Below are 56,549 nucleotides of genomic sequence, written 5' to 3'. Positions count from 1 at the left end.
ATTGGCGATGTTGTCGCTGATCATCGACAGGGACTGGCTCTGCGCACTGAGCGCCGAGATCGCCGAAGACAATGCACCGGTGAGACTCATGATGAAACTCCGAGAAGGGCAGGCCGTGAGATCAGGACGTGACGCCGAGGATGTTGGCGGCGCTGACGGCGACGCCGTTCACCGTGAGCGAAGGCGTGGACGTCGAGGTGTCGATGCCGGTCACCGTGCCGGTGACGGTCGTGTAGTTGAGGACCGAGTTGCCGGCGCTATCCGTCGCGGTCACCGAGATCGTGTACTTGCCGCCGTCGGAGAGCTGGTTGCCGCTGGAGTCCTTGCCGTCCCAGGTGAAGCTGTTGGAGCCGGAATTGCCGGTGCCGGTGCCGGTGTAGACGACGTTGCCGGAGGAGTCCGAGATGCTGATCGAGACGTTCGAAGCGGCCGAGGACAGCGAATAGCCGAACGTCGCCGAGCCGTTGCTCAGGGTCGTCGTGTCGGACTTCGCTTCGACATTGTGGCCGATGTAGTTGACCGAGTTCAGCGTGACGAGGCTGGAGAACGAACTGGATAGCGAGCTGAGACTGCTATTGATCGACTGCTGCTGATTGTAGTTCGAATAGGACATCAGCTGATTGGTGAGATCGGTGGTCGAGGTCGCGTCCAGCGGATTTTGGTTCTCGAGTTCGCTGACCAGAATGCTCAGGAACTCGCTCGAGGTCAGGGACGTCGACGACGAGCTCGACGACGACGATGTCGTCGTGGCGGCTGTCGAGACGGAGCTCGTCGCGGAAACGGTCATCAGTCACTCCGGTTCGCGTGCGACCCGCCGGAGATCGGCGACGGCACTTGAAATCTGTGTGCTGATGAAACGGGCGGGCACGCGGATTCAGGCGAGGATTCGCGCACGCGAAAAAGGCTTTCGATACGGCAAAATCTGCCGTGTGGGCGCGCTAGAAGAACGATGAGTTCAAGGTGATTTGCAGCGTCGGTGACGCTGCGCTCCCTCTCCCCGCACGCGGCAGGGCTATCGCATATGAAGAAGCACGGCGCATAGCTCGCCCCGCAGCCCATCCTTCGAGACGCCCGCCGATGGCGGGCCCTCAGGAAGAGGGCGGAGTGCGCGGCTGCAATTTCAGCGGGGCCGATGCTGCTTAGCCTCATCCTGAGGAGACCGCGGAGCGGGCGTCTCGAAGGACGAGGCGCTTGCTCTGGCCGTCACCAAGAAGCCATCTGCGATAGCCGTGCCGCACGAGGGGAGAGGTGAAGAGAGAAACGAGTTCTTGTCGAGAGAAGCCGTTCAGCTCTCCGCCGTTTCGCCTTCCGTGCGCGGCTCGGCGGTGTCGCTCTTCATGTTGGCGGCGGCTGCAACGATGCGGTCGGCGAGGCCTTTGGGCGCGCGGACCGGGGGCGCTGCGAGCGCCTGGCGCAACGCGCGTGCTTCTTCCAGCAGGGCCTTCGCGGCGGAGGATTGCGCCAGCAGCGCTTCGGCGGGCAAACGCCGGTCGTCGGGCCAGAGGGAGAGATCCTCGCCCAGCCGATCGATCAGTTCCTCAAACTCGGTGACGTCCATCGCCCGCCGATCCCGCCTCGGTCAGGCCCGTCATAAAGCATTGCAGGCGCGGCGGAAACCCGGATTTCAGCGGCCTCGGACGCCAAATCGGCCCGCAGCACCACAGAAAGCGGCGGAAACGGCGGGCCGTCCCGTCGCCTCCCTCCCCGCGTCGCGGAGAGCGGGCGTCTTCAGCCCTTGCGGGCCGAATCGGCCGGTCCCAGCTTGCCGCCCCGCACGGTCGTGTCGACGAATTCCCAGGCCTCCCGCAGCTCGGTCAACCCGGCAATGATGCGGCCGAAACTTTGGCGAGCGTGCGGACGGCCATAGGCCTTGAGGCTCGCCAGGATCATCGCGTTGTAGGTCTGGAACAGCCGCTCCGCCATGTCGCCGCCTCTGGTGAAATCGAGGTTGTGGCTGAGCCCGCGCAGGATCGCGGTCGCCCTCATCAGGTAGTCGTGCCCTTCCTCGAAGCGACGTGCCTCCTGGGCGGCCAGCGATTTCTGCAGAAACGTGATCGTGCCGCCAAGCAGCATCGACACCGCCTTGAGCGGCGGCACGGTCGTTGCCGTTCCCCGATAGGCCTGGTTGGCCATGTACGCCATCGGATTATGCATCATCAATCACTCGAGCTGGAATTGAGCAGGGCCTTGAGATAGTCGAGCGTGCTGTTGGCGCTCTCGATCGCGGCCTGGTACTTCGCGTATTGCGTCTGAAGCTGCGACTGCAGCGTCGAGGCCGCGCTGTTGATGTCGTCGACCTTCTGCTGAAGCTCGTCGTCGCGGTTCGTCAGGCTGGTGATCTGCGTTTGCAGCGCGCCTGATGACGACGAATAGGTCTTCGCGATCTGATAGATCTGCGACGCAATCCCGGTGGTCGAGGTCACCGTGATCGACTGCGACGTCGAGCCGCTATAGGTGAAGGCCATGCCGGCATAGATCGAGCCGGAGGCGCCGATGATCGTGGTGCCGCTGACCGTGAACAGCGAGGAATCGCCGCCGACCGAGGCCGAGGTGAGGTTGCCGTCGGAATCGACGGTGAGATCCAGGGTGAAGGATTGCGGCGACGTCCCGGTGTTGACCACGCTGAGCTGGCTCGAGGACGTCGTGGTCTGCGCCGACAGCAGCTTGGTCACGTCGCTCAGATCGGTGCTCAGGATCTCCGAGAGCGTCGAGGTGTCGAGCTCCAGCTCGTTCTTCTCGTTGAAGGACAGGCCGAGATCGGACATGGTCATGCCGCCCACGGTGCTGTTCAGCGCGTTCTGCAGCGCATCCATGATGTTGCGCATCGTTCCGTCGCCAAACAGGACCGCGCTCGAGTCCGCCGTGCCGTCGGTTGCGGTCGCCTGCTGGGCGATCACCTCGTCGCGAAAGGCATTGTAGTTGGTGACGAACGTCTCCAGCGCCGATTCGATCTGGCTGGTGTCGGTCTCGATGCTGATGTTCAGCGAGGTTCCGTCCGGCGTCGCCTGAAGCAGGCTGAAGGTGACCCCGCTCAGGACGTCGGAAATGTCGTTGGTGTCGCGCGTCATCGCGATGCCGTCGAGCGTGAACTCGGCCGACTGCGCCTCCTGGATGACGTTGGTGAAGCTGCCCGAGCTGTCGGTCACGCCGAGCTCGTTCATGATGTCGTCGCCGGACGTGCTGGAATAAGTGATATCAGCGGCATCCTCGGTGCCGGTCAGCACCATCTGGTAGGACGTGCTGGAGACCTGCACGATGGAGGCCTGGACATTGGTCGTCGAGGTCTGGGCGTTGATGGCATCGACGACGTCCTGCAGCGACATCGTGCTGGTGACGGTGATGTCGGACGTAGCACCGCCCGAAAGGCCAATCGAGAACGTGCCGGAATAGCCGAGCTCGTCGGTCTGGCTCGATTGCGCGGTGCCGGAAATCTTGTGTGCGGTCGCGAGCTGGCTGATCGTCAGCGTGTGGTCGCCGATTGCAGCCCCGTTCTTGATCGTCATGGAGAGCGCCGAGGAGGCGCTCACATCCCCGGTCGAGCTGATGCTCGCCGCGCGCGTCGCGAACGCGCTGCTGGAGAGCGAGTTGACCACCGCGGTCGAAAGCGACGACAGGCCCGAATACAGCGTCTGCAGATCGGTCTGCAGCGTCTGGTAGGCCGAGATCTTGGCCTCGTTGCTCGTGATCGTGGTCGAGATCGTGTCCGCCTGCGCGGTCTTCGCGTCGACGGCGGACTGGATCAGTGCGGACCAGTCGATGCTGCTCGAATTGGTCGTCCCGCTGGTGGTGACGGTGACGCCGGAGCTTGTGCTGCTGCTGGTTGAACTGACGATGGTCACTTTGCCTGACTATCCCCTGGATAGGGAGCGGGCCGGCGTCGCGCCGGCCCGCCCGGATCATCATCAGCCCAGCAGCTTGAGCAGGTACTGCGGCATCTGGTTCGCGGCGGCAAGAGCAGAGACGGCGGCCTGCGTCTTCACTTCCGCCGAAGACAGCTTCGACTGCTCCGCCGCGATGTCGACGTCCTTGATCGCCGAATTCGCGGACTGCAGGTTCTGGGTCTGGGTCGAGATCGAGTCGGCACTGAAGTTGAAGCGCGATTCCTGGGCGCCGATGCTGGCGCGGGCGGCGGACACCGTATCGATCGCCGTATCGAGCGTGGTCAGCGCCGAGGTCGCATCCGACAGCGTGCTGACGTCGAGCGAGGAGACGCCGAGCGAGGATGCGGTGAGGCTCGTCAGCGTGATCGTGATGGTGTCCGAGCCGGACGAGCCGACCAGCACCGAGACGCCCGAGGCGAACACGCTGGTACCGTCGAGCAGGCTCTGGCTGGAATAGCGGGTGCCGGACGCGATCGAATCGATTTCGCTCGTGAGCTGCGTGAATTCCGAGTTGATGTAGGCGCGGCTGGAGTCGGTCGTGGTGCCCGAAGCGGACTCGGAGGCCAGCGACTTCATGCGGGCGAGAATGTCGGAGATGTTCGAGGCGCCGCCGTCGGCGGTCTGCAGGATCGCAGTCGCCTGCGAGGCGTTGGTCGCGGCCTGCTGCAGCGTGGTGACGTCCGAGGAGATGCGGGTGGAGATCGCAAGGCCAGCGGCGTCGTCGGACGCGGAGGTGATGCGCGAGCCGCTCGACAGTTTCGAAAGCGAGCTGGTCTCCTGCGACGAATTGATGTTGAGGTAACGGACCGCGGCGTTGGCGGCGGTATTGGTATTGATTGCGGGCATTGGAAGCTCCTGTGCTGATGGGCATGGCGTGCCGCATCGTGGAAATCGACTTACGACGACGCGGACCGCAGCCCCGTCCGTTCGCTCAAACGGCGGAGTGCACAGAGATCAGGCGCGGAAATTCTTTCGCGGCGAATTTTATGGTTAACAGTCGGTAAACGCGGTGCGGATGTCGCGTTCGTGCTTGCGCAGCAGCTGGCGGAGCTGCTGACGTCCACGCTTGAGCAGCGACTCCACCGCGGCGACCGTCGTGTCCATCACCTGGGCGATCTCGCCGTTGCTCATGTTCTCGTGGTACGAGAAGATCACCGCGATGCGCTGCTGCTCGGGCAGACACTGCATAGCGAGCTCCAGCATGCCGTTCAGCTCGTTGCGCTCGATGATCTCGACGGCGCCGGGCTGACCGTCGGCGACTTCCGGCACCGTCTCAACGTTCTCGTTGCGCGGCTTGCGCCTGATGTCGATGCAGCGGTTGGAGATGACGCGGTAGAGCCAGGTCGAGAACTTGGCGCGGCCGTGCTGCCAGCGACCCCGATGGCTCCAGACCTTGAGCATCGTGTCCTGCACCACGTCCTCGGCGTCCGCCGCATTGCCGACGATGCGGAGCGCGATCGCATAGGCGCGATCGATGTGCCGTTCGACCAGCATGCGGAACGCCGCCTCGTCGTCGGCAGCGAGCCTGTCCAGCAGTTCGCTGTCTTCGTCGAAGACGACATCGGCGGTATCAGGCGCGCTGTCCGGCGCGAGCGGCACCGACGGCGCGACCTGCACGATCGCATCGACCGGCGCCGTCGTCGTGATCCCGGCCTCGGCGGGAGCCCAGACATCAGCAGCGTAACTCATCCCGCAACCTCCAACCCGCAATGCCGGCGGCGCACATGCCACACGGCTTCCAGGCGTTGAACGGGCCACCAAAACAATCCAGGCGAAGAATTTTCGTTGTTTTTCAAGATGTTAGCCGGTCGTTTTTGCCGAGTATCGGGCAATAATTGCCGACTGCGCGATCATCTCGCGCGTCGCACCTGCAATCGTCACATCGTCTCGCGCCATGGCGGATCATCCATCCTGAACAGACGTCGTGGAGAGAAAACGCTGACATTACGCGGCACTAGGCGATCGAACGCGGCACGCGCGCAGCGCATGAAGATGCGATTGTTTCCGAGTGTGAATGAACGCGAGACGACTTCCGCACTCGGCAATTTTTTCCGAATCACCTTTTTCGAACCTAGCGTTTTTTTTGAATCTGTCAGTCGCGACGAATGCGATTTTGAATCACGCGTGAACTTTTTTCGCGCGCGTGGCGCCTGACTCGTCAAATGCGCACGTTAATCGTCCTGGTGGAGGGGGACTTTCAGCATGACGATCGCAACGACCGGCGCAGCGCGCCGCGCCAAAATTGTTTCTGCCTGGTCGTTCGATGTTTTCGATACATTTCTGCTTCGCGCCTGCACGACGCCAGATGGTGTGTTTGAAAGGACTTACGAGCTCTCGGGCATTTCAAGAACTCGTCCGAATGTTTCTATCAGTTTCGTTCAGCATCGAATCCAGGCCGAAGGGCGCGCACGCAGGGCCGCGAAGGAAAAGCGCGGCGCGGTCGAAGTTCACATCGAGGAAATCTATTCGCTCTTTCCGTTCAATCTGTTCGGTCTCACGCGCCGCGATCTGAGCGACCTCGTCGAATCGGAGTTCGCGGCCGAGCTCGAGCTCTGCCGCGTCAATCCGGACATGTTTCGGCAATATTCGGACATGAAGCGCGCCGGCCATCGCGTCGGATTCATCTCCGACACCTATTGGGATTCCGACCGGCTGGCGCGGCTGCTGCGCGCTTGCCGCCCCGGCCTCGTGTGGGACTTTCTCTACGCATCCTGCGATCATGGCAGCGGCAAGAGCGAAGCGCTGTTCGCGAAATACCTGACCGAGCAGGGCGTCGACGCCGGCGCCTCCTTCCATATTGGCGACAATGAGCACGCCGACATCAAGGGCGCGCGACGTCACGGCATTCGACCGCGCTACTATCCCCAGGCCTCGCGGGAATTGACCTCGAAGCTGCAGCGTGAAACCTCGCTGTTCGAGTTGCTGTGTCCGGGCGCCCCTTCGCGGCTCGATCACGGTTCGCGCACCTTGCGGCGCATGATGGCCGCACGAAGCGCCGAGAAGTCTCCGGCCTTTCACCTTGGCGCGACGGTGCTCGGTCCGGTGATGACTGCGTTCGACGCCTTTGTCGCAGAGCGCTGCGAGCAGGTTGCGGGTCCCGGCCGGCATGTCGCTCTCGGCTTTCTCGGCCGCGACGGCTTCCTGTCGCACCGGATCTGGGAACAGCTGCACGGGACGACGCCTTATCTCGAGATCAATCGCCGCGTCAGCCTGACGGCCTCGGCCGACACGATGCAGCCGCTCGTCGACTTCCTGTCCAAGATAGCGAAGTTCGACGCGCCGACCTTCCGCGACATGGTCAAGGTCTTGCCACCGAAAGTCGCCGCGTTTTTCGCGCGATCGCCCGACGGGATCGTGACCGGCCAGCAACTCGCCGACGCGCTGCCCGCCCTGATGGAGACCCGCGAGCTTCTCGAACTCGCCGCAGTTCTGCGCGCGCGGTTGCTCGCCTATCTGCGCCACGCGATACCGGACTTCGACGACTGCACCGACCTCGTGCTTGCCGACCTCGGCTATTCCGGCAGCGTGCAGAAGGCCCTCCGGCGGGTCTTTGACCTCGAAGGAATCAGGATCCGTCTTCATGGTGCCTATCTCATCTCCCTCGATGATTCCTTCGACGATCTCGCCGAGCAGGATAGCGCGACAGGCTTCATCTCCGATCTCGTGATCACGCCTCACCCCAAGCGCATGCTGGTGCGCAACGTCGCGCTATTGGAGCAGGCCTGCTGCTCCGCCGAAGGGTCCGTGCGCGACTATGACGGTGACAAGGTCCTGCGCGAGATCAACCCGCATTCCGCCAGCCAGATCGCGCTCGCCGCCGAAATCCAGGCCGGTGCACTCGCCTTCGCGGCAGGCGCCGGGGACGTCGCACGGGACTTCTCTCTGAGCCCCTATGCCGCGCCCGAAATCGCCGCGCGCTGGAGCGCCGCGACGCTGGCGCGCCTGTTGCTGCTGCCCGATGACGACGAGCTGGCGCTGCTCGGCGGCTTGCAGCACGACGTCAATCTCGGCACGCAGGCACTGGCGCCGATGCTCGACCGCGATTTCGTCCGCAATCAGATCACCGCCCGCGGCCTCTCGGCGGCCTGCACGTCGGCCGGGCCGCCGATGTGGCTTGCCGGCAGCTTCGCGCTGATGTCACCGTCCTACGCCTATCTCTACACGCTGTTCGGCGCCAACCGCTTGCCCGCCGACGTCTTCGAAGAGAGCCCCTGCGGCATGGTTCAGGTCGGATTGTTTCGCGCCAATGGCGAGGCGGCGCTGGAATCGGTCGCCGTGCACCGAACCGGGCTCGGGGAGCTGCGCGTGCGCATTCCGGTCTCGCGTGCCATGGGTATCGCCATGCTGGCGCTTCCGCTGCCGAAATTCGCGGCCGAGGGCCTCCTGCATGGCGTCACCATGCAATCCGCCGGCGAGATCCGCGAGGCCGCCGCAAGTCAGGACGTTATCGGCATTGCAGCCGAGAGCCTGGTCTATGCCGGCTTGCAACGGAACGGCGTACATTATCGTGCCGAGAGCGACGACGGCTGCCTGCTGATCCCGGTGGCGCCGATGACGCAGGAGATCGCGATCTATTCCGTCGCGATCTCCCCGCTCGGCGCCGGCACCAAATAGTGCGCCTGATCCCACCGCCCCGGACGTTGAAGTCCAAGGCTGGCGCGAGGGGGCACGGGAATTGACGGACGGGACGCACGAAAACCTTGATCGGCTGCTGCAATCCGGCGGCGTCAGGCTCGGCCCGATTCAGCGCGACCGCCTGGGCTGGCTGGTCGAGCAGTACGGTGCGCCGATGCTCGACGATTTCAGCGAGGGCAGGCGGAACGGCGTCATCATCCTCAAGGAGCCGCCGAGCGGGGCAGGCGCCGAGCTGCTCTACCGCTCGCTCACCCCGGGCTGCGCCGTCGTCATTCCTCGAGGCGAGAATCCCGGCTTCGATTTCCTCAAGTCCAAGCTGACCGAATTCGGCACCGTCGGCCCCTGCGGCGCGGACGGCCCGCACGAGATGTGGTGGGGCGGCATCGGCTGGTCGAAATTCCTCACCGCAGCCGATACGTCCACGGTCCGTCCGCGGATCGTCTCCTGCTATCCGCGCGGGGGCGATGCGACCGCGGCCTTCGCACTCCGGCACTCGCTCGAGCGCTTCGACCTCGCCTGCCACATCGAACCGATCGATACCCAGCTCGGCGACCGCATCCTCTGCTTCGAGAAGGCCGAGTTCATGCTGCGGATGTGGAACAAATATCGCGAGCCGCTGCTGTTCGTCGAGGCCGGCGCGGTGTTGCGCGAGGCGCCGCTGCTGCCGTCCTTCCTCGGCTGCGACGTGGCGCTCCACAAGTGGAACCGCTGGGAGATGTCGGCGCGCACGCTCTATCTCAGCCGCACCCCGCGCGCCGAGATGCTGCTCCGCGCCTGGCAGCAACTCGCCGCATCCTATCCTGCGATCTGGGAGGGCTATCTGCTCGACCAGGCCTGGAGCCTGACTTCCTCACAGGTGCCGCTCGATACGGTGTGGCTGCCGCGCTCCTATCATGCGCTGAAAGGTGACCTCGGCGCGATGCGCGCCACGATCCTGCATGACCAGCAGACCACGACGCTGGAGCTTGGTCCCGACCCAGGCTTTGCCGGCATCGCACGCACCGCCCGCCGTGCCGGCCGCAACGGCTCCCGCGACGCCTTCATGGTGATGACGTCGAAGGCCGAAACGGGCGGCGGCATCGCCGTGATCCTGCGCGACGTCTCGGCCAGTGACGCGGGCGCGGTGGCTGCCACCGTGGAAGCCGTGACCTGTGCCTATGCCGCCGATAGCGGTGGCTACGGTCGGCTGGAGCTGTCGCTCTGCGCCTGGCAGGACGACGTGGGCGCCGCGCGCGAAGCCGCCGCGCTCGCTCGCTACCGCATTCTGGAGATCGCGCCGGGACAGCGCATCGCCAACGATTTCTTCGCGACCCACGCCTCCGACCATGCGGCCATGACCGCATGCCACCTTTTCCCCTGACGGATATCAGACGATGCTCAAGACCATCATCCTGCTCACCGACACCGTGCAACAGCAGCAGCCGCTGGCCAACCTGCTCCGCGAACACAATCGCGATCTCGCCTTCTGCTCCGCGCTGCGCGCATCGGACCTCAGCGCAATCGAAGCGGACGTGCTGAGCGAGGCGCGGCTGGTGTCCTTTGCCGCCGACGTCGCCGTCCCCGAGAAATTCCTGCTCCGGCTCGGCTATGGCGCCTACAAGTTCTACGTTGCGCCGACGCAATATCCTGGTCTGCCACCGGCGCCCGACGAGAGCGACGAGGATCCGCGCTGCTATTCCGTGATTGCGCAGTCGATGACGATCTGGCCGGACTTCAAGAAGGTCGTCGGCCTGGAGACCGTGACGATCCCGGATGGCACCGTTCCCGCCGAACGCGAGCGGCTGGTGTTCTCCCGCCTTGCGCACCTGTTCTGGCAGATGTCGGGCATGATCGCCGGAGAGACGACCGATATCCCCGCAATCATCGGGTCCGGCGAGGGCCAGCGCCCGACGCTTGCGATGATGAACTGAGGCTAGAAGGAGGAGCCGCGGCTCCGTGCCGCCAGAGCGTCGCGGTGCTCTGGCGCCGCGATCGCGATCATGCGGCGCGCGCGCTCGGCAAGACCGCAGCCGCGCAGCTCCGCAACGCCCCATTCGGTGACGATGGCATCGACATCGGCGCGGGGCGTCGTCACGGTCTCGACGTTGGCGACGATACGGCTAGACCCGTCTGATGCCGTCGCCGGCAGCGCAATGATCGCCCTGCCGCCACGTGACGCATTGGCGCCGCGCACGAAATCGAGCTGCCCGCCGATCGCGCCGACCGCAACGCCGTTCAGCGTCTCGGAATTGACGCTGCCATCGAGTCCGACCTGAAGCGCCGAGTTGATCGCAACCAGCCGATCGATCCGTGCCAGCACGTTCTGGCCGTGCGTGTAGGACGTAGGCCGCACGGACACCGCCTTGTTCTCATGCACGAAGCGATAGAGGCGCTGGGTCCCGATCACCTGATTGGTGACGGTGATCCCGGCATCGAGCCCTTTCTTCGTGTTCGTCACTGCGCCGCGCTCGATCAGATCGACGACCGCATCGTTGATCAGGCCGGAATGGATGCCGAGATTGCGCGCATGCGGCAAGGACGACAAGACCGCGTCCGGGATGCGGCCGACGCCGAACTGCAGCGTGCTGCCGTCAGAGATCAGGCTAGCCGCGTGGGCGGCAATCCGACGCGAGACGTCGTCGAGCGGTGTCGAGGCCAATTCGACCGGCGGACGGCGGGCCGGCACGCGCTGGTGGATCGGCACGTCCTCCGGCCACTCCGCGCCGAACGTGAATGGGGCATCGGGATTGATCTCGGCGAGAACGAGGCGTGCGCCGCGCGCGGCATCGATGACATAGTCGTTCGAGAGGCTGGCACTCAGCCTTCCCTCTGACTCCGCCAGCTGCACCAGAACGACATCAGCCCTGTGGCGGCGCTCAGCGAAATCGGCACAGAAGGCGCTGTAGTTGCTCGGGATCACATCGAGCCGCCCGGCCCTGGCGAGCCGCCGCGCATTGCCGATCACGCCATAGCTCTGGAACGACATATTCGCGCTTGCCGCGAGAAACGTCTCCGAGAACACCGGCCCGACCATGATGCGAAAGGACGGAAGCTGTGGCGCCTGCGCCATCAGCGCTTCGGTCAGGGTGACCGGCTCCGCCGTCGCCTGCCCGCACACCACGAGATCGCCTTCCCGGATCAAGCCAGAGAAATCGATCGGCGGCGCGCTCCCGGACATCGCCGCCTCAGCCCATCGGGGTGAGGCGCGCGGAGGCCTCGCCGAGCAGCGCGCGCAGCTCCGTCTTCACGATCTTGCCATAGCTGTTCTTGGGCAGCTCGGCGGTGAGGTAGTAATGCTTCGGCCGCTTGAACCGCGCGATCCAGGCGTTGCACATCTGGTCGAGTTCGTCTCGCGTCACCGCCCGGCCCGCGACGGGAACGACAACGGCCACGACCTCCTCGCCCCATTCCGGATGCGGCCGTCCGATGACAGAAACCTCCGCTACGGCCTCGTGCCGCAGCAGCACCTCCTCGACCTCGCGCGGATAGATATTGGTGCCGCCGGAGATGATGACGTCCTTGGAACGGTCCTTCAGCGTCAGGAAGCCATCTGCATCGAAGGCGCCCATGTCGCCGGTATAGAGCCAGCCGTCGCGCAGCGTATTCCCTGTGGCGTCCGGGTTTTGCCAGTAGCCGGACATCACGGTGTCACCGCGCACGATGATCTCGCCGATCTCGTCACGCGCAACGTCGCACCCGGCTTCGTCCACGGTGCGCACCTGCACTACGCCTTGCGCGATGCCAACCGAGGCGAGACGTTCCTCGTAGCGCGGATGACCGGCGTCGACATGCATCGACTTCGGCAAGTAGGTGATAGTCATCGGCGTCTCGCCCTGACCATAGATCTGCGCCAGCTTCGGCCCGAACACGGCGAGCGCGGCCTTGCAATCGGCGACGTACATCGGACCGCCGCCATAGATGATGGTCTTCAGCCCCGGCGCAGTCGCGCCCGCCGCCTCCGCCGCGACTGTCAGGCGCCGCACCATGGTGGGCGCAGCGAAGAAGGAGATGTTCTCGCGCTTCGCCGTCAGCTCCAGGATTTCGTCCGGCTCGAAGCGGCCGCTCTCCGGAATGATCTGCGCGCCCATGCCGAGCACGTGCGGCACCATGTAGAGGCCGGAGCCGTGCGACATCGGGGCTGCGTGTAGCAGCGCCTCACCGGGGACGACAGAATTGATCTCGGCGAGATAGTTCAGCGACATCGCAAGCAGGTTGCGATGGCTCAGCACCGCGCCCTTGGGCCGGCCGGTAGTGCCGCTGGTGTAGAAGATCCAGGCGGGATCGGTGGTCCCTACATCGGCGATGGCGATGCCGTCGATCTTTTCGAGGGCACGATACTCGGCCGAACCGATCTCAATGATCCGGGGGCTGGCCGTGCCGAGCGCCAATGCTTCCGAAGCGACACTCGCCATGTCCTCGGTCACGAACATGACCGCAGCGCCGGAATTGTCGAGAATGAACGCGACCTCGCGCGGATGCAGCTTTGCGTTGATGGGAACGGCGACGAGGCCGGCGTGCCAGCAGGCATAGAGGCAGGCGACGTAGTCGGGCACGTTCTTCATCAGCAGCGCGACGCGCTCGCCCTTGCCGAGGCCGAAGCGTTGCTGCAACGAGGCGGCCAGCGACGCCACCGTCGCGGCGAGCCGGCCGTAATCGGCAACCGGCGTCAGCCCCTTGAGCAAGGCCGGCGCGGACGCGTCGGCCTTGGCGGCACGCAGGAGATGGTGAGCGAGGTTCATGGCGATCCTCCGCGGCCAGCCTAATACGACTTCGCGAGCCCCAGCACCTTTTCCGCAATGAAGCTGAGCGCGAGCTGCGGGCTGACCGGCGCGATGCGCGGGATCAGCACTTCGCGCAAGTAGCGCTCGACGTGGAATTCCTTGGCGTAGCCAAAGCCGCCATGCGTCATCACCGCCTGCTCGCAGGCATGGTAGCCGGCTTCGCCCGCAAAGTATTTCGCGGCGTTCGCGCCGGCGCCGCACGGCAAGCCCTTGTCGTATTGCCAGGCCGCCTGCATCACCATCAGCCAGGCCGCCTCGAGCTCGACCCAGTTGACCGCGAGCGGATGCTGTATGCCCTGGTTCTTGCCGATCGGGCGGTTGAACACGACGCGCGTCTTGGCGTACTCGGTCGCGCGCGACAGCGCCAGCTTGCCGAGGCCGACCGCTTCCGCAGCGATCAGGATGCGCTCGGGGTTCATGCCCTCGAGAATGTACTGGAAGCCTTTGCCCTCTTCGCCGACGCGATCCTCCATCGGGATTTCAAAGTCCTCGAAGAACAGCTCGTTGGAATCGACGATCTTGCGGCCCATCTTCTCGATCTCGTGGACCTTGATCTTGTTGCGATCGAAATCCGTATAGAACAGGCTGAGCCCGTGGGTCGGCGAGCGCACCTCCTCCAACGGCGTGGTGCGCGCCAGCAGCAAAATCTTGTGCGCGACCTGCGCGGTCGAGATCCACACCTTCTGGCCGTTGACGATGTAGCGGTCGTTCTTGGCGACGGCGCGGGTCTTGAGCTGGGTGGTGTTGAGGCCGGTGTTGGGCTCGGTGACGGCGAAGCACGCCTTCTCGCGGCCCTCGACCATCGGCGGCAGCATGCGCTTGCGCTGCTCCTCGGTGCCGAACACGACGACGGGGTTGAGACCAAACACGTTGATGTGCACCGCGGAGGCGCCGGACATGCCGGCGCCCGACTCCGCGATGGTGCGCATCATGATCGCGGCCTCGGTGATGCCGAGCCCCGAGCCGCCATATTCCTCCGGCACGCAGATGCCGAGCCAGCCGGCGTCCGCCAGCGCCTTGTGGAAATCATGCGGGAAGCCGCCGTCGTGGTCCTTCTTCAGCCAGTAGGCATCGGGAAAGCCTTCGCAGATTTTTGCGATAGCATCCCGAATAGCTTCCTGCTGATCGGTGAGCGCGAAATCCATGTTCTTGATCTCCTTCTTGGGAGCGGGGCTCCGATCCTAGCGCCCCATCTGCGAGGGCAGCCAGAGGATGATAGACGGAAACGCCACCAAAATCGCGATCACAATCAGATGCGCAATGAAGTGCGGGAAGGTGCCGTGAAACACTTCGGCCACCGGCCGCTTGGCATAGCGGGCGACGATGAAGCAGTTCAGCCCGACCGGCGGCGTGATCATGCCGACCTCGGCGGTGACGATCTTGATGACGCCGAACCAGATCGGATCGAAGCCGAGCGTCTTGATTAGCGGCAGCACGATCGGCACGGTCAGCACCAGGATCGCGATCTGGTCCATGAAGGAGCCGAGCACGATGTAGCCGCACAGGATCAACGTGATGATCACCCAGCGCGAGGCCGGCAGCGAGCCGATCCAGGCGACGAGGTCCTGCGTCACATGCGTGAGCGTGAAGAAATAGCCGAAGATCGAGGCGCCGACCAGGATCATGATGATCATGCAGGTGCCGTGGCAGGCGCGCAGCAGCGTCCTGTAGAGCGATGACGGCGTGATCTTGCCCTTGACGATCGCGAGCAGGAAGGCGCCGAACGCGCCGAAGGCGGACGCTTCCGTCGGCGTGGCGACGCCGAGATAGATCGTGCCCGTCACGATCGAGAACAATACCACCATCGGCGACACCTGCCACAGCAGCGCGAATTTCTCGCGCCAGGGCACCGATTTCGCAGCGGGCGCGCGCGAGGGATCCTGCCAGACCAGGAAATAGATCGTGGCCATGATGGTGATGGTGACGAGGATCGCGGGGATGATGCCGCTGATCAGCAGCTTTCCGATGTTCACTTCGGCCAGCAGGCCGAAGATGACGAGCGCGACGCTGGTCGGCAGCAGCATCGACAAGGTGCCTGATATCGCGACCACACCGGCCGCCATCTTGGGCTCGTAACCTTGGCGGATCATCGCCGGCAGGCTGGTCGAGGACAGCGTCGCGGCCGAGGCCGTCGAGGTGCCGCAGATGGCACCAAAACCCGCGCCGGCGAGCGCGGTCGCCATTCCGAGCCCGCCGGGAATGCGGCCGACCCAGGCCGACGCTGTCTTGAACAGATCATCCGCGACGCCCGAGAGCAGCACGAGGTCCGCCATCAGCAGGAACATCGGGATGGTGATCAGTTCGTAGGACGAGACGGTCGAGAGCGGCGCGGTCTGCAATATGCCGAACAGGGTGGACCATCCGCCGACCATGACGAGGCCGACCGAGCCGGAGAAGGCCATGGCAAAGCCGACGGGCGTGCCGAGCGCGAGCAGGCCGAACAGCAGGGCGAGAACGATGAAAGGTGTCATGGATGTCGCCCGTTACTCGAAGCTGCGTGCTTCACCGACGCCGGTGACCGGCGGCAGCGGATAGAGATCGCGCCCGCTGAGGAGGCTCAGCACATTGCCGACGAGCTGAAGCGCCAATCGCAGCACCAGCACGCCGCAACCGAACGGCACCAGCGCCGCCGAGATCCAGGTCGGCCAGGCAATCGCACCGGCCAGCACGTCGTGCTGCTCGTAGTTCTCCAGCGCGCGCTCGAACCCGACCTTGCAGATCAGGACGAACACGAACAGGCCGGCGAGCGCGGTGATGATTTCGGACAGCCGCCGTCCCGCCGGCGAGAAGCGCGACAGCAGGATGTCGACGCCGACATGCGCGTGCTCACGCAGGCCGTCCGACAGCGTGAAGAAGAACACGCCGGCCAGCAGGTAGAGCCCGATCAGATCGTAGGTGAAGGCAAACGGACGATTCAACGCGTAGCGCATGAACACGTCGGTCACCACCAGCAGCATGATCACGAACAGGAACACCACCGCGATCACCGTCAGCGCGCGCTCCAGCACGCCGAGCACATCTCCTGCCCGCTTGATCACCTCTGGCACCTCCTTCTCTCTGCCGGATGACTTGACGCTTTACTTGCCGCCGGTGGCGAGCAAGTCTTCGAACTCCTTCAACGCGGCGGATGCCTGCTTGCCGCGGCTGTCGAGCCCGCTCGCCCACTCCTTGCCGACGCTCTTGAGCTTGTCCTTGATCTCGGCGCGCGTCGCCTCCGGCAGCGGGTCAAAGCTGACGCCTTCGTCCTGCATCTGCTTCTTGGTGACTTCGCCCTCCTTGTCGACGTCGGCGCAGGCTCTTGGCGTGATCGCCTCCGAGGCCTCGTTCATCGCCTTCTTCACGTCGTCGGGCAGCTTGTCCCAGACCGACTGGTTGATGGAATAGGCGACGATGAAGCTGCCGAAGCTGACGCCTTCGGTGGCGTGTTTCACCAGCTTGTCGAGGCCGTAGGACACGACGCTGTCGAGCGGGAACAGCAGGCCGTCCATGGTGCCGCGCGACAGCGATTCATAAGCATCGGGCGCAGCCATGCGCACCGGCACGGCGCTGAGCGCACGCAGCGTAAGGTCCTGCGCGCCGCCCGTGGTGCGCAGCTTCAGGCCCTGAATATCCTTGGTCGTTTCGACCTTCGACTTGACGGTCCACACCTGGTAGGGCGGCAGCACTACGGCCATCAGCAGCTTGATCTTGTTCGGCGCGTATTCCTGCTTGGCCAAGATGCCTTCGCGCGCGGTCTTCCAGTAGGCGAGCGTGCCCTGGCAGCTGGTTGCGAACGCGCCCGGCAATTGCGCGACTTCCGACAGCGGCATCTTGTCGGAGACATAGGACGGTCCGATGTAGCCGATGTCGACCACGCCCGACTGCGTCAGACGCAGCATGTCGGCCGCCTTGCCGATCTGCTGGTTCGGATAATAGGTGAACGTCACCGCGCCGTTGGTGCGCTTGGTGACGTCGTCCATCCAGGGCTTCAGCATCAGGCGGACGAGATAATGACCGGCGGGGAAGCTATCGGCGACCTTCAGCTCGAGCGCCTGCGCCGACATTGTCGAGACCGGCAGCGAGAGTGCGAACGCCGCGGCGGCCCAGACCAGACTCTTCTTCATCTTGTTCTCCCTGACGCGTCGCCAAGCGGAAGGCGGCAGCGAGACGCTGCAGCACCGCCCGGTCCTCACTCCAATTCTTGCTTGAGGAAAATGTACATATATGTGAATTTATCTGTCAAGTATATGAATTCTGCATGGCGCCATGCGCGTCGGGCCGGCGGCGTCGAATTGACGCCCAACTTTTATGAACTCTAACTCCACGGATATGAATTCATCTCACGAGGGCCCATGGGACCGCTCGCCGGCTTCACCCTTCTCGACCTGACCTCGGTGCTGATGGGCCCCTACGGCACCCAGGTGCTGGCGGACATGGGTGCCGATGTCATCAAGGTCGAAAGTCCCGAGGGCGACATCGTTCGCCAGATCGGTCCCGGCCGCACGCCCGGCATGGGCGGGATGTTCCACAATGCCAATCGCGGCAAGCGCAGCATCGTGCTCGATCTCAAGAAGAAGGAAGGCCGCGACACGCTGCTGCGGCTGGCCAGGCGCGCCAACGCGCTCGTGTACAATGTCCGCCCGCAGGCGATGGCGCGGCTCGGCCTCGACTACGAGACCCTTCGTGCGATCAATCCCGCGCTCGTCTATGTCGGCGCCTTCGGTTACGGTCAGTCAGGTCCTTACGCGGCAAAACCCGCATACGACGACCTGATCCAGGGTGCGGCGACCATTCCGACGCTGCTCGCGGCCGCCGGCGACGGCGCGCCGCGCTACGTTCCCGTCACCATCGCGGACCGCATCGTCGGCCTGATGATGGTGAATGCGATTCTAGGCGGGCTCATGCACCAGCAGCGCAGCGGTGAGGGACAGCGCATCGACGTGCCGATGTTCGAATCCATGGCGGAGTTCGTGCTGGTCGATCATCTGGGTGGACTGACCTATGATCCACCGCTCGACCATGGCGGCTACGCCCGCCTGCTATCGCGCTATCGAAGGCCCTACAAGACCAGCGACGGCTATCTCTGCGTTCTCATCTACAACGACAAGCACTGGCGCAGCTTTTTCGAGGCGATCGGGCAGCCGCATTTCCTCGATCAGCCGCGCTTTGCCAATCACGCCGCGCGTACCAAGCATATCGACGAGATCTACGAGGAGATCGGCCACATCTTCGCAACCCGCGCCACCGCGGACTGGCGCGAGCTGCTGGAGCGCGCCGACATTCCAGTGATGCCGATGCACACGCTGGAGACGATTTTGGACGACCCGCATCTCAAGGCCGTCGACTTCTTCAGGACCGTGGATCACCCCGTGGAAGGCCGCATCCGCCAGATGCGCGTGCCCTCGACCTGGAGCGTAACCCAGCCGGAGGCCGCCGGCCCCGCACCGACCCTCGGCCAGCATGGCCGCGACATTTTGCACGAGGCCGGCTTCTCGGCCGAAGAGATCGCGCGGCTCGCAGAGCAAAAGGCAGTTCACCTGGCAGCGCCGCCTTAAGCGCAGGCGCTGGCCAAAATCGCTGACACAGGGAGGAAACCGCGATGGCCGGACTTTATTTCGAAGACTTTTCCGTGGGCCAGGAGTTCCGGCATCCGCTGACCCGAACCGTCACGGAGATGGACAACACCATGTTCAGCCTGCTGACGCTCAACCCGCAGCCGCTGCATATCGACGCGCATTTCTCCGAAAAGACCGAGTTCGGCCAGCGCATTTTCAACAGCCTTTACACCCTCGGCATCATGATCGGGATGACGGTCTATGATACGACCTTGGGGACAACCGTCGCCAATCTCGGCATGACCGACGTGACCTTTCCGAAACCGGTCTTCCATGGCGACACCTTGCGGGCGACGACGAAGGTGCTTTCGTTGAGGGAATCCAAATCGCGCCCGCGGGCGGGCATCGTCGAGTTCGAGCACCACGCCCTGAACCAGAACGACGAGATCGTCGGAAAATGCCGCCGCATGGCGATGATGCACAAGAGGCCGGTCTGATGCGTTCGATGCTGTTCGTGCCGGGCGATTCCCCGCGCAAATTCGAGAGGGCGAGCGAAGGCAAGGCCGACGCGCTGATCATCGACCTCGAGGACTCCGTCGTCACCGATAAGAAGGCGGAGGCACGCGGACTGACGCTGGCGATGCTGAAGAGCCGTCCGGGCCCGCACCAGCTCTATGTCCGCGTCAACGCGCTCGACACCGGCATGACGCTGGCCGATCTCGCCGCGGTGATGCCGGGCAGGCCCGACGGCATCGTGCTGCCGAAATCGCAAGGCGGCGACGACGTGCGCCAGGTCGCGACCTGGCTCGAAGCCTTGGAAGCTGCGGCCGGCATCGCGGTCGGCACGACCCGCATCGTCTGCGTGGCGACGGAGACGGCAAGCTCGATCTTCGGCCTCGGCAGCTACAAGGGCTGCTCGCCTCGCCTCGCCGGCCTGATGTGGGGCGCGGAGGATCTCTCTGCCTCGCTCGGCGCCACCGAGAAAGCGTCGGCCGGCGTGTTCCACAGCCCCTATCGCCTCGCGCGCGATCTCTGCCTGATGGCCGCGGCCGCGGCCGAGGTCGCGCCGATCGACACCGTCTATACCGACATCGACAACCTCGCGGGCCTCGAGCAGGAGACGCGCGCGGCGCGGCGCGACGGCTTTTCGGCGAAGGCACTGATTCACCCCAAGCATGTCGACGTCGTCAATGCGGCGTTCGAGCCGACGGACGCCGAGCGCAGCTGGGCGGAAAGGGTGATCGCGGCATTCGCGAGCAATCCCAATTCCGGCACGCTGCGGCTCGACGGCCAGATGATCGACAAGCCGCATCTTCGCGCCGCGAAGAAGATCCTCGGCCAGCCCTAGATCGGAACGCAGGCTTCGCCATGATCGTTCGCCAAGCTGCAAATGTTCTGGAGATCATGGAATTCTTCGCGCAAGTGAAGAAGCCAGCGACGCTTGCCGAGATCGCCGATCATTTCGGCTGGCCGCGCTCGTCGACCTTCAACCTGCTCGCGACGCTGTCGGAGAAGGGCTATCTCTATGAGCCGCGGCCGCGCGCCGGATTCTATCCGACGCCGCGGTGGCTGGCGATGGCGCGGATGATCTCGGAGGTCGAGCCGCTGCCGCCCTGGACACATCAGCTGATCTCCGATCTCTCCGCCGAGACCGGCGAAACCGCATCCATCGTGGCGCCGGCCGGCGTGATGGCGGTGTTCATCGACGTCGTCGAGTCCAAGGCGGCGATCCGCTATTTCGCGACCATCGGCCACCGCGTGCCGATCCACGCCACCGCGAGCGGCCGCGCGCTGCTGCTGCAGTATCCGCAGGAGGAGCGCGACTCCGTCTATCGCAAGATCGAGTTCAAGCAGTATGGCCCGTCGACGCCGATCAGCATCGAGGCGGTCGAGACCGAGCTGCGCAACTCGATCGCGCGTGGCTATTGCCAGAGTTTTGGCGATTACAGCCGCGACCTCGCCGGCGCGGCGATCCCGCTGCCTGTCGGCGACCGTCGTCTCTCCGTCGTCGTTGCCGGCCCGGAGTTTCGCATCGGCCCGAAGGTGCCGGAGGTGGCCGCGCTGATCGCGCGGACGGTCGACCGGCTGCGGCCGAAGACCTCTGCGGCTTAGATTTTTTGAATTGAGTAAGACTGCGACCCCCGCAAGCGGGGAGAGGTGAAGGCGGGCCTAGCCTTAATCGAATCCCTGAACGGGCGGCGACGTGGTCTCCGCGGGCGCAGCAGGAGCCGCTTGAACGGGCTGCGCAGCAGGAGCGGCCTGAACCGGCGGATTGCTGGCGGCTCTCATCTGACCGTTGGCATTCATCGCCTGGCGCGTGCGCGGCGGAGCGCCGGCTGCGCGATAAGCCTCGCGACGCGGTGGCTGCCGATGTCGTGCCGAGCGCGAATCTCTCGCGCCCCATGACCGGGCGATTGCCGGTCCGGCGGTATAACCGACCACCGCGCCGGCGACGGCACCGATCGGCCCCAGCACCACGGCGCCTGACACGGCTCCGATTGCCGCAGCACCAGCACGTTCCTGTGCGGCAGCGGCCGCAGGCATGCCTAGCAGCAGAACGACGGCAGTGATCAGAGCTTTCTTCATCGGAGCGCCTCCCTCGGAGAGATCACTCTTACTCAAATATGGCCACAGGACGTTTGTCCGTTGCCCAACACGGGGCAATCGCCGATGGAACTCCGGCAATTCAAGGGCAAAGCCCCGGCGGGGCCGATCAGCGCAACTACGGCGCGACCGCGACGGTGCGCTCCCTCGCGCCGTTCTTACGGGGAGAGGGTTGGGGTGAGGGGCTGCATCCGCAATGACGGTGAGAGCTGGACTCGCGGAGAGTCCCCCTCACCCGGATTGCATCTGCGATGCAATCCGGCCTCTCCCCGCAGGCGGGGAGAGGCGAAGGTCAGACGATCTTGATCGACATGTCCGGCAAGCCCTCGAGCTTGCACAGGAGCACGTCACCCTTCACTACCGGGCCGACATTCTCCGGCGTGCCGGAATAGATGATGTCGCCGGCCTTCAGCTCGAACGCTTCCGAGAGCTTTGCGATCTGCTCGGCGACGCTCCAGATCATCTTGCTGAGATCCGAGCTCTGCTTCACCGTGCCGTTGATCGCGAGCGAAATGGCGCCCTTCTCGAAATGGCCCGTCTTGCCGACCGGGTGGATCGGGCCAATGACCGCGGCGTGGTCGAAGCTTTTGCCGATCTCCCAGGGCTTCTTCTCCGCGGCCATGCCGTTCTGGAGATCGCGCCGGGTCATGTCGAGGCCGAGCGCGTAGCCATAGACATGGTCGAGCGCCTTATCGACGGGGATATTGGTGCCGCCGGATTTCAGCGCGGCCACCAGTTCGACCTCGTGGTGGTAGTTCTTGGTCAGCGACGGATAGGGATGGTCGGCGACCTCGCCGATCGCGACGTTCTGGATCGCGTCCGTCGGCTTCTGGAAGAAGAACGGCGGCTCGCGGTTCGGATCCGAGCCGCGCTCGATCGCATGCGCGGCGTAGTTGCGCCCGATGCAGTAGATGCGGCGGACCTGGAACACCTGGGTCTCGCCGACAATCGGAATCGCGACCATCGGCACCGCGAAGATCGGCTTCGGTGCGGCCTGCGCTGCCGCCGGCGTTGCTTCTGCGATGGAAGCTGCGGTGACGGCCGCGGCAGTCGCGAGCAGATCCCGGCGCGTGGTCCTTTTCATGTTTTTGCTCCCTCATGGCTTCGTTGGGCGGCGTTCTTGCGCGCCGATCTGGCTGATAACCGATATTCAGTATGCCAGCAACGCTGGGCGGCGCGATCTAGCATCGCCTTGTGGGCGCGCCCCTCCTCAGCGACCAATAAAATCGGTTAGCATGGAACTTGCATAAATTCTGGGCGACATGGACGCCGCATGAACCTCATCAGCCTCGACATCCGCATGCTCCGGTCGCTAATCTCGGTGGTGGAGACCGGCAGCATCACCGAGACCGCACGACGGCTGGGCCGCACCCAGCCGGCGATCACGCTGCAATTGCAGCGGCTGGAGGAGCTGACCGGCAAGCAGCTGTTCGAGCATGGCGGCCGCCGGCTGACGTTGACCGACGACGGCACCACGGTCCTGACCTACGCAAAATCCATCCTGAGGTTGCATGACGAGCTGATCTCGCAACTGGCGTCACAGGAGATCGAAGGCCAGGTCGTGCTCGGCACGCCCGACCTCTATGCGGCCTTCATGCTGCCATCGATCCTCAGCGTGTTCCGAAAGTCCTTTCCGCGCGTGCAGGTCGAGCTCAACTGCGCGCTGTCGACACCGCTGGTCGGCCTCGTCAAGCGCGGCGATGTCGACATCGCGCTCGTCACCCGCATGAACGATTTCACCGGCGGCCAGGTGGTTCGCCGGGAGCAACTCGTCTGGATGACCGGCGAGCAATCCGCCGCGCACCAGGAACGCCCGATCCCGCTGGCACTTCTGCCTCCCGGCAACATCTATCGCGACTACGCCATCGACACACTGGAGCGCGCGAACCTGCGCTGGCGCATCGCCTGCGTCAGCGAAAGCGTCGGTGGCCTCCAGGCGGCGGCGTTCGCCGGCATGGCGGTCACCGTGCTCGGCCGCAGTGCGCTGGTGCCGGCGATGCGCGAGATCGGCTCGAACGAAGGCCTGCCGCCGCTGCCGAAGATCGAGCTCTTGCTCTACAAGTCCAGCGGCGCGACCTCGAAGGCGGCGACCGCCCTGCACGACTATCTCGCGCACTACCTGCGCCTCGACGAAGAACTCAGCGGTCGCGACGCGCCGATTGAGCTATCCTGACGTGTATAGCAGAGGTGGTCAAAAATACCCCGAAGACGCCCCCAACTGCATCCACCCGGTCACGCGGTCGGACATCGGCGCCTGCTTTCATCTCCGTTTTTGATCCATTTCATAGGTACGCCCTAGTCCAGCAGCGGCCCGGTATGCTTTGATGCGTGTGGCAGGAACCGAGACGCAAGGGTAGCCTGATGTTCATACTCATTCGAAAGTACACCAAGGTTCGTTCGGTCGCGGATGCTGCCCGCCGCGCCAAGAGCGGCGTCGGTCAGATCCTCAGGGAGTCGCCCGGCTTCAAGTCATATTATGTGTTGGACGGGGGCGGAGGCGTTGGTGTCGCCGTGATGATATTTGAGGACCGCGAAAGCGCGATTGCGGCGAACGCCAAGGTGCTGGGGTTCATTCAAGCAAGCTTGCATGACCTTGATCTTGGGGATCCCGAAATCATCGCCGGAGAAGTCTTGGTGAATATAGAGTCTGCTGCGTAGATGCTCGCAAGGTTCCTCGTCAGCTACCTGCGCAAGCACCGTCATTTCACGCCCTGACGAGCGCCAGGGCCCTGCTCGCGCAACGCCAGTTGCGGCCAGAACTTCGCCCAGGGCTGCGCCTGCTCGAACGCAGCGGCAATGCGGAAGATCGTGGGCTCGTCGAGCCAGGGCGCGACGATCTGCAGGCCGATCGGCATGCCGTCGCGGTCGAACCCGCAGGGCAGCGTTGCCGCCGGAAGGCCCGCGAGGTTGATCGGCCAGGTGAAGGGCGACCAGCCGAGATGCGGGTCCACCTCGCGGCCGTCGATCTTGCCGACGCCGATCTGCCCGGCCTCGAACGCGGTGACCGCGACCGTCGGCGTCACCAGCGCATCGACACGCTCGAACAATTTCAGGAACGCATTGCGCGCCTGGCCGCGGCGATAACCGGCTTCGACATAATCCGTGCCGCTGTAGTGGCGGCCGGCGCTGACGACGTCGCGATAGTCGGCCTCCGAAGTTTCGAGATCGGCCGTGGTCTTTGTCGCTACTGCCGCCGCCTGTTCTGTGAACGCGATCGGTTTCAGCGTGTGCTCCAAGATGCCGGGGTCGAGGCCCGGACCATCCATGGTGACCTGTGCACCGCAGGAGTCGAGAATGGCCAACGCCTTGTTGAACGCGGCGCGCACATCGGGGCTGACGGCGGCATAGCCGAGATCGACGCTGGCGCCGATGCGAAGGCCGTTCAACGAAGCAGCGTTGGTGTCGAACCGTCGCGGCGACACCGGCAGGCTGGCGGGATCGCGCAGATCGTAACCCGCGATGATCTCCAGCGTCAGCGCGGCGTCTGCGACGGTACGCGTGATCGGCCCGGTATGGGCGAGCGAGGCCCATGACGGCGGCGAGAAGCCGGGCGAGCGCGGCACGAGGCCGAAGGTCGGCTTGAGGCCGAACACGCCGCAGAAGGACGAGGGCACGCGGATCGAGCCGACGCCGTCGGTGCCGATCGCGATCGGGCCGCAGCCGGCGGCGACACCGGCTGCCGCGCCGCCGCTCGAGCCGCCGCTGGTGCGGCCGGGATTCCAGGGATTCCGCGTCGTGCCCGTGACCGGGCTGTCCGCCGTCAGCTTGTAGCCGGACTCGCAGGTGGTGGTCTTGCAGGTGATGATCGCACCGGATGCCTTCAGCGCCGAGACCACGGCGGCATCGACGTCGGGCACGAACGCCTTGTTCATCGGCGAGCCGGCATAGGCCGGCACGCCAGCGACGAAGACGAGATCCTTGATCGTGACGGGCACGCCGGCAAGCGGCCCCGTGGCCTCGCCCGCACGCATCTCCTTCGTGAGACGATCAGCCTCCGCCCTCGCCTGCTCGTACATCGGTGTCACCACCGCGTTGCAGGCCTCGTTCGTCGCCTGAAGCGCGGCGATGGTGTCGTCGACGACATCGCGCGGGGTGAACGCCTTGCGCCGGTAGCCGGCCATGATCTCGGTAACAGAGAGCGCGCCAAGGCCAGTCGGCGCCGGCGGGAAGGCCGTTCGGCCGGAACCATCAGTCATCATCAACCCTAAGAATTAGCTGAGCGCCGCGTCGACGGCGCGCTTGGCCATCACCGTGACGAGATGCGCGCGGTAATCGGCTTCGGCGTGGATGTCGGAGGTGAGACCGTCATTGTCGATCCTGATCGCCGCGATCGCGGAGGGATCGAAATTGCCCGACAGCGCCGCTTCCATCGGCGGCACGCGGAAGACACCCGGTCCCGCACCGGTCACGGCGACGCGCACACCGTCGGCGAATTTCGCGACGAACACGCCGACCAGCGCGTAGCGTGAGGCCGGCGCCTTGAACTTTGCGTAGCCCGCCTTGAGCGGCACCGGGAAGCGGATCGCGGTGATGATCTCGCCCGGTTGAAGCGCCGTCTCGAACAGCCCGAGAAAGAACTTGTCGGCCGCGATCTCACGCGTGCTGGTGATGACGGTCGCGCCGAGGCCGAGCACGCCGGCGGGATAGTCAGCCGCCGGATCGTTGTTGGCGACCGAGCCGCCGATGGTGCCGCGGCTGCGCACGGCGGGATCGCCGATCATCGAGGCCAGCGCGGCAAGCCCCGGGATTTTTGTCTGCACCAGTTTTGAGGCCGCCACCACCGCATGCGGCGTCATCGCGCCGATGGTGATGGTGGCTCCGTCATCTGCGATGCCCTTGAGGCTTCCGAGCTTCGACAGATCGACCAGCGCAGGCGGATTGGCCAGCCGCTGCTTCAGCGTCGGGATCAGCGTCATGCCGCCGGCAACGAGCTTGCTGTCCGCAATCGAGGTCAGGAGCTTCGCCGCATCGGGAATCTGGTCGGGCTGGTGATAGGCAAACGGTTTCATTGTGGTCCTCCCTATTCCGCCGCGACGGGCAGCGACGCGTTCTGCAGCAGGCGCCAGATCCGGTTCGGCGTCGCCGGCATGTCGACATGGGTGACGCCGAGATGCGACAGCGCGTCGACCACCGCGTTGATGACGGCGGCGGGCGAGCCAATGGTGCCGACCTCGCCACAGCCCTTCACGCCCATCGGCGTATGCGTGCACAGCGTCGAATGGGTCGCGACCTTCATCATCGGCAGATGATCGGCGCGCGGCATGCAGTAATCCATCAGCGAGCCCGACAGCAGCTGGCCCGATCCTTCGTCATAGACCGCGTTCTCGAACAGCGCCTGGCCGACGCCCTGCACGATGCCGCCATGCAACTGGCCCTCGACGATCATGGGGTTGATGACCGTGCCGACGTCGTCGACTGCGGTGTAATTGACCAGCGTCACGGTGCCGGTCTCCGGATCGACCTCGACCTCGGCGATGTGGCAGCCGCCGGGATAGGTGAAGTTGACGGGGTCGTAATAGGCCTGCTCCTCCAGCCCCGGCTCCAGCACTTCGAGCGGATAATTGTGCGGCACATAGGCGGCACCCGCGATCTCCTCGAAGGTCTTGATGCGGTCCGTTCCGGCGACGGAAAACTTGCCGGCTTCGAACTGGATGTCGGCCTCGGACGCTTCGAGCAGATGCGCGGCGATCTTCTTGCCCTTGACGATCACCTTGTCGGTCGCCTTCGACAGCGCGGCGCCGCCGACGACCAGCGAGCGCGAGCCATAGGTGCCCATGCCGAACTGCACGCGGTCGGTATCACCGAACACGATGTCGACATTCTCGAAGGCGACCCCGAGCTTGTCCGAGACGATCTGCGCGAAGGTCGTCTCGTGGCCCTGGCCGTGATTGTGGGTGCCGATCATGACCGTCACCTGGCCGGTCGGATGCACGCGCACCGTGGCGCTCTCGTAGAGACCGCCGCGCGCCCCGAGCCGTCCGGCGAAGCGCGATGGTGCAAGGCCGCAGGCCTCGACATAGGTGGAGTAGCCGAGCCCGCGGAACTTTCCTTTGCTAGCCGAGGCCGCCTTGCGGACACCGAAATTCTTGACGTCGGCCGCCACCAGCGCGCCGTCGAGACATCCCATGGGATCGCCGGAATCGTACTGCACCAGCACCGGCGTCTGATACGGATAGGCTTCCTTCGGGATCATGTTGCGGCGGCGAATCTCGACGCGGTCGATGCCCATCTCGCTGGCCGCGACATCGACGATGCGCTCCAGCACGAAGGTCGCCTCGGGCCGGCCGGCGCCGCGATAGGCATCCACAGGCACGGTGTTGGTGAAGACCACCTTCACGTTGCAGTAGATCGCGGGCGTGGTGTAGACGCCGCCGAGCAGCGGTCCATAGAGGTTGGTCGGGATGTTCGGCCCGAAGGTCGAGAGATAGCCGCCCATATTGGCGAGCGTGTTGACGCGGAAGGCGAGGAATTTTCCGGTCTCGTCGAGCGCGAGCTCGGCCTCGGTGACGTGGTCGCGGCCGTGACGATCGGAGACGTAGCCCTCCGAGCGGCTCGCGACCCATTTCACCGGCCGCCTCACGCGCTTGGCGGCCCAGGTGATCACGGCCTCCTCGCCGTAGTGGAACTGCTTGACGCCGAAGCCGCCGCCGACATCGGGCGCGACCACGCGCAGCTTGTGCTGGGGAATGTTCAGCACCAGCGCGCCCATCAGGAAGCGCACGACATGCGGGAACTGGCTGGTCGTCCACAGCGTGAATCGATCCGTGCCCGGTTCGTATTCGGCGATCGCCGCGCGCGGCTCCATGGGGTTGCCGATCAGGCGGTTGTTGACGAGGCTGAGCTTGGCGACATGCGCCGCTTTCTTGAAGGCGGCTTCGACCGCGGCCTTGTCGCCGAGCTCCCAGTCGCAGCAGATGTTGTTCGGCACGTCATCGAACAATTGCGGCGCATCGGGCCTGACCGCTTCGAGCACGCCAACCACGGAAGGCAGCAGCTCGTAGTCGACATTCAGGAGCTCGGCACCCGCATTGGCCTGCTCCGGCGTTTCCGCGATGACGAAGGCGACCATGTCCCCGACGAAGCGCACCTTGTCCTGCGCCAGCATCGGGAACGGCGGCTCCTTCATCGGGACGCCCTTGGCGTCGGTGATGCCCCAACCGCAGGGCAGCGAGCCCAGTCCATCGTCGGCGACATCGTCGCCGGTCAGGACCGCGATGACGCCGGGCGATGCCAATGCCGCGCTCTTGTCGATGCCGCGCAGGACTGCATGCCCATGCGGCGAGCGCACGAAAACACCGGCTGTCATGCCGGGACGCTTGATATCGGAGACGTAATTGCCACGACCGGTGAGGAATCGCTGGTCCTCTTTCCGCTTCGGTGCAGCGCCGATGCCGATCACATTGCCCATGATCATTCTCCCTTGGCGGCGTTCATGGCGGCAGCGCCTGATATCACCGAGACGACGATGTTCTGGTAGCCGGTGCAGCGGCAGATGTTGCCTTCGAGGCCGTGGCGGACATCGGCCTCGGTCAGGTCCGGCTTCTCGCTGGCCAGCGCGACAGCCGTCATCAGCATGCCCGGCGTGCAGAAGCCGCATTGCAGGCCGTGATGCTCGCGAAAGGCTTCCTGCATCGGATGCATCCGGTTCGAGCCCGGCGCCCCTTGCAGACCTTCGATGGTGAGCAGGCTCGCGCCATCGAGCGCGGGCGCCAGCAATGTGCAGCTCTTCACGGGAAGACCGTCCAGATGCACCACGCAGGCACCGCATTGGCTGGTATCGCAGCCGATATGCGTGCCGGTGAGATTGAGCTGCTCGCGCAGGAGCTCGGCGACGAGCGTTGCGGGCTCGACGTCGACAGTGGTTGGCCGTCCGTTGAGTGTGAAGGATATCTGCACGGTCATACTCCTGTGCGCGACGGGTCTTCAGGCGAGTGGAAGCGCGCTGCCGATGGCCCATGTGGCCATCACGACATCGCCGACGGTGAAGGGATCTGCGAAGAAGGTCTTTTCCGGCACGTAGGCGACGAACTCGTCGTCCGGGACGGTGTCGAGCATGACCTTGACGAAATAGCCCTGGTATTCGATCGCGAGCACGCGGCTCGGCAGCGACGTGGTGCAGCCGGGCGGCAGTTCCCTGCCCGGCCGGACCAGCGCAACATCGTCGCGGCGCACGGCGATATCGACCTTGTCGCCGACGCTGACGGTCGGGCGGGCCTGCAGCGGCACCTCAATGCCAGAGGGGGCGGCCTGCGCGAGGGTGAAGCTCGCTCCGTTGACCTTCTCCACCCTGCCCGAGAGCACGTTCTGACCACCCATGAACTCCGCGACATAGCGGTCGTGCGGATGGGCATAGACGTCGCGTGCCGGTCCCGCCTGCTTGATCCTGCCCTGCTCCATCACCACGACGAGGTCGGCAAGCGCGATCGCTTCGAGCTGGGTGTGGGTGACGTGGATGAAGGTGATGCCGAGCTCCTGCTGCATCCGCCTGAGCTCCTGGCGCATCTGGACGCGGAGCTGCTCGTCGAGCGCGGACAGCGGCTCGTCGAGCAGCAGCACGCGCGGCTCGGTGATCGCCGCACGCGCCAGCGCCACGCGCTGCTGCTGGCCGCCGGAGAGCTGCGCCGGCAGGCGGTCAGCGAAGCTCGTCAACCGCACCTTCTCGATCATCGCGTCGGCCGCACGCAAACGATCCGCCTTGGACATCCCGCGCACGCGCAGGGCAAAGGCGATGTTCTCGCGCACGGTGAGATGCGGGAACAGCGCATAGGACTGGAACATCATCGCGGTGCGGCGCTGCACCGGCGCGAGTCCGACGACATTCTGGCCGCCGATCACGATCTCGCCGGCGGTCGGATCCTCATGACCGGCGATCATGCGCAGGATCGTGGTCTTGCCGCAGCCGGAGGGGCCGATGAAGCAGCAATAGGCGCCGTCGGCGATCTTGAGATTGACGCCGTCGACGACGTAGGTCGCGCCGTCAAAGCTCTTGCAGACGCCTGCCAGTTCGATATCGCCGCGATCGTTCTTCATTCCCAGCTCAACCTTTGGACCCGCTGCCGCGCTTCTTCTGGATCAGCACGATGGTGCCGAGGCTGGCACCGATGACGATGAAGGAGACGATGGTGGTCACCGTGCCGAGCGCGTAGAGCGAGGGCGAGGTGACGTTCAGCGTCATGCTCCAGATTTCCAGCGGCAGCGTGTTCAGCGAGCCCGCGGTCTGCAGGCTGCGCGCGAACTCGTCATAGGACAGCGTGAAGCCGAACAGCGCGACCGCGACGAGGCCCGGCGCCAGCACCGGGATCATCACCAGCCGGATCGACTGCCAGCGGCTGGCGCCGAGATCATAGGCCGCCTCCTCCCAGACATGGTTGAAGCGCGACATCACCGCGAACATCACGAGCACGCCGAACGGCAGCGTCCAGGACAGCTGCGCGCCGAGCGCCGAGGTGTACCAGCTCGCATTCAGCCCGAGCGCCTGAAACAACAGGCCCGTGCCGAGGCCGAGCACGAGGCCGGGCGCGACCAGGCTGCCGATCATCATGTAGAACACGACGGTGTCGCCACGAAACCGCCTGCGGAAGCCGAGGCCGGCGAGGAACGACACCACCACCGTGATGATGGTGACGATGACGGCGAGCTTGATCGAGCGGTCGAACGAGCCCTTGACGTCGCCGGTGCGCACCTGGGTGAAGAGATCGACGAACCAGTGCAGCGACTGGCCCTTCATCGGGAACACCAGCCCGCCGCGGATGTCCTGGAACGACAGGATGTAGATGCAGAACATCGGGCCGTAGAGCGCGAGCACATAGAATGTGAACAGCACCGCCAGCACGTAGAAGGTCCAGGGCCTGCCGCCCTTGCTCGGCGCGATCGCCTTGGTTGTCGCAGGTGCGACCGACTTGGACATGTCAGTTTTGGGCATATCGGCCAACACCGCGCTCATCGCGTGATCTCCTGCCTGATATCGACGGTGCGCAGGATCAGCGAGACGATCGCGACCAGCACCAGCGTCAGCAGCACGGCGCTCGCGGCCGCGGTCGGATATTGCAGCACGCCGACGTCCTCGTAGAACGCGCTGACCACCGAGGCCGAGCCGCCGCCGGACATCACCTTGACCACGAAGAAATCGCCCATCACGATCGAGACGACGAAGATGGTGCCGAGCGCGATGCCGCTCTTGGACATCGGCACCACGATCAGGCGCATGATGTCGAAGCGGCTGGCGCCGGCGTCGATCGCGGCTTCGATCAGCTTCTTGTCGATCCGCGCCATCGAATTGAAGATCGGCACGATCATGAAGATCGTGAGTTGGTGGACATAGGCGATGACGACCGCGAGATCAGAGAACAGCAGCACCTCCAGCGGCTGGCGGATCACGCCGGTTGCGAGCAGTGCCTGGTTGATCAGGCCTTCCTTGCCGAGCAGCGGAATCCAGGAAATCATCCGGATGATGTTCGAGGTCCAGAACGGCACCGTGCACAACAGGAACAGGCCGATCGCGAGCAGCTGGTTGCGGACGTGGAACACCAGGAAGTAGGCGACGAAGAAACCGATGATCAGGGTGAAGACCCAGGTCAGCACGGTGAACTTGATTGTCGCCAGATAAAGCTTGAGCGTCAGTGCCGAGTGCAGCACCTCGACATAGCTCGCCAGCGTGAAGCCCGGCGTCAGCCCGCCAAAGCCGTCGGTGGCAAAGAAGCTCGCCGCCAGCACCACCAGGATCGGCGCCACGAAGAACGGCACGAGCACCAGGACCAGCGGCGAGACGTAGAGCCAGCCGGCCAGATTGGATCGCGATGGAGTTGAACTCGGCTGCATGTCAGCGAACGCCTCGACGTCGATCTCATCCGCCGACGCGTCGCCGCGCCGGCGCCTTTCGTCAGGGAAAGCAGGTTTCAGGCCACCTTGAAGTCGTTCCAGCGCTTGTTCATGTAGGCGGCCTCGTCCATCAGCGTGTTCCAGCACGAGATGTTCTTGACGCGGTCGAGGAACGAGCCGCCGTCGCGCTTGGTGCCGGCCTTCTCCATCGCGACGCCATAGGGATCGTTGACCACCTCGGGTGCGGGCTGGCCCTCGTACCAGAACGCCCATTCGGCGGGGGTGAGGAATTTCTTCGCGGTCGACGGCACCGGGCTGTAATAGCCGTAGCGCGCGACGAAGCCGCCCTGCCAGCCCGAGAGGTACCAGTTGAGATATTCATAGGCCGCGTCGAGCTTCTTGCCGGAGAGATGCTTCATCAGCCCCATGCCGTTGCACCAGCCGCGGTAGCCTTCCTTGCCGTTCTTGACGTTGACCGGCGCGTAGACGCAGGGAATTTCCTTGACGCGGACAGCGGCGACCGCCGGCGACCACATCGACTGGATGATCACTTCGCCCGCCGCCATCAGCTGCACCGACTGGTCGAAGGTGGTCCAGGTCGCACGGAACTGGCCCTGCTTCTTCAGCTCGATCAGCTTGTTGCAGGTGAAGTCGATCTCCTCCTTGGTCATGTTGCCCTTGTTGCCGTACTTGATCAGTCCGGCGCTCTCGAAGCAGAGCGCGGCGTCCATGATGCCGATCGCGGGCACGTCGAGAATCGCGGCCTTGCCCTTGAACTTCGGGTCGATCAGATCCTTCCACTCCGTCACTTCATGGCCGACGAGATCGGGGCGGTAGCCGATTGAGTCGGCGTTGTAGACCTGCGGCAGGAAGGTTGCCCATTCGGTGACGCCGTCATTGAGGTCGGTCGCATCGGGCTTGGCGATGTACATGGCTTCATAGGGCGAGATGCCCTGGCGCGGGATCTTGTGGCCGTCGATCTCACCCTTGGTGAAGATCGGCAGGATGTTGTCGAACTCCTTGATCTTCTTGACCTCGATGCCCTGGATCACGCCGCGCTTGGCGGCAAGTTTCGCCTGCCAGCCCTCGAGATCGGCAATGTCGACCGTATTAGGCTGGCTTATGAAGCGGTTGATGGCAGCTGAGGTGTCGAGGTTCTGCATCGTCACCTTGAAGCCGAGATCCTTGGCCGCCTGGTCGCCGATCGCCTTCACCACCGAATAGGACACGCCGACATGGCGCAGCTCGATGTCCTTGATCTCCTGCGCCCAGATGGTCGGGAACCCGCGGATCGCGTCGGTCCCTGCGGCTGCGCCCGCAACGGCGGCCGCCCCCTTCAACAGCGTGCGCCGGCTCAGTTTTTTCGCAGATGTCGCTCCCGTTCCCGCCGGATCGGAAGTGGACGTCCCCTTAATCCTGTCAGACATGGCAACCCTCATTGGTTACGATGAACGCTCGCCCCGATCGCCATTGACCGGCTGCGGATGTGATCAGTTGCGCGTGAGGCTATGGCTGAGATTTTGCGAAGTAAAATTGGAAGTAAAAATTCGCGATATAAACGCGGCTAATGGATCAGACCGCTGCATTTGCTTTTGGCAGCGCGCATAAGAAGGCGTCAGGGCGTGTGTACAGGGACGGCGACTGGACGATGCGGCAACGTCCGCATCGTCACCATAATCGGCGCCGCACTGCTAGTCGCGGCGACAGGTCGCGCAGCGTGCGCGAGCGAGGCCGTGATCGCGCCGTCGCGCATGACGGCGATCGGCACGCTCGACGCGCGCTTCCAATCCTACAATGTCGAGATGGTGGAGGTGACGGGCGGACGGTTCTGGAAACCTTACGCGCAAGGCCAGATGCAACATGATCGCTACAGCGACAGGCCCCCGATCGATCTTGCCAACCCTCGCCTGCGCAAGCTCGCAGCGGCGCTGTCGCCAGCCTATATCCGCATCAGCGGCAGCTGGGCGAACGCGACCTATGTTGCGGACACCGAAAGTGCGCCGGCCACTCCGCCTGCCGGCTTCAACACCGCGCTCAGCCGCGCGCAATGGCGCGGCGTCGTCGACTTCGCCCGCGTGGCCGATGCGGAGATCGTGACGTCCTTTGCCGTCAGTCCCGGCAGCCGCGACGCAAATGGCGTGTGGATGCCGGACCAGGCGCAGCGCCTCGTCGAGGCCACGCGCTCATCCGGCGGCCGCATCGCCGCCGCCGAGTTCATGAACGAGCCGACGCTTGCGGCGAACAACGGCGCGCCGCCGGGATATGACGCGGAGGCTTATGGCCGCGACTTCAGGATATTCCGCACGTGGATCCGGCGTTCGTCGCCGGAGACGTTGATCCTCGGCCCGGGCTCTATCGGCGACTCCGCAGCTCCGGCAGCTAGCCGCATCCGCACGCACGATCTGCTCGCGGCGTCGGGGCCGGGTCTCGATCGCTTCTCCTATCACCATTACAACACGCTCTCGCCCCGCTGCGGCGTCCATGACGATCCGATGCAGGCTCTATCGGACGAGTGGCTGGCGCGCACCGACGTCACGCTCGCCACCTACCGCGCGCTGCGCGACGCGTTCGAGCCGGGCAAGCCGATCTGGTTGACGGAAACGGCGGACGCCGTCTGCGGCGGCAATCCATGGGATGCGACCTTCCTCGACACATTCCGCTATCTCGACCAGCTCGGCCGTCTCGCGAGAGCCGGCGTGCAGGTGGTGATGCACAACACGCTTGCGGCCAGCGACTACGGCCTGCTCGACGAGTGGTCGTTTCGTCCACGGCCAAACTATTGGGGCGCCCTGCTCTGGCGGCGCCTGATGGGGCCGACCGTGCTCGAGGCAGGCACTGCCCCAATGCCCGGCCTTCACATCTACGCGCATTGTCATCCCGCGATGAAGGGCGCCGTCTCCGTGCTCCTCATCAACAATTCGCGGAGCGCAGCGCACCTCGTGACGTTGGCAGGCCCTGCCGAGCGCTACACGTTGCAAGCCGATCGCCTGCAAAGCGCCACCGTCCGGTTGAATGGCCAGCCCCTCGAATTGACCGTCAACGACGACCTTCCGCGCCTTGCGGCCCGTGCCGCGCCGGCAGGCCGGCTCCAATTGCCGCCGGCCAGCATCACCTTCCTGGTGATGCCGGACGCCGCGGCCTGTCGCTGACGTACGCTGCTATTTCAGGCCGTCGCGCGCCGTCTCCGGCGCCAGCAAGGTCGCGACGATCGTGATGATCGAGAGCGCGATGATGTAGACCGACACGGCCCAGTAAGATCCTGCCCACGCCAGCAGCGCGGTTGCGATCAGCGGCGAAAAGCCGCCGCTCAGCGCGGCCGCGACGTTGGCGCCCAGCGAGGCGCCGCTGTAGCGCACCTGGGTGCGGAACAGCTCCGGCATGAACGCCGCCTTCGGCCCGAACAACAGCGCATGGGTCAGCGTCATCGTGACGACGAGCGCGAGCGTGATCAGCGCAGGTTCTTTTGTGTCGAGGAACCAGAACAGCGGAAACGCCAGCGCGACGGTGAACACAGCACCCGCGAGGTACAGCGCCTTGCGGCCAAAGATGTCGGAGAGCCAGCCGGCGAGCGGCAACGTCGCGAACTCGACGATCGCAGCATAGACCACCGCATCCAGGATCACCTGGCGCGGCAGACCGAGTTTTGTGGTGGCATAAACCACGGTGAAGACGGTGAGCAGATAAGCAAGGCCCACCTCCGACACCGTGATGCCGATCGCCAGCAGAAAGCTGCGCCAGTCGCGTCGCAGCACTTCCAGCACCGGCTGGGCCAGCACCTCCTTGCGCTCGACCACCTCCTTGAAATGCGGCGTCTCCGCGAGCTTCAGCCGCACGATGAAGCCGACACCGACCAAGAGGATGCTGATCAGGAACGGCACGCGCCAGCCCCAACTCAGAAAGTCGGCTTCGGGCAGTTTCGTCATCAAGCCGAAGATGCCGGTGGAGGCGGCAACACCGACGGGAAAGCCGATCTGCACCAGGCTGCCGTAGAAGCCGCGGCGGTTGCCGGCATGCTCGATCACCATGACGACCGCGCCGCTCCACTCGCCGCCGAGCCCGATGCCCTGGACGAAGCGCAAGGCGATCAGCAGGATCGGCGCCCAGACACCGATCTGGCTGTAGGTCGGCAGGCAGCCGATCAGGAAGGTGCCGAGCCCCATCGCGATCATGGTCGCAACCAGCATCGTCTTGCGGCCGAGCCGGTCGCCGTAATGCCCGATGATCGCGCCACCGATCGGCCGCGCCACGAAGCCGACCGCATAGGTCGAGAACGCGACCAGCGTGCCGACGAACGGGTCGAAGCTCGGAAAGAACAGCTTGTTGAAGACGAGTGCGGCGGCCGTGCCGTAGATCAGGAAGTCGTACCACTCGATCGCGGTGCCGAGCGCGCTCGCCCACACCACATGCGCCGTCGTCGATCTCTCCGCCGAAGTGGAGACCCCCGTTGCTGCCGTCATGCCATGCCCCACAGATTCCAGACGGCATCATGGCTAATCGCGACGGGGCTTGCAACCTGCGGAGGTGTTCCTGCTCGCGATGACCACAGCAGGAGATATTTGAGCACGCCTGCTTCAACACGTCATTGCGAGGAGCTCTTGCGACGACCACACTGCCTCTGCGGAAACAGTCTGGGTTGCTTCGCTGCGCTCGCAGTGACGGTGGTGAGACAGTTGCGCACTCTGCCCCCTCCATCGTCGTCCTGGCGAAAGCCAGGACCCATTACCCCGGTCAGCGTTATCAAACACTGCTGTGGCCAAAGCGTCCGAAACAACAGCCGCCTGTGGTTATGGGTCCTGGCTTTCGCCCATGGGCGCTAAAATAGGATTTGCGCATTGGATTGGCTTGTGATTCCAAATTGGGATGGCACACGAATCGCTTGTGAACGAGGACTGGGCGCGTGTTGTCGCCCGGCTTGGCGGCGCCGAAGCGCTCAACGTTAGCGCGCGCGAGACGAAGGCGTTTGTCCGCCCGCGGGAAATCAGCAATGCGGTGGATTTGCTGCGCTTGATCCTGGCGTATTGCCTTGGCGAGCGAGGTCTGCGGTTGACGGCGGCATGGGCCACGTCGGTGGGCCTTGTCGATATCTCCAACGTGGCTCTGTTGTATCGGTTGCGTCAGTGCGGAGATTGGCTGGCGAAGTTGATAGGCCAAGCACTGGCGAGCGGTGCGCCGAAGGCGAGCCACGGCCGCCTGATCCGCATTGTTGACGCCACGACGGTCCCGAAGGCTGGGACGAGCGGCAGGAACAAGAACGCGGTGTGGCGCATACACAGCGCGTTCGATCTTCCGCAGGAGCGCTTTGGTCACTTCGAGCTGACCGATCAGCGAGCGGGCGAGACGCTGGACCGGATACCGGTGATTGCCGGCGAAATCCGTCTTGGCGACCGCGCTTATCTGCAACCGGAGCGCATGGCACGTCTCGTCGATGCCGGCGCGGACTTCGTGATCCGGTCCGGCTGGAAGAGCGCGCGTTGGGTTGATGCCAAAGGTGGTCTGGTCGATCTGACGGCCGAACTGCGCAAGGCTTCGGCATGTGGCCTGATCGATCGACCGATCTGGATAAAACGCAAGTCTGGCGCACCGCTGCTCGCTCTGCGTCTGGTTGCCGTCAAGAAGCCGGCGCAAGCGGCCGCGGTCGCACGACGCAAGGCGCGCCGAACGGCCCAAAAGGGAGGCCACCAGCTCTCCAGGCAAACACTTGACGCTGCAGATTGGGTGATCCTGGTGACCTCGCTCGCACCGGAGGACTTCTCAACGAGCGATGTCCTTGCCCTCTATCGGCTGCGATGGCGCATTGAACTCGGCTTCAAGCGGCTCAAGAGTTTGATTGGCCTGAAGGGCCCTCCCGGAACTGACGAGCGGTCCGCCAGGCCCCACATCCTCGCTCATCTGCTGATCATTCTCCTGCTCGAGCCACTCGTCGACGAACTCGAGGACTCTCCCCGCTTGGCCGAGGCCGCCTGACCCGTCCAGGGACCTGGCGTCTGCTCCGCCAACTCGTCGCCTCCCTCCGACAAGCAATCATGCCCCAACCCGCGATTGCTTGCCTGCGCAGACTTCGCTCCACGCTCGGACGGCATCTACACGAACCACCAAGACGAAAACGTCGCTATCAAGCAATGCAACTATTTTAGCGCCCATGGGCTTTCGCCAGGACGACACCGAGTATTGGGCACTGACATTCCAACTCACCGCCGCTCCAAGCCGCTGCCCGTGGAACCGCCGCACCCATTATTCGCCATTGACAAATCTATTCGCTAATATCTAATTTACCGTCAGAACAACCCGCCGCACCAAGCGGCCCATAAAAGCGAGGGAACGACGATGAGAGGGTTTCTGGCCGGCGCCATGCTCGCGGCCATGACTTCGGCTGCCATGACCACAGTCGCAAGCGCGCAAGTCTCCGACGACGCGGTGCGGATCGGCGTGCTGACGGACCTGTCGAGCTGGGGCCGCGACAATAGCGGGCCGGGCTCGGTCGAGGCCGCCAGGATGGCGGTGGAGGAGTTCGGGCCGACGGTGCTCGGCAGGCCGATCGAGATCATCAGCGCCGACCACCAGATGAAGACCGATGTCGGCGTGCAGATCGTGCGCGGCTGGTTCGACAACGGCAAGGTCGACGCGGTCGTCGACATCCCCAATTCCGGCATCGCGATCGCCGTGCACAACATGGTGCGCGAGCGGGGCAAGATCGCCCTGCTGTCCGGCCCCGGCGCGAGCTCGCTGACCGACGAGCTGTGCAGCCCGAACACCGTGCACTTCACCTACGACACCTATGCGCTGTCGAAGGTGACGGCCTCTGCCGTGATCAAGGAAGGCGGCAAGTCCTGGTACTTCATCACGGCGGACTACGCCTTCGGCCAGCAGCTCGAGAAGGACGCGACGCGTTTCATCAACGAGATGGGCGGCAAGGTGCTCGGCGGCGTCAAGCACCCGACCAATACCGCGGACTTCTCGTCCTTCGCGCTGCAGGCGCAGAGCTCGAAATCCGACGTCGTCGCCTTCGCCAATGCCGGCCAGGACACCGACAACGCCATCAAGCAGTCCGGCGAGTTCGGCCTCGTGCAGGGCGGCCAGAAGCTCGTTGGTCTCCTGATGTTCGACACCGACGTGCATGCGATCGGGCTGAAGGCCGCGCAGGGCACCTACATGACCACGGCCGCGTACTGGAACATGGACGAGGCAACCCGCGCCTGGTCGAAGAAGTTCTACGAGCGCACCAAGGTGATGCCAACCATGATCCACACCGGCGTCTACGGCGCGGTGCTGCATTATCTCAAGGGCATCAAGGCCGCCGGCACCGATGATTCCGCCAAGGTGATGGCCAAGATGCGCGAGCTGCCGATCGAGGATATCTTCGTCCATGGCGGCAAGTTGCGCGAGGACGGCCGCGTCGTCCGCGACATGTACCTGGCCAAGGTGAAGTCACCCGAGCAGTCTAGGGAACCCTGGGATTATCTGGATATCGTCAAGACCGTGAAGGGCGAGGACGCCTTCCGTCCGGTCTCCGAGTCCAAATGTCCGCTCCTGAAGAAGTGAGGTGAGCGATGACCGGCAACGAGCACAGCGCAGTTGAGACTTACGAGTGCGACGTGCTCGTGGCCGGATCTGGCGCCTCCGGCATGTCGGCCGCGATCACCGCGCGCTTTCGCGGCCTCGACGTCCTGATCGTCGAGAAGGAGCCGCGCTTCGGCGGCACCACCGCCCGCTCCGGCGGCTGGCTCTGGATACCGGGCACGTCGCTGGCGAAAGCCTATGGCATCGAGGAGACGCCGGAGCAGGCCCGTACGTACCTTCGCCATGAAGCCGGCAACAATTACGACGCCGCACGCGTCGATGCCTTCCTGAACGCCGGCCCCGAGGCCGTCGATTTCTTCACCACCAAGACCGCGCTGCGCTTCGACATGCCGCTGGTGTTTCCGGACTACCACGCCGAAGCGCCCGGCGGCGCGCAGGGTGGCCGCTCCATGGTGACGCGCCCGTTCGATGGCCGCGAGCTCGGCGACCAGATCAAGACGCTGGGCATGCCCCTGCCCGAGCTCACCGTGTTCGGCATGATGCTCGGAAGCGGCAAGGAGATCATCCACTTCATGCGCGTGACGAAGTCGCTGACCTCAGCGGTCTATGTGGCAAAGCGGCTGTCGCGGCATCTGATGGACGTGCTGCGCTACGGCCGCGGCATGACCTTGACCAACGGCAATGCGCTCGCCGGGCGGCTCGCGAAATCCGCGCAGGATTTGAAGATTCCGATGTGGCTGTCCTCGCCGGTGCGCGAGCTGACGGTCGAGAACGGCGCGGTGACCGGTGCGATCGTGTCGCGCGAGGGACGCGAGGTGCGTGTCCGCGCGCGGCAGGGCGTCGTGCTCGCCTGCGGCGGCTTCCCGCACGATGTCGAACGTCGCAAGAAGATGTTCCCGCACGCACCGACCGGCAGGGAGCATTTTTCGCCCGGCCCGACCGGCAATACCGGCGACGGCCTGCGCCTTGCGGAAAGCGCCGGGGGACGCATCGAGGACCGTCTGCCGAACGCGGCGGCCTGGGTGCCGGTGTCGCTGACCACGCGCAAGGACGGCTCCAAGGGCGTGATGCCGCATTTCATCGACCGCGCCAAACCCGGCGTGATCGCGGTGATGCGTGACGGCAGGCGCTTTGCCAATGAGGGCAATTCCTATCACGACTTCGTCCTGGCCATGATCAAGGCCGCCAGGCCCGGCGAGGAGATCGCGGCTTATCTGGTCTGCGATCACCAGACGCTGCGCAAATACGGCCTCGGCTGCGTGCCGCCCTTCCCGATGCCGCTCGGCCACCACCTCGATACCGGCTACCTCATGCGCGGCGACACGCTGGAGGCGCTGGCGGCAAAGGCCGGTATCGACGCAAAGGCATTCGCCGAGACGGTCAGGCAATTCAATGCGACGGCGGCGCAGGGCCAGGACGCCGCCTTCGGCAAAGGTTCAAAAGCCTATAACCGCTATCAGGGCGATGCGCTGCATGGCCCGAACCCCTGCGTCGCGCCGATCGAGAATGGCCCGTTCTACGCCATCAAGATGGTGATCGGCGATCTCGGCACCTATGCCGGCATCGTCACCGACGAGAACGCGCGGGCGCTCGACGCCGAGGGCCGGGTGATTCCCGGGCTCTATGCAGCCGGCAACGACATGGCGAGCATCATGGGCGGCAATTATCCCGGCGCCGGCATCACGCTTGGGCCGGCGCTGACCTTCGGCTACATTGCCGGCCGTCATCTCGCCGAGAGCGCCACGAGGCGCAACGCGGCGTAAGCGCGACGCCAGGAGGCGCATGAAGAGAGAAAGCCGCGGCATCCAGTCGATCGAGGTCGGCGGAGAATTGCTCCGCGCGCTCGCCAAAAGCGGCGAGCCGATGATGCTGCGCGATCTCGCGCGCGAGGCCGGCATGACGCCGGCCAAGGCGCATCCTTATCTCGCCAGCTTCTCGCGCATCGGACTGATCGAGCAGGACGAGACCACCGGCCGTTACGAGATCGGTGCTTTGGCGCTGGAGCTCGGCCTGATCAGCCTGCGCCGCCTGTCCGGCGTGCGCATCGCGGGGCCGAAGATCGCCGCGCTTGCGAGCCAGATCGGACACGCGGTCTCGCTGGCGGTTTGGGGCACCCATGGCCCGACCGTCGTCCAGCTCGAAGAGCCGGGCCAGCCCGTGCATATCGTGATGCGCGCGGGTTCAGTGATGGCGCTGCTGGAGACCGCCACGGGGCGCGCCTTTGCGGCCTTCCTGCCGGAGAAGACCATCAGTGCCGCCCTCGAAAGCGGCCTCGACCGCCATGGCGTCGGTTACAATCCGAAGCGGGCCGTGAAGGGCGCGAAGATCGCCGAGATGCTCACCGAGGTGCGCAAGCACGGCCTCGCCCGCGCGCTCGGCGATCCCCTGCCCGGCGTCAACGCGTTCTCGGCGCCGGTGTTCGACCATTCCGGCCATGTCGCGCTGGTCATCACCGCGATGGGCCCGGAAGGAACGTTCGATGCCCGCTGGGACAGCCCCATCGCGCACGCCCTGCGCGACTGCGCCGGCGGTATCTCGAAGCGGCTCGGCTATGGGATGACGGTTGCGGCGGAGTGAGCGATAGCTCTCTGAGTCGTCCTGGCGAAGGCCAGGACCCATTACCCCAGGGAGCAGTCGTCGCGTGAGCTGGTAACCACGAGCCTTCGCCAAACCACGTCTTGTGGTAATGGGTCCTGGCTTTCGCCAGGACGACATCGAAGGCGTGGAGCGACCTCGCGCCCCTTACTTCTCTTTCACCGGCACCGTGTAGTTCAGGATCAACCGCCCGCCGTCGGGATAGATCGTCTGCCCGGTGATGTAGGACGCATCGTCGCTGGCAAGGAACGCCACGACCGAGGCAACCTCGCTCGGCTCGCCGCCACGGCCAGCCGGTGTGCGCGAGAGCACGGTCTTACGCGCATCATCGGACGTGTAAATTGCGGAGGCCACCATGTCCGTCAAAATCGTGCCCGGCCCGACCGCGACGACGCGAATGTTGTGCGGGGCGAGCGCGACGGCCGCAACCGACGTCAGCTGCTTCATGCCGCCCTTCGACATCGCGTAGGTCGCAAGCGCCGGGATCGCCAGCAGCGCGTTCACCGAGGACATGTTGATGATGACCCCGCCGCCACCCTGCGCGATCATCTGCTTGGCCGCCGCCTGCACGCCGAAGAACGCGCCTTTCAGATTGATGCCGATGATTTCGTCGAACTCCTCTTCGGTAATCTCGAGGATGTCCCGGTTACGGGCGACGCCGGCGTTGTTGACCATGATGTCGAGCCGGCCGAATTCCTTCACCGCGGTCGCGACGAGCTGGTCGACGTCGGCACGCCTGGCGACATTGCCGACGACGGTGCGCAGCGCATCCGGCCGCCCCAGCTCGGCGGCCGTCGCGGCAAGACCCTCGGTATCGACATCCGAGATGACGACCTTGACGCCGTCGTCCAGAAACCTCTTCGCGCAGGCCTTGCCGATGCCTCGCGCCGCGCCGGTGATGGCGGCAACCTTGTCCTTGAGCTTCATGTGCGCGCCTCCCGAAAACAGGACGCCGTGTCGGGCGTCAATTCGCCGCTGATCGCGCCGCGGCCGGCATGTAGATCTGCGCGTAGCCTTCCTTGATCGCGGCGGTGATGCGATCGAGGCGGCGGTCGATGTGCTTCTCCAGCACCGACACGCAGGCCTCCTCATTGCGCGCCTTCAGGCCTTCGACGACGGCGCGGTGCTCGGCCTGCGTGTTGGAGCGGTTGATGCGGTCCATGTCGATCCAGCGCACGAAGCGGATGCGGGCATTGACGTTGCGCAGCACGCGCAGCATCTCGGCATTGTTCGACATCCCCATCAGCCGCTCGTGGAAGGTCTCGTCCAGCTCGACCAGTTCCACCGAGGAGCGCTCGCCGGGATCCGGGCCGGTGGCTTCGAGGAATTTCAGGAGCGCGTCGATGTCCTCGTCCTTGGCGCGCTTGATGGCGAGGCGAATCGCGGCGACCTCGATCGACTTGCGCAGCTCGTAGAGATCGAAGATCTCGTGCGCGTCGAGCTCGCGGCAGAAGAAACCCTTGCCCGGCGTGAAGCGCAGAAAACCTTCGGTGTTGAGGCGGTTGAGCGCCTCGCGCAGCGGCGTGCGGCTGACGCCGAGGCGCTTGGCCAGCTCGCCCTCGTTGAGCCGTTCGCCCGGCTTGAACTCGTAGCTCACGGCCATCGCCTTGAGCTGTTCATAGACGCGATCGACGATACTGTCGGAAGCCAGTTCCACGTTGCTCATCATCAGCTGCATTCATGCCCGAACACAGCCCAATATATCGGGGCTGTGTGGACGATGGCAATGCAAACCAGAGATTAGCAGAGCTTGTTCAGAGCTTTGCGACAGCCGGACTCAGGCAAAGACGCGCGGGCGCAGTCCAGCATGAAACCAGGTGATCATGGAATAGATGTCGTAGACCGGCAAGCCGACCTCGGCCTGCAAGGCCGCCGCATAAGGCGGCATGTTGGTGCATTCGAGCACGATGGCGCCGACGTCAGGGTTCTTGGCAACGAGCTCCTTGCCGGCCTCGACAACATCGCGCTCGGCTTGCGCCACGTCCATGTCGTCCTTCTCGGCCTTGATCAGGACGCGAAAGAACTCCTTGCCGTGCTCGGTGCCGACCAGCGGCGTATCGAGCGGCACGCCGGCGCCTTCGAGATGGGCCGGCGTCAAGGTCGAGCCCGACACCGTGACGAGGCCGACGCGCTTGCCGGGCGGCAGGGTCGCCTGCACCCACGGCACCTGCATCAGTGACGAGGTGGCGACGGGCACGCCGACGGCGGCGGCGATCTCTTTCTGGAACAGCGAGAGGAAGCCGCAATTGGTGGTGATGGCTTCGGCGCCCAAGCGCACCAGATCCTTGGCCGCGTCGATGAAGTCAGGCAGCAGGCCGGCGGCGCCCTTCAGCACCACCTTCTCCGGCGATGCCCCGCTCACCACGCGATAAAGCACGGGGAACGGCCAGGTGGTGCCGTTGCCCATGTCGCCGGGAATGCGGGGGAAGCGCGCTTCCAGCATCAGAATGCCGAGCGGCGCGCCATAGATGGCCTTGCCGCCGCGGGCAATACGAGAAGGCGAGTTGGCAGGATAGGTCATAGTGCGATCTCAGAGGAAGCGAGTGGGTGCGAACGGCGCGAGTGGAATCTCGGGCTGCTTGCCGCTCAGAAGCTGGGCGACGAGACGGCCGGTGCGGGCCGAGCCGACCAGGCCGACATGACCGTGGCCGAAGGCGTAGACGATGTCGCGCGAGGCGCGTGCGTGGCCGATGCAGGGAAGTCCATCAGGCATGCTCGGGCGATGACCGAACCAGGTTTTGATGCGCGAGGCCGGAATGTCCTTTGGCAGTTTTGGGAACATGCCGAGAAGGTGGTTGCGCAAAATCTCGGCGCGCTTCCAGTTCGGTGCGGCCTCGAGGCCGGCGATCTCGACCGTGCCGGCGGCGCGCAGGCCCTTGTTGGTCCAGTTCACCACCATCTTGGCATCCGACGCCATCATCGAGCTGCGCGGACCTGATTCCGGATTCTCGATCATGACGTGATAGCCGCGCTCGGTCTCGAGCGGGAGGGGATCACCGACCGATGCGGTGAGCTGCTTCGAGCGAGCGCCGGCAGCAACGACGGCAGCATCGCAAGGAATCTCGCCGGTCTCGGTGAGAACAGCCACGAGCTTGTTGCCGGACAGCTTCAGTCCGGTTGCCTTGGCCCGCACGTGCTTGGCGCCACTGGCAATCGCATGATTGGCGAGGGCTGCGACATAGGCTCCGGGATCGCGGCAGCGGCCGGCCTCTTCCACCACGACGCCAAACGTGTAGCGCGGATGCAGGTCCGGCTCACGCTGACGCATCTCGTCGGCATTGAGCTCCAGCCATTCGACGCCGACCTTCCTGCGCAGGCGCCAGCCGAGATCGTTGTCGAAATTGCCGCGCGACGGGAACACATGCATCACGCCGTTGCGCTCGACCAATTCAGGGACGCCGGCCTCTTCCGCGAGCTTCCGGTGCAGCAGCGGTGCATCCTTCAGGAGATCGCGCAGCGCAAAGGCCGTCTTCTCGACCCGCGCCGCGGTCCAGCCCGACAGCAGATACTTGATCAGCCAGGGCAGCGCCTTCGGCAAATAAGACCAGCGGATCGCGAGCGGGCCAAGCGGGTCCATCAGATAGCCCGGCACCTTTTTCCAGACGCCGGGCTCGGCCGGCGGGATCACCGAATGCGAGGAGAGCCAGCCGGCATTGCCATAGCTCGCCGCCTGCTCACCGCCGGGCTCGCCCGGATCGATCAGCGTGACGCGATGCCCCTCGCGCAGCGCCTCGATGGCGCTGATCACGCCGACCGCGCCGGCTCCGATGATGGCGACGTGGCGGCCCTCAGGCATCGCTTACGCCTTCACCGCCGGCGTGAAATCCTTGCCGACCGAGATTGCCCTGGAATCGATGATGCAGTGGAGGATCGACGGCTTGCCCGAAGCGAGCGCCCGCTCGAACGCCGGCGCGAACTCTTCGGTGCGCTCGACGCGCTCGCCATGGCCGCCGAACGCCTTGGCATACATCGCAAAGTCAGGGTTCTTGAGCTGGGTGCCGACGACGCGGCCGGGATAGTCGCGCTCCTGATGCATGCGGATGGTGCCGTATTGCGAATTGTCGACAACGATAACGACCAGCGGCGCGTCATACTGCACGGCGGTCGCGAACTCCTGGCCGTTCATCAGGAAGCAGCCGTCACCGGCGAAGGCGACGACGACGCGATCCGGATATTGCCGCTTGGCGAGCACCGCTGCCGGCACGCCGTAGCCCATCGAGCCCGAGGTCGGCGCGAGCTGGGCGGCAAAGCTGTGGAAGCGGTGATGGCGATGGATCCAGCCGGCATAATTGCCGGCGCCGTTGCAGACGATCGCGTCCTTCGGCAGGCGGTCGCGCAGCCAGGTCATGACCTGACCATACTGGAACGAGCCCGGCAGCTCGCGCGCCTTCTCGGTCCAGGCGAGATAATCGGCATGCGCCTTGGCGGCCTCGCCCTTCCAGGCAACCGCGCCCGCGGGCTTCAGCGTCTCGACGGCGGCGGCGAACGCGGCCGGCGTCGCCTGGATCGCCAGCGCCGGCTGATAGACGCGGCCAAGCTCTTCCGAGCCCGGATGCACATGGATCAGCTTCTGCCGCGGCGTCGGAATGTCGAACAGCGTGTAGGACGACGACGGCATCTCCGACATGCGACCGCCGATCAACAGGATGACGTCGGCGTTGTCGATCCGCGCTTTCAGCCCCGGGCTCGGCCCGATGCCGAGATCGCCGGCATAGTGCGAATGATCGGCGTCGATCAGCGAGGCCCGGCGGAACGAGGTCGCGACCGGCAGGTCGAATCGCTCGGCAAAGCGCGCGATGCTCTTGGTGGATTCATCGGTCCAGCGCGAGCCGCCGAGGATGACCAGCGGCGCCTTGGCGCCGGCGAGCATCGCGCTGACACGCTCGATGTCCGAAGGCGCCGGCCAGCTCACCGCCGGCTCGATGCGCATCGCATCGGCAACGGCGGCGGTCTCGGTCAGCATGTTCTCCGGCAGCGCGATCACCACGGGACCGGGACGGCCCTGCATCGCGACGCGGAAGGCGCGCGCGACGAGCTCCGGAATGCGATCGGGACGATCGATCTCGACGGCCCATTTCGCCATGGGGCCGAACACGGCCTTGTAGTCGAGCTCCTGGAACGCCTCGCGCTCGCGCATGCCGGTGTCGACCTGGCCGACGAACAGGATCATCGGCGTCGAATCCTGCATCGCGATGTGGACGCCGTGGCTGGCATTGGTGGCGCCGGGGCCGCGGGTGACGAAGCAGATGCCGGGCCGGCCCGTGAGCTTGCCATAGGCTTCCGCCATCATCGCAGCGCCGCCTTCAGCGCGGCAGATCACGACGTCGATCGGGCTGTCATGCAGCGCATCGAGCGCCGCCAGATAGCTCTCGCCCGGCACGCAGGTGACGCGCTCGACGCCTTGGGCGACGAGCTGATCGATCAGGATCTGGCCCCCGGTGCGGGTGTTACGAATGGTCATGACAGCTCCCTGCAGGCTTTGGCGATGCGCTTTGAGGCTTCGCGCAAGTTTTGTTCCGGGGTGGCGTAAGACAGGCGGACATAAGGTGCAAGGCCGATGCAAACAGTGCAGAGGGCATCGGCACGCATGTCAGCCGCGCGCGGCGATTGCGATCACCTCGATCCGGTAGGCCGGGTCGGCGAGTTCGACCTTGCCGCAGGCGCGAGTCGGTGCGTTGCCCGGCACGACCCAGGCGTCATAGACCGCGTTCATGGCGTCGAAATCGTCCATGGTTCTAAGCCAGACCTGCACGCTGAGCAGGCGCGACTTGTCGGTGCCGGCGCGCGCCAGCATGTCGTCAACCTTGGCCAGCGCCTCTTTTGTCTGCTGGGTGATGTCGGCCGTCTTGGTGTCCGCGACCTGGCCGGCGAGGAAGACGAGATCGCCGAACACGGAAGCGCGGCTGCGGCGGGCGTTCTGGTCAATGCGGGTGATGTCAGACATGGGATATCCCTTTACGTGCCGGTGGCGATGATGCGGCGGCAGTGTTCGAGCGCGGCGCCGATGAGGTTGTCGCTCGCCTCCGGCGTGCGGAACGCCGAATGCGCCGACAGCGTCACGTTCGGCAGCTTTGTCAGGGGATGCCCTGATGGCAGCGGCTCGACCGTGAAGACGTCGAGGCCGGCATGCGCGATGTGGCCCGAACGCAGCGCATCCAGCATCGCGTCCTCGTCGACGACGGCGCCGCGCGCGGTGTTGATCAAAATGCTGCCCTTGCGCATCTGCGCGATGCGCTCGCGCGACAGAAAACCCTTGGTCTCGTCATTGAGCAGCAGATGCAGCGAGACGACGTGGCTCTCCGCCAGCAGCTTGTCCAGCGCAACGAACTCGACGCCTGGATGCGTCTTCGGCGTCCGGTTCCAGGCGATCACCTTCATGCCGCAGCCCGCCGCCATGCGGGCCGTTTCCGCCGCGATGCCGCCGAAACCGATCAGGCCGAGCGTCTTGCCGGTGAGCTGCATCGCGTCACGGCGCAGCCAGTTGCCCTCGCGCATGCCGCGGTCCATCTCGCCGAAATTTCGCGCGGAGGCCCACATCAGTGCGATCGCGCATTCGGCCACCGCGGTGTCGCCATAGCCCTTGATGGTGTGGACCGAAATGCCGCGTTGGCTAAGCTCTTCCGGATTCATGTAGCTGCGCGCGCCGGTGCCAAGGAAGACGACATGCTTCAGCGCCTTGCACGTCTCGGCAATCGCGGTCGGCACCGCCGTATGATCCACGATCATGATCTCGGCATCGCCGAGCAGGCCGGGCAGGTCGGCGGGCTTGATGGAGGGGTTGCGGTTGATGCCGACTGGCAGATGGGCGGCACCCAGCAGCTTCTCGGTGACCGCGGCCAGCGTGTCGTTGGCATCGACGAAAACAGCACGCACAGACTTTCTCCTCTCAATCCCGAAACCCGCAAGCCGGTCCGGCATAAGCGCCCGGTCTCACGAAGTTTTCTCTCGCTTTGCCAAGGGATTAGGCTTCAACCTGCCTCATCGCTCAAATCGCTGGCAGGTTCGCAATACCATATTGCATTATGATCTGAATACAGAAATAGTCCACGGGCCGGAGTTGTTGATCATTCCCAGGGAGCACGACCATGAACCGCAGGGACGCACTCACCACCGTCGCGCTGGCGGGCGCCGCAATGGCCGCGACCGCTTCGGCCAAGGCCGATACCGCGCCGACCTCCACGCTCGATCGCATCAAGAAGAGCGGCGTGCTGCGGATCGCGGTCATTGCCGGCCAGGACCCTTATTTCCACAAGGACCTCGCGACCAATCAATGGTCGGGCGCCTGCATCGACATGGCGAACGACATCGCGGCCAAGCTCGGCGCCAAGGTCGAGACACTGGAATCGACCTGGGGCAACCAGATCCTGGATCTGCAGGCCGACAAGATCGACCTCGCCTTTGCCGTGAACCCGACGCCCGAACGTTCGCTCGTCATCGACTTCTCGACGCCGATCCTGGTGCACTCCTTCACCGTCATCACCAAGAAGGGCTTTGCCAAGCCTCAGACCTGGGCCGAGCTCAACAAGCCCGAGGTCAAGATCGCGGTCGACATCGGCTCGACCCACGAGACCATCGCGCGCCGCTATTGTCCGAAGGCGAACATCCTCGGCTTCAAGACGCGCGACGAGGCGATCCTCGCGGTGTCGACGGGCCGCGCCGACTGCAACGTCTCGCTGGCGGTGCTGTCGGTCTTCACGCTGAAGAAGAACCCGACGCTCGGCGATCTCGCGATCCCGCGGCCGCTCCTGACGCTGCCGACCAATCTCGGCATCCGTGCAGAATCCGATCGCCGCTACAAGGATTTCCTCAGTGCCTGGGCCGACTACAACCGCTCGCTGGGCCAGACCCGCGAATGGCTGCTCAAGGCCTACGAAACCGTCGGCCTCAGCGCCGAGGACATCCCGAGCGAAGTGCAGTTCTGACGGCGGGCAAAAGCGGAATGGGATTTGGATGAAGCGTCATCGCGCTTCGCCCGATTGAATGCGGCTCGACCAGCTGCCTCGACGGAGGTGCGTTCCCTCCCCCCTTGTGGGGGACGACCATCACGGATGGCGTCTTGGTGACGGGCGGAGCAAGCGCCTCGTCCTTCGAGACGACCGCTTCCAGCGGTCTCCTCAGGATGAGGCTAAGCAGCATTGCCCCCGTTGAAATTGCCGCCGCGCACTCCGCCCTCATCCTGAGGGCCCGCCATTAGGATGGGCCGCAGGCAAGCTGCCCGCCACGTTTTTCTTCATATGCGATCGCCCTACCGAGGTTGTGCCAATTGCGGACATCCGGATCACGGCACGATGATCCAACAGGTTGATTTATCTCAAGACTGCATTCGGAACGCGAGCTAGCCTATCTTCGCAAGGCAGCGATACGTCCGGACAATCGGGAGGTAAAGCATGTACCGGCACATTCTCATTCCGACAGACGGGTCTAAGCTAGCGGAGCGTGGGGTGGCGCACGGATTGGCGCTGGCGAAATCCCTTGGCGCCACCGTATCCTTCATCTTCGTTGTGGAACCATTCTCCGAAGTGTCAGGCCGGTTCCTTGAAGCAGTCGCAACATATGCCGAGCTGCGCAAGGAACAGGCCACGAGCGTACTGGACGGCGCGGCAAATGCGGCCAGGACGGCCGGTGTCTCCTGCGAGACGATTCAAGCGGAGAACGGGCAACCCCATCAGGCCATCATCGCAGCAGCCGCGGACAAAGGCTGCGATCTCATCGTCATGTCGTCGCATGGGCGCAGCGGACTCGCCGCGCTTCTCATCGGGAGCGTGACGAACAAGGTGCTGACGCACGCAAAGACCCCCGTCCTGGTCTGTCCATGAATGTGGAACCCTGTTGAAGTCAAACCATCGCTCCGGAAGATGGCGACAGGGTCGTCCAGAAAGCGAGCCTCCAAATGTACACCCGGATTCTCCTAAGCACGGACGGATCGGACGTCGCAAGAAACGGCATCAAGCATGGGATTGCTTTGGCAAAGGCCTTGAAGGCCAAGGTAACCGTCATCGCCGTGACGGAATCACTGCCAATCGACTACGGGAGCGGACACGCCTCGGGATGGATACCGTCGCAGCAGGAAATTGATAGCTTCGACGCGGCCTGCAAGGAACGTGCGGGCAAAGTCCTCGACGAAGCGCGAGCTATGGCAGAGCAAGCCGGGATATCCGCAGAACTCCTGCACGTTCCGAATGCGCACCCGGCCACCGCGATCATCGAAACAGCAAAGTCGGGAGGCTGCGACTTGATCGTCATGGGCTCTCATGGGCGCCGCGGTCTCAAGAAGTTATTCCTGGGGAGTCAAACATCGGAGGTCTTGGCCGACGGAAGCGTGCCGGTGTTGGTCGTACACTAAAAGCGCCGAGTTCCGCCGAGCGTGCCCGGCATTCTTCTCATCCGGCCTCCCTGATTTTCTTCTCCTCGTTGGTACCCGAGCGGAGCTCCGCCCAAACGCGGCAGCGCGCCCCCTCATTGAGCGGCACAACATGAAACGGCTGGCCGAAGATGGCGAGAGGCTCCCGGTCCGGCTCGAACCGCGGCCAGGCTTCCGCAACGTCCGGCTCACCTGATGTGACGAAGCGCAGCAGGCTCGCCTGAAACTGCGCGGCGACGTCGATATCCGCGGGCGTCATCGGACCGCCCTTTCGCTTTAGGATCGGACGATCAATGAAGTCAGGCAGATGCGCCCAGAGGCAGGCATTGTTGGCACCGTGGGTCGGCCCCTGCGACAGGAACGGCTCCAGCGCCGGACGATGGTCGAACCGGCTCAACCACACCTTGCCGCCGGCCGCAGCATGAAGCCGCGCGAGATCGGCCATCGGGCGATGCCAGAATGCATCAGACAGCAGCGCCTCGTATGGATCTTCGTCTGGACGCGCGGTGGCGCGGTAATAGGACAGCAGGCGTCCCCAGCCGGCATCGCCGAATGCGTTGCGCACCTGACGCTCGGTGGTGCGGATCATCGCAGCGGGTGGCGTGCTCTTCAGGAACATCGCCATCTCGTCGCGACAGGAACCGAGCCAGAGCGGAATGTCGCGCAAGCTGCCCTCAGCGAAGACGTCGCGCGGCTCGCGCGCGATCACGGTGCCGTCGAGCACCGGGCCGAACACAGTACCCGACTCCGTCTCATCGGCGAGCCTGCGACCAACCCGCTCCACCACCGCGAAGAGCTTTGGCAGCGGCACAGACCTGATCGCGGCCGGATCGTGCGCCAGTTCGAGCTCGTTGTCCACACGGCGTGCGACCTCGTCAGCATGATCGGCGCTCATGATGGTCCGGCCGGGCGCGCTGAGCGCGAGGGCACGGATGAACTTGCCTTTGGCCTGTGGCAGGGTTGCGAGCACAATCACCATGGAGGCGCCGGCCGACTGGCCGGACAGCGTAATCGCATTCGGATCGCCGCCGAAGTTTGCGATATTGGCATGCACCCAGTCGAGCGCGGCGAGCGCATCCTGGAGCGCGAGGTTGTTCGCCTCGCCCAGGCCGTGACGATGCAGTTGCAGGAAGCCGAGCGGGCCGAGCCGGTAGTTGATGGTGACGATCACCGCCGGACCGTGCTTGGCGAGGAAGCCGCCGTCATAGTCGGCGCCGCCGCCGGTGACGAAGGCGCCGCCGTGAATGAAGAACATCACCGGCAGCGGCCGATCCGTCCCAGTCGGTGTCCAGATGTTCAGGCTGAGACAGGATTCCTCATCTGCCTGCTCGATATGACCGGGCTGCGGAGCGAAAGCGCCGTAGTCGGTGCAGCGGCGCGGCTCCGTCCACGCGTGCGGCCGCGTTGCCTTGGCAAATCGCTGCGCGATGGCGAACGGCACGCCCTTGAAGGCACGCACCGTTCCTTGCTCGACGCCGATGACAGGCCCGCTCGTGGTCGAAACTGCGTTGGTTAGCATGCGGTCGTTACCCTGTCTTTCACTCAAGCGCGGCGCTTGCCGAGATCGGCGATGTCGACGGTGTGGGTTTCGCGCGCGGTCGCCGCGGCCGCCGCCGAGATCACGCAGCAACAGGCCACGAAGATCGCAACAGGGACCCAGCCGTTCGGCCCCTCACCCACCAGGCTCGCGCTCACCAGCGGCGTGAAGCCGGCGGCGAGGAAGCCGAGCTGGGTGCCGATCGCGGTGCCGGAATAGCGCACGCGCGCCTCGAACATCTCGGCGTAGAACGACGGCCAGATCGCGTTCGGCGCGGCGTAGACAACGCCGGACAGGATCATCGCGGCGGCGAAGATCGCGATCGTGTTGCCCGAGGTCACCAGCATGAAATAGGGGAACAGCAGCACGGCGCAGCCGAGCACGCCGCCGATGAACACCGGCTTGCGGCCGATCTTGTCCGCGAGCAGGGCCCAGAGCGGCTGGGTGATCAGCGCGGTGACATTGCCGAGCACGCCGGCCCACAGCATGGTCGGACGCGCCACGCCGAACTTGGACGTCGCATAGCCGAGCGCGAACACGGCGGTCATGGTGCTGACGGTCGCGATCAGCGCGCAGACGATGACGCGCAGCACGTCGGGCCAGTAGTCGCGCAGCAGTGCAACCACCGGGAAGCGCGCGACTTGCGCCTTGTCCTTGATGTCCTCGAACACGGGCGTTTCCGGCATGGTCCGCCGCACCAGGTAGGCGACGACCAGCACGAAGAACGACAGCAGGAACGGGATGCGCCAGCCCCAGCTCAGCAGCTGGTCTTCGGGCAGGCTCGACACCGGGATGAATACCAGCGTCGCCAGAATCGCGCCGGCCTGGGTGCCGCTCAGCGTCCAGCTCGTGAAGAACGCGCGGTTGGAGTTGGCGGAATGCTCCAGCGTCAACGAGTTCGCCCCGCTTTGCTCACCGGCAGCCGAGAGCCCCTGCAACAGGCGCAGCAGCGTCAGGATAACAGGCGCGGCATTGCCGATCGTCTTGGCGTCCGGCAACAGCCCGATCGCGAGCGTCGAGCCGCCCATCAGCACCAGCGTGAACAGCAGCACCGTCTTGCGGCCGATGCGGTCGCCGAAATGACCGAGGATGACCGCACCGACGGGCCGCGCGATATAGCCGATGCCGAAGGAGAGCAACGCGAGCAGCGTTGCTGTGCCGGGATCGACATTGGCGAAGAACACTTTTGGGAAGATCAGCGCCGCCGCGGTGCCGTAGATGAAGAAGTCGTAGTATTCGAGCATGCTGCCGACGAAGCTGACCAGCGCGGCGCGCTTGGGCAGCTTGTTTTGCGTGGCTTCCGCGCCGGATGATGCGTGCAGCGATGCGGTTGACGTCAACGTCATGAAATTCCTCCCCCATGTGTCCGGTGCGGTTCGCGTCAGGCCGTCCGCCTCGCGCGCGTTTTCTGGTTCTTGTTGCCGCAGCCTTGGTTTGAATCGATAATGTACGAACTAGTACGTTTATGCAATACGCGTTGGATCACGGCCGGGACGGACGAAATTTGCCTTCACCTTCAAGGTGATCCGTGGAAACTGGCGGGAGAAACAGCAATGCTCGAGCGCATGCCGCCCCCATCGAAGCGCACCAACGACCCCGAGCGCACCAAGCGCGACATCCTCGAAGTGGCGATGGCCGAATTCGCCTCGGAGGGCTATTCCGGCGCCCGCGTCGATGCGATCGCGGCGCGGACGCGCACGTCGAAGCGGATGATCTATTACTATTTCGGCGGCAAGGAGCAGCTCTACCTCGCAGTGCTGGAGGAGGCCTATCGCAGCATCCGTGCGCTGGAGGACCAGCTCGACATCGAAAGCTGCGACGCCCGCGAGGGCCTGCGCCGGCTGATCGAGGCGACCTTCGACCACGACGAGCGCAACCCGAACTTCATCCGCCTCGTCTCAATCGAGAACATCCACCACGGCAAGCACCTGAAGCAGAATGTGCAGCTGCGCCAGCTCAACGCCAGCGTGATCGCAACGCTGGACGGCATCTTGAAGCGCGGCCGCACGGAGGGTGTCTTCCGCGACGACGTCGACGCCATCGACCTGCACCTCGCCATCTCCTCCTACTGCTTCTTCCGCGTCGCCAACCGCCACACCTTTGGGGCGCTGTTCGATCGTGATCTGAGCGAGCCGAAGGTGCTGGCGAAGAGCCGGGCGCAGATCGTGGAGATGATCTTGGCGTGGCTGGCGGCGAAGGGGTGAGGCTGCGACCGCGCGCTGCAGTCGAAAGCGGCCGCTACATATTCAGTGTCGTCCTGGCGAAGGCCAGGACCCATAACCACCGAACATCGTTTGGCGAAGACCCGGGGTTACCAGTTCCCGCCGCAACAACTCCCTGGGGTAATGGGTCCTGGCTTTCGCCAGGACGACGAACAAGAATCACCCACCCCTCTTCTGCCGCGTGCTCGCCAGCAGCACCAGCATGAAGGACGCCGCCGTCATCAGCGTCGAGATCGCGGCGATGGTGGGATCGATCTCGTCGCGGAGCGCGGTGAACATGCGCTTGGTCAGCGGCTGATACTGGCCGCCCGAGATGAACAGCGCGACGATGGTCTCGTCCATCGCCGAGATGAAGGCGAAGATGCCGCCGGCAACCACGCTGGACTTGATCTGCGGCAGCGTCACCGCGAAGAAGCTGCGCAGGCGGTTCATGCCGAGGCTACGCGCCACCATCTCCTGCGCGGGGTCGAAGCTCTGCAGGCCCGCCAGCACGGAGATGACGACATAGGGCAGGCCCAGCATCACGTTCGCCAGCACGAGGCCGGGCATGGTCGCGACCAGGCCGACCTTGGCATAGACGAAGAAGATGCCGACCGCGGTGATGATGATCGGCACCACCAGCGGCAGCAGCAGCGCCATATGGATCAGCCGCATGATCCGCAGCTTCGACTGGCTGATGGCATAGGCCGCGGCAACGCCGAGCGGCGTCGCGATCAGGACGGTCAGCAGGGCAACCGTCAGCGTCACCCTCGTCGCCTGCATCCAGGCCGGATTCGAGAAATACTGCTGGTACCAGCGCAGCGAGAAGGACGGCGGCGGGAAGGTCAGGAAGCGCGCACTGGAGAACGAGATCGGCGCGATGATCAGGACGGGGAGGATCAGATAGACCAGCACCAGCGCGCTGATCACGTAGAGGGCAATCCGTGCGGGCGAGGCGCGCATCATTTCTGCCCCAGCACGCGATCGAGCGAAATGAAGCGGCTGACGACGAAGAAGATCGCGAGCACGCTGAGGAGCAGCACCACGGCAACCGCGCTCGCAGCCCCGAACTGGTTGTAGAGCTCGACATTGCGGCTCACCAGCA

At 64.7% G+C, this 56,549-nt stretch carries 53 protein-coding genes and 1 pseudogene (2 of these 54 running past the window's edge); 19 read left to right on the top strand and 35 right to left on the bottom strand.

Annotated features, from left to right (window positions below; translation table 11 throughout):
- The 7 genes from flgE to ACVJ19_RS17685 all read right to left on the bottom strand — a co-directional run.
- A protein-coding gene (gene flgE / locus ACVJ19_RS17715) for a flagellar hook protein FlgE (protein WP_453950322.1) crosses the window boundary here: on the bottom strand, positions 1-90 show its 5' portion. Its footprint begins 1,176 nt before the window's first position; 90 of the gene's 1,266 nt are visible here — the first part of the coding sequence; the start codon lies at positions 88-90; its stop codon lies beyond the left edge, outside the window.
- Between the two features lie 31 nt (positions 91-121).
- Entirely contained in the window at positions 122-787 is a 666-nt protein-coding gene (locus tag ACVJ19_RS17710) for a flagellar hook assembly protein FlgD (RefSeq protein WP_453950321.1), read from the bottom strand.
- A gap of 498 nt (positions 788-1,285) precedes the next feature.
- Positions 1,286-1,558, bottom strand: a complete 273-nt coding sequence (locus ACVJ19_RS17705) for a hypothetical protein (RefSeq protein WP_453950320.1) — start codon at positions 1,556-1,558, stop codon at positions 1,286-1,288.
- A 170-nt stretch (positions 1,559-1,728) separates the two neighbouring features.
- Positions 1,729-2,157 carry a flagellar export chaperone FliS gene (locus tag ACVJ19_RS17700; protein ID WP_453950319.1) on the bottom strand — a complete coding sequence of 143 codons (429 nt, stop codon included), beginning with the start codon at positions 2,155-2,157 and terminating at the stop codon, positions 1,729-1,731.
- On the bottom strand, positions 2,157-3,839 hold the full coding sequence (gene fliD, locus ACVJ19_RS17695) for a flagellar filament capping protein FliD (protein WP_453950318.1): 1,683 nt from the start codon (positions 3,837-3,839) through the stop codon (positions 2,157-2,159). The genes ACVJ19_RS17700 and fliD overlap by 1 nt, the downstream gene beginning before the upstream one ends.
- A gap of 63 nt (positions 3,840-3,902) precedes the next feature.
- Positions 3,903-4,727: a flagellin gene (locus tag ACVJ19_RS17690; protein ID WP_211404916.1), complete on the bottom strand. Its 825-nt coding sequence runs from the start codon at positions 4,725-4,727 to the stop codon at positions 3,903-3,905.
- 144 nt (positions 4,728-4,871) lie between these two features.
- Positions 4,872-5,570, bottom strand: a complete 699-nt coding sequence (locus ACVJ19_RS17685) for an RNA polymerase sigma factor (protein ID WP_453950317.1) — start codon at positions 5,568-5,570, stop codon at positions 4,872-4,874.
- 96 nt (positions 5,571-5,666) lie between these two features.
- Here ACVJ19_RS17685 and ACVJ19_RS17680 point away from each other — a divergent pair, with 96 nt between their 5' ends.
- From ACVJ19_RS17680 to ACVJ19_RS17665, 4 genes are all read left to right on the top strand, one after another.
- The gene (locus ACVJ19_RS17680) at positions 5,667-6,035 is read left to right on the top strand and encodes a hypothetical protein (protein ID WP_453950316.1); all 369 of its coding nucleotides are present in this window, start codon (positions 5,667-5,669) and stop codon (positions 6,033-6,035) included.
- Between the two features lie 48 nt (positions 6,036-6,083).
- Positions 6,084-8,495, top strand: a complete 2,412-nt coding sequence (locus ACVJ19_RS17675) for an HAD family hydrolase (protein WP_453950315.1) — start codon at positions 6,084-6,086, stop codon at positions 8,493-8,495.
- A gap of 61 nt (positions 8,496-8,556) precedes the next feature.
- Complete coding sequence (locus ACVJ19_RS17670) at positions 8,557-9,876, top strand: hypothetical protein (protein ID WP_453950314.1); 1,320 nt, start codon at positions 8,557-8,559, stop codon at positions 9,874-9,876.
- A gap of 13 nt (positions 9,877-9,889) precedes the next feature.
- Positions 9,890-10,426, top strand: a complete 537-nt coding sequence (locus ACVJ19_RS17665) for a hypothetical protein (protein ID WP_453950313.1) — start codon at positions 9,890-9,892, stop codon at positions 10,424-10,426.
- Positions 10,427-10,428: 2 nt separating this feature from the next.
- On the opposite strand, the gene ACVJ19_RS17660 is transcribed toward ACVJ19_RS17665, so the two are convergent.
- Genes ACVJ19_RS17660 through ACVJ19_RS17635 form a run of 6 tightly spaced genes read right to left on the bottom strand, consistent with a single transcriptional unit; the run spans position 10,429 to position 17,379 of the window.
- Positions 10,429-11,673 carry an acetyl-CoA hydrolase/transferase family protein gene (locus ACVJ19_RS17660; protein WP_453950312.1) on the bottom strand — a complete coding sequence of 415 codons (1,245 nt, stop codon included), beginning with the start codon at positions 11,671-11,673 and terminating at the stop codon, positions 10,429-10,431.
- A gap of 7 nt (positions 11,674-11,680) precedes the next feature.
- On the bottom strand, positions 11,681-13,234 hold the full coding sequence (locus ACVJ19_RS17655) for an AMP-binding protein (protein ID WP_453950311.1): 1,554 nt from the start codon (positions 13,232-13,234) through the stop codon (positions 11,681-11,683).
- Between the two features lie 20 nt (positions 13,235-13,254).
- Complete coding sequence (locus ACVJ19_RS17650; RefSeq protein WP_453950310.1) at positions 13,255-14,421, bottom strand: acyl-CoA dehydrogenase family protein; 1,167 nt, start codon at positions 14,419-14,421, stop codon at positions 13,255-13,257.
- 36 nt (positions 14,422-14,457) lie between these two features.
- On the bottom strand, positions 14,458-15,747 hold the full coding sequence (locus ACVJ19_RS17645; RefSeq protein WP_453950309.1) for a TRAP transporter large permease: 1,290 nt from the start codon (positions 15,745-15,747) through the stop codon (positions 14,458-14,460).
- 12 nt (positions 15,748-15,759) lie between these two features.
- On the bottom strand, positions 15,760-16,314 hold the full coding sequence (locus tag ACVJ19_RS17640; RefSeq protein ID WP_453950308.1) for a TRAP transporter small permease: 555 nt from the start codon (positions 16,312-16,314) through the stop codon (positions 15,760-15,762).
- A gap of 39 nt (positions 16,315-16,353) precedes the next feature.
- Entirely contained in the window at positions 16,354-17,379 is a 1,026-nt protein-coding gene (locus ACVJ19_RS17635; RefSeq protein ID WP_453950307.1) for a TRAP transporter substrate-binding protein, read from the bottom strand.
- Between the two features lie 228 nt (positions 17,380-17,607).
- Here ACVJ19_RS17635 and ACVJ19_RS17630 point away from each other — a divergent pair, with 228 nt between their 5' ends.
- The 4 genes and pseudogenes from ACVJ19_RS17630 to ACVJ19_RS17615 all read left to right on the top strand — a co-directional run bounded on the left by ACVJ19_RS17630 (position 17,608) and on the right by ACVJ19_RS17615 (position 20,922).
- A complete protein-coding gene (locus ACVJ19_RS17630) occupies positions 17,608-18,810 on the top strand; it encodes a CaiB/BaiF CoA transferase family protein (RefSeq protein ID WP_456739406.1) in 1,203 nt (400 codons plus the stop codon).
- 29 nt (positions 18,811-18,839) lie between these two features.
- Positions 18,840-19,307 (top strand): annotated as a pseudogene (locus ACVJ19_RS17625) (MaoC family dehydratase); the annotation flags it as partial.
- Positions 19,307-20,158, top strand: a complete 852-nt coding sequence (locus tag ACVJ19_RS17620) for an HpcH/HpaI aldolase/citrate lyase family protein (protein WP_453950306.1) — start codon at positions 19,307-19,309, stop codon at positions 20,156-20,158. The pseudogene ACVJ19_RS17625 and the gene ACVJ19_RS17620, both read left to right, overlap by 1 nt.
- Before the next feature lie 20 nt (positions 20,159-20,178).
- On the top strand, positions 20,179-20,922 hold the full coding sequence (locus ACVJ19_RS17615) for an IclR family transcriptional regulator (protein WP_453950305.1): 744 nt from the start codon (positions 20,179-20,181) through the stop codon (positions 20,920-20,922).
- A gap of 63 nt (positions 20,923-20,985) precedes the next feature.
- Here the strand turns inward: ACVJ19_RS17615 and ACVJ19_RS17610 are convergent, their stop codons facing one another.
- Together ACVJ19_RS17610 and ACVJ19_RS17605 are read right to left on the bottom strand one after the other, a co-directional pair.
- A complete protein-coding gene (locus tag ACVJ19_RS17610; RefSeq protein ID WP_453950304.1) occupies positions 20,986-21,396 on the bottom strand; it encodes a hypothetical protein in 411 nt (136 codons plus the stop codon).
- Between the two features lie 310 nt (positions 21,397-21,706).
- A complete protein-coding gene (locus ACVJ19_RS17605) occupies positions 21,707-22,498 on the bottom strand; it encodes a fumarylacetoacetate hydrolase family protein (RefSeq protein ID WP_453950303.1) in 792 nt (263 codons plus the stop codon).
- A gap of 189 nt (positions 22,499-22,687) precedes the next feature.
- Between ACVJ19_RS17605 and ACVJ19_RS17600 the strand changes: the two genes are divergently transcribed.
- Positions 22,688-23,587 (top strand): LysR substrate-binding domain-containing protein, encoded by a 900-nt coding sequence (locus ACVJ19_RS17600; protein WP_453950302.1) that lies wholly within the window; start codon positions 22,688-22,690, stop codon positions 23,585-23,587.
- 188 nt (positions 23,588-23,775) lie between these two features.
- Positions 23,776-24,072, top strand: a complete 297-nt coding sequence (locus tag ACVJ19_RS17595) for a hypothetical protein (protein ID WP_453950301.1) — start codon at positions 23,776-23,778, stop codon at positions 24,070-24,072.
- Positions 24,073-24,113: 41 nt separating this feature from the next.
- On the opposite strand, the gene ACVJ19_RS17590 is transcribed toward ACVJ19_RS17595, so the two are convergent.
- The 8 genes from ACVJ19_RS17590 to ACVJ19_RS17555 form a co-directional block, all read right to left on the bottom strand.
- Entirely contained in the window at positions 24,114-25,610 is a 1,497-nt protein-coding gene (locus ACVJ19_RS17590) for an amidase (RefSeq protein ID WP_453950300.1), read from the bottom strand.
- Between the two features lie 15 nt (positions 25,611-25,625).
- Positions 25,626-26,423: an FAD binding domain-containing protein gene (locus tag ACVJ19_RS17585; RefSeq protein WP_453950299.1), complete on the bottom strand. Its 798-nt coding sequence runs from the start codon at positions 26,421-26,423 to the stop codon at positions 25,626-25,628.
- Between the two features lie 11 nt (positions 26,424-26,434).
- Positions 26,435-28,822 carry a xanthine dehydrogenase family protein molybdopterin-binding subunit gene (locus ACVJ19_RS17580; RefSeq protein ID WP_453950298.1) on the bottom strand — a complete coding sequence of 796 codons (2,388 nt, stop codon included), beginning with the start codon at positions 28,820-28,822 and terminating at the stop codon, positions 26,435-26,437.
- A 2-nt stretch (positions 28,823-28,824) separates the two neighbouring features.
- Positions 28,825-29,316, bottom strand: coding sequence for a (2Fe-2S)-binding protein (locus ACVJ19_RS17575; RefSeq protein WP_453950297.1), 492 nt, complete (start codon positions 29,314-29,316; stop codon positions 28,825-28,827).
- A gap of 21 nt (positions 29,317-29,337) precedes the next feature.
- A complete protein-coding gene (locus tag ACVJ19_RS17570; protein ID WP_453950296.1) occupies positions 29,338-30,444 on the bottom strand; it encodes an ABC transporter ATP-binding protein in 1,107 nt (368 codons plus the stop codon).
- 7 nt (positions 30,445-30,451) lie between these two features.
- Positions 30,452-31,357 (bottom strand): ABC transporter permease, encoded by a 906-nt coding sequence (locus ACVJ19_RS17565; RefSeq protein ID WP_453950295.1) that lies wholly within the window; start codon positions 31,355-31,357, stop codon positions 30,452-30,454.
- Positions 31,354-32,232, bottom strand: coding sequence for an ABC transporter permease (locus tag ACVJ19_RS17560; protein WP_453950294.1), 879 nt, complete (start codon positions 32,230-32,232; stop codon positions 31,354-31,356). Before ACVJ19_RS17560 ends, ACVJ19_RS17565 begins: the two co-directional genes overlap by 4 nt.
- 77 nt (positions 32,233-32,309) lie before the next feature.
- Complete coding sequence (locus tag ACVJ19_RS17555) at positions 32,310-33,659, bottom strand: ABC transporter substrate-binding protein (protein WP_453950293.1); 1,350 nt, start codon at positions 33,657-33,659, stop codon at positions 32,310-32,312.
- 306 nt (positions 33,660-33,965) lie between these two features.
- Between ACVJ19_RS17555 and ACVJ19_RS17550 the strand changes: the two genes are divergently transcribed.
- On the top strand, positions 33,966-35,381 hold the full coding sequence (locus tag ACVJ19_RS17550) for a hypothetical protein (RefSeq protein WP_453950292.1): 1,416 nt from the start codon (positions 33,966-33,968) through the stop codon (positions 35,379-35,381).
- A 9-nt stretch (positions 35,382-35,390) separates the two neighbouring features.
- On the opposite strand, the gene ACVJ19_RS17545 is transcribed toward ACVJ19_RS17550, so the two are convergent.
- A complete protein-coding gene (locus ACVJ19_RS17545) occupies positions 35,391-36,689 on the bottom strand; it encodes an MFS transporter (RefSeq protein WP_453950291.1) in 1,299 nt (432 codons plus the stop codon).
- Positions 36,690-37,092: 403 nt separating this feature from the next.
- Between ACVJ19_RS17545 and ACVJ19_RS17540 the strand changes: the two genes are divergently transcribed.
- The 4 genes from ACVJ19_RS17540 to ACVJ19_RS17525 all read left to right on the top strand — a co-directional run bounded on the left by ACVJ19_RS17540 (position 37,093) and on the right by ACVJ19_RS17525 (position 42,327).
- Entirely contained in the window at positions 37,093-38,196 is a 1,104-nt protein-coding gene (locus ACVJ19_RS17540) for an IS4 family transposase (RefSeq protein WP_453947895.1), read from the top strand.
- Positions 38,197-38,556: 360 nt separating this feature from the next.
- Positions 38,557-39,771: an ABC transporter substrate-binding protein gene (locus ACVJ19_RS17535; RefSeq protein ID WP_453950290.1), complete on the top strand. Its 1,215-nt coding sequence runs from the start codon at positions 38,557-38,559 to the stop codon at positions 39,769-39,771.
- An 8-nt stretch (positions 39,772-39,779) separates the two neighbouring features.
- Positions 39,780-41,513, top strand: coding sequence for an FAD-dependent oxidoreductase (locus ACVJ19_RS17530; RefSeq protein ID WP_453950289.1), 1,734 nt, complete (start codon positions 39,780-39,782; stop codon positions 41,511-41,513).
- Positions 41,514-41,532: 19 nt separating this feature from the next.
- Positions 41,533-42,327, top strand: a complete 795-nt coding sequence (locus ACVJ19_RS17525) for an IclR family transcriptional regulator (RefSeq protein ID WP_453950288.1) — start codon at positions 41,533-41,535, stop codon at positions 42,325-42,327.
- Positions 42,328-42,492: 165 nt separating this feature from the next.
- On the opposite strand, the gene ACVJ19_RS17520 is transcribed toward ACVJ19_RS17525, so the two are convergent.
- The 7 genes from ACVJ19_RS17520 to ACVJ19_RS17490 form a co-directional block, all read right to left on the bottom strand.
- On the bottom strand, positions 42,493-43,272 hold the full coding sequence (locus tag ACVJ19_RS17520; RefSeq protein ID WP_453950287.1) for an SDR family NAD(P)-dependent oxidoreductase: 780 nt from the start codon (positions 43,270-43,272) through the stop codon (positions 42,493-42,495).
- A 37-nt stretch (positions 43,273-43,309) separates the two neighbouring features.
- Complete coding sequence (locus ACVJ19_RS17515) at positions 43,310-44,011, bottom strand: GntR family transcriptional regulator (protein ID WP_456739405.1); 702 nt, start codon at positions 44,009-44,011, stop codon at positions 43,310-43,312.
- Positions 44,012-44,122: 111 nt separating this feature from the next.
- Entirely contained in the window at positions 44,123-44,866 is a 744-nt protein-coding gene (locus ACVJ19_RS17510; RefSeq protein WP_439370197.1) for an aspartate/glutamate racemase family protein, read from the bottom strand.
- Positions 44,867-44,875: 9 nt separating this feature from the next.
- Positions 44,876-46,141: an NAD(P)/FAD-dependent oxidoreductase gene (locus ACVJ19_RS17505; RefSeq protein WP_453950285.1), complete on the bottom strand. Its 1,266-nt coding sequence runs from the start codon at positions 46,139-46,141 to the stop codon at positions 44,876-44,878.
- Between the two features lie 3 nt (positions 46,142-46,144).
- Complete coding sequence (locus ACVJ19_RS17500) at positions 46,145-47,806, bottom strand: thiamine pyrophosphate-binding protein (RefSeq protein WP_453950284.1); 1,662 nt, start codon at positions 47,804-47,806, stop codon at positions 46,145-46,147.
- Between the two features lie 129 nt (positions 47,807-47,935).
- Positions 47,936-48,289, bottom strand: a complete 354-nt coding sequence (locus ACVJ19_RS17495; protein WP_018641182.1) for a RidA family protein — start codon at positions 48,287-48,289, stop codon at positions 47,936-47,938.
- Between the two features lie 11 nt (positions 48,290-48,300).
- On the bottom strand, positions 48,301-49,218 hold the full coding sequence (locus tag ACVJ19_RS17490; RefSeq protein WP_453950283.1) for an NAD(P)-dependent oxidoreductase: 918 nt from the start codon (positions 49,216-49,218) through the stop codon (positions 48,301-48,303).
- Between the two features lie 212 nt (positions 49,219-49,430).
- Here ACVJ19_RS17490 and ACVJ19_RS17485 point away from each other — a divergent pair, with 212 nt between their 5' ends.
- The 3 genes from ACVJ19_RS17485 (at position 49,431) to ACVJ19_RS17475 (ending at position 51,688) form a co-directional block, all read left to right on the top strand.
- Positions 49,431-50,267: a transporter substrate-binding domain-containing protein gene (locus ACVJ19_RS17485; RefSeq protein ID WP_453950282.1), complete on the top strand. Its 837-nt coding sequence runs from the start codon at positions 49,431-49,433 to the stop codon at positions 50,265-50,267.
- A 465-nt stretch (positions 50,268-50,732) separates the two neighbouring features.
- Entirely contained in the window at positions 50,733-51,161 is a 429-nt protein-coding gene (locus tag ACVJ19_RS17480) for a universal stress protein (RefSeq protein WP_453950281.1), read from the top strand.
- Positions 51,162-51,235: 74 nt separating this feature from the next.
- Positions 51,236-51,688, top strand: a complete 453-nt coding sequence (locus ACVJ19_RS17475; RefSeq protein WP_453950280.1) for a universal stress protein — start codon at positions 51,236-51,238, stop codon at positions 51,686-51,688.
- 37 nt (positions 51,689-51,725) lie between these two features.
- Here the strand turns inward: ACVJ19_RS17475 and ACVJ19_RS17470 are convergent, their stop codons facing one another.
- Both ACVJ19_RS17470 and ACVJ19_RS17465 read right to left on the bottom strand, forming a co-directional pair.
- The gene (locus tag ACVJ19_RS17470) at positions 51,726-53,225 is read right to left on the bottom strand and encodes a carboxylesterase family protein (RefSeq protein WP_453950279.1); all 1,500 of its coding nucleotides are present in this window, start codon (positions 53,223-53,225) and stop codon (positions 51,726-51,728) included.
- 23 nt (positions 53,226-53,248) lie between these two features.
- Positions 53,249-54,589 (bottom strand): MFS transporter, encoded by a 1,341-nt coding sequence (locus ACVJ19_RS17465; RefSeq protein WP_453950278.1) that lies wholly within the window; start codon positions 54,587-54,589, stop codon positions 53,249-53,251.
- 207 nt (positions 54,590-54,796) lie between these two features.
- Here ACVJ19_RS17465 and ACVJ19_RS17460 point away from each other — a divergent pair, with 207 nt between their 5' ends.
- A complete protein-coding gene (locus tag ACVJ19_RS17460; protein ID WP_453950277.1) occupies positions 54,797-55,447 on the top strand; it encodes a TetR family transcriptional regulator in 651 nt (216 codons plus the stop codon).
- A gap of 177 nt (positions 55,448-55,624) precedes the next feature.
- Here ACVJ19_RS17460 and ACVJ19_RS17455 read toward each other — a convergent pair whose 3' ends face one another.
- Both ACVJ19_RS17455 and ACVJ19_RS17450 read right to left on the bottom strand, forming a co-directional pair.
- Positions 55,625-56,410, bottom strand: a complete 786-nt coding sequence (locus ACVJ19_RS17455) for an ABC transporter permease (RefSeq protein WP_453950276.1) — start codon at positions 56,408-56,410, stop codon at positions 55,625-55,627.
- A protein-coding gene (locus ACVJ19_RS17450) for an ABC transporter permease (RefSeq protein WP_453950275.1) crosses the window boundary here: on the bottom strand, positions 56,407-56,549 show its final stretch. 730 nt of this gene lie beyond the right edge of the window; only the last 143 of its 873 coding nucleotides appear in the window; its start codon lies off the right edge, out of view — the gene reads right to left on this strand; its stop codon occupies positions 56,407-56,409. Before ACVJ19_RS17450 ends, ACVJ19_RS17455 begins: the two co-directional genes overlap by 4 nt.

It is taken from the genome of Bradyrhizobium sp. USDA 376 (genome assembly GCF_054063675.1).
This window is presented reverse-complemented; position numbering and strand designations above follow the sequence as displayed.

What these genes read in the sequence shown, in the direction of transcription:
- ACVJ19_RS17710 (WP_453950321.1), bottom strand. Translation starts at nt 787, where the DNA reads ATGACCGTTTCCGCGACGAGCTCCGTCTCGACAGCCGCCACGACGACA.
- ACVJ19_RS17705 (WP_453950320.1), bottom strand. Translation starts at nt 1,558, where the DNA reads ATGGACGTCACCGAGTTTGAGGAACTGATCGATCGGCTGGGCGAGGAT.
- ACVJ19_RS17700 (WP_453950319.1), bottom strand. Translation starts at nt 2,157, where the DNA reads ATGATGCATAATCCGATGGCGTACATGGCCAACCAGGCCTATCGGGGA.
- ACVJ19_RS17690 (WP_211404916.1), bottom strand. Translation starts at nt 4,727, where the DNA reads ATGCCCGCAATCAATACCAATACCGCCGCCAACGCCGCGGTCCGTTAC.
- ACVJ19_RS17685 (WP_453950317.1), bottom strand. Translation starts at nt 5,570, where the DNA reads ATGAGTTACGCTGCTGATGTCTGGGCTCCCGCCGAGGCCGGGATCACG.
- ACVJ19_RS17675 (WP_453950315.1), top strand. Translation starts at nt 6,084, where the DNA reads ATGACGATCGCAACGACCGGCGCAGCGCGCCGCGCCAAAATTGTTTCT.
- ACVJ19_RS17665 (WP_453950313.1), top strand. Translation starts at nt 9,890, where the DNA reads ATGCTCAAGACCATCATCCTGCTCACCGACACCGTGCAACAGCAGCAG.
- ACVJ19_RS17660 (WP_453950312.1), bottom strand. Translation starts at nt 11,673, where the DNA reads ATGTCCGGGAGCGCGCCGCCGATCGATTTCTCTGGCTTGATCCGGGAA.
- ACVJ19_RS17655 (WP_453950311.1), bottom strand. Translation starts at nt 13,234, where the DNA reads ATGAACCTCGCTCACCATCTCCTGCGTGCCGCCAAGGCCGACGCGTCC.
- ACVJ19_RS17650 (WP_453950310.1), bottom strand. Translation starts at nt 14,421, where the DNA reads ATGGATTTCGCGCTCACCGATCAGCAGGAAGCTATTCGGGATGCTATC.
- ACVJ19_RS17645 (WP_453950309.1), bottom strand. Translation starts at nt 15,747, where the DNA reads ATGACACCTTTCATCGTTCTCGCCCTGCTGTTCGGCCTGCTCGCGCTC.
- ACVJ19_RS17635 (WP_453950307.1), bottom strand. Translation starts at nt 17,379, where the DNA reads ATGAAGAAGAGTCTGGTCTGGGCCGCCGCGGCGTTCGCACTCTCGCTG.
- ACVJ19_RS17630 (WP_456739406.1), top strand. Translation starts at nt 17,608, where the DNA reads ATGGGACCGCTCGCCGGCTTCACCCTTCTCGACCTGACCTCGGTGCTG.
- ACVJ19_RS17620 (WP_453950306.1), top strand. Translation starts at nt 19,307, where the DNA reads ATGCGTTCGATGCTGTTCGTGCCGGGCGATTCCCCGCGCAAATTCGAG.
- ACVJ19_RS17615 (WP_453950305.1), top strand. Translation starts at nt 20,179, where the DNA reads ATGATCGTTCGCCAAGCTGCAAATGTTCTGGAGATCATGGAATTCTTC.
- ACVJ19_RS17610 (WP_453950304.1), bottom strand. Translation starts at nt 21,396, where the DNA reads ATGAAGAAAGCTCTGATCACTGCCGTCGTTCTGCTGCTAGGCATGCCT.
- ACVJ19_RS17605 (WP_453950303.1), bottom strand. Translation starts at nt 22,498, where the DNA reads ATGAAAAGGACCACGCGCCGGGATCTGCTCGCGACTGCCGCGGCCGTC.
- ACVJ19_RS17600 (WP_453950302.1), top strand. Translation starts at nt 22,688, where the DNA reads ATGAACCTCATCAGCCTCGACATCCGCATGCTCCGGTCGCTAATCTCG.
- ACVJ19_RS17595 (WP_453950301.1), top strand. Translation starts at nt 23,776, where the DNA reads ATGTTCATACTCATTCGAAAGTACACCAAGGTTCGTTCGGTCGCGGAT.
- ACVJ19_RS17590 (WP_453950300.1), bottom strand. Translation starts at nt 25,610, where the DNA reads ATGACTGATGGTTCCGGCCGAACGGCCTTCCCGCCGGCGCCGACTGGC.
- ACVJ19_RS17585 (WP_453950299.1), bottom strand. Translation starts at nt 26,423, where the DNA reads ATGAAACCGTTTGCCTATCACCAGCCCGACCAGATTCCCGATGCGGCG.
- ACVJ19_RS17580 (WP_453950298.1), bottom strand. Translation starts at nt 28,822, where the DNA reads ATGGGCAATGTGATCGGCATCGGCGCTGCACCGAAGCGGAAAGAGGAC.
- ACVJ19_RS17575 (WP_453950297.1), bottom strand. Translation starts at nt 29,316, where the DNA reads ATGACCGTGCAGATATCCTTCACACTCAACGGACGGCCAACCACTGTC.
- ACVJ19_RS17570 (WP_453950296.1), bottom strand. Translation starts at nt 30,444, where the DNA reads ATGAAGAACGATCGCGGCGATATCGAACTGGCAGGCGTCTGCAAGAGC.
- ACVJ19_RS17565 (WP_453950295.1), bottom strand. Translation starts at nt 31,357, where the DNA reads ATGAGCGCGGTGTTGGCCGATATGCCCAAAACTGACATGTCCAAGTCG.
- ACVJ19_RS17560 (WP_453950294.1), bottom strand. Translation starts at nt 32,232, where the DNA reads ATGCAGCCGAGTTCAACTCCATCGCGATCCAATCTGGCCGGCTGGCTC.
- ACVJ19_RS17555 (WP_453950293.1), bottom strand. Translation starts at nt 33,659, where the DNA reads ATGTCTGACAGGATTAAGGGGACGTCCACTTCCGATCCGGCGGGAACG.
- ACVJ19_RS17545 (WP_453950291.1), bottom strand. Translation starts at nt 36,689, where the DNA reads ATGACGGCAGCAACGGGGGTCTCCACTTCGGCGGAGAGATCGACGACG.
- ACVJ19_RS17540 (WP_453947895.1), top strand. Translation starts at nt 37,093, where the DNA reads ATGGCACACGAATCGCTTGTGAACGAGGACTGGGCGCGTGTTGTCGCC.
- ACVJ19_RS17535 (WP_453950290.1), top strand. Translation starts at nt 38,557, where the DNA reads ATGAGAGGGTTTCTGGCCGGCGCCATGCTCGCGGCCATGACTTCGGCT.
- ACVJ19_RS17530 (WP_453950289.1), top strand. Translation starts at nt 39,780, where the DNA reads ATGACCGGCAACGAGCACAGCGCAGTTGAGACTTACGAGTGCGACGTG.
- ACVJ19_RS17525 (WP_453950288.1), top strand. Translation starts at nt 41,533, where the DNA reads ATGAAGAGAGAAAGCCGCGGCATCCAGTCGATCGAGGTCGGCGGAGAA.
- ACVJ19_RS17520 (WP_453950287.1), bottom strand. Translation starts at nt 43,272, where the DNA reads ATGAAGCTCAAGGACAAGGTTGCCGCCATCACCGGCGCGGCGCGAGGC.
- ACVJ19_RS17515 (WP_456739405.1), bottom strand. Translation starts at nt 44,011, where the DNA reads ATGAGCAACGTGGAACTGGCTTCCGACAGTATCGTCGATCGCGTCTAT.
- ACVJ19_RS17510 (WP_439370197.1), bottom strand. Translation starts at nt 44,866, where the DNA reads ATGACCTATCCTGCCAACTCGCCTTCTCGTATTGCCCGCGGCGGCAAG.
- ACVJ19_RS17505 (WP_453950285.1), bottom strand. Translation starts at nt 46,141, where the DNA reads ATGCCTGAGGGCCGCCACGTCGCCATCATCGGAGCCGGCGCGGTCGGC.
- ACVJ19_RS17500 (WP_453950284.1), bottom strand. Translation starts at nt 47,806, where the DNA reads ATGACCATTCGTAACACCCGCACCGGGGGCCAGATCCTGATCGATCAG.
- ACVJ19_RS17495 (WP_018641182.1), bottom strand. Translation starts at nt 48,289, where the DNA reads ATGTCTGACATCACCCGCATTGACCAGAACGCCCGCCGCAGCCGCGCT.
- ACVJ19_RS17485 (WP_453950282.1), top strand. Translation starts at nt 49,431, where the DNA reads ATGAACCGCAGGGACGCACTCACCACCGTCGCGCTGGCGGGCGCCGCA.
- ACVJ19_RS17480 (WP_453950281.1), top strand. Translation starts at nt 50,733, where the DNA reads ATGTACCGGCACATTCTCATTCCGACAGACGGGTCTAAGCTAGCGGAG.
- ACVJ19_RS17475 (WP_453950280.1), top strand. Translation starts at nt 51,236, where the DNA reads ATGTACACCCGGATTCTCCTAAGCACGGACGGATCGGACGTCGCAAGA.
- ACVJ19_RS17470 (WP_453950279.1), bottom strand. Translation starts at nt 53,225, where the DNA reads ATGCTAACCAACGCAGTTTCGACCACGAGCGGGCCTGTCATCGGCGTC.
- ACVJ19_RS17465 (WP_453950278.1), bottom strand. Translation starts at nt 54,589, where the DNA reads ATGACGTTGACGTCAACCGCATCGCTGCACGCATCATCCGGCGCGGAA.
- ACVJ19_RS17460 (WP_453950277.1), top strand. Translation starts at nt 54,797, where the DNA reads ATGCTCGAGCGCATGCCGCCCCCATCGAAGCGCACCAACGACCCCGAG.
- ACVJ19_RS17455 (WP_453950276.1), bottom strand. Translation starts at nt 56,410, where the DNA reads ATGATGCGCGCCTCGCCCGCACGGATTGCCCTCTACGTGATCAGCGCG.